Below are 47,790 nucleotides of genomic sequence, written 5' to 3'. Positions count from 1 at the left end.
GAAGGTAGTCCATCCCGGGCGGTGGTTGTCCCGGGGTAAGGGTGTAGGCCGTGCGATAGGTAAATCCGTCGCACTTGTGGTTGAGACCTGATGCCGAGCCGATTGTGGTGAAGTGGATGATCCTATGCTGTCGAGAAAAGCCTCTAGCGAGTTTCATGGCGGCCCGTACCCTAAACCGACTCAGGTGGTCAGGTAGAGAATACCGAGGCGTTCGGGTGAACTATGGTTAAGGAACTCGGCAAAATGCCCCCGTAACTTCGGGAGAAGGGGCCACATCCGGTGAGCACTTGCTGCTTGAGCTGGGGGTGGCCGCAGAGACCAGCGAAGCGACTGTTTACTAAAAACACAGGTCCGTGCGAAGCCGTAAGGCGATGTATACGGACTGACGCCTGCCCGGTGCTGGAACGTTAAGGGGACCGGTTAGCTCCATTTCGGTGGGGCGAAGCTGAGAACTTAAGCGCCAGTAAACGGCGGTGGTAACTATAACCATCCTAAGGTAGCGAAATTCCTTGTCGGGTAAGTTCCGACCTGCACGAATGGCGTAACGACTTCTCGACTGTCTCAACCATAGGCCCGGTGAAATTGCACTACGAGTAAAGATGCTCGTTTCGCGCAGCAGGACGGAAAGACCCGGGACCTTTACTACAGTTTGATATTGGTGTTCGGTTCGGCTTGTGTAGGATAGCTGGGAGACTGTGAAAGCCATACGCCAGTATGGTGGGAGTCGTCGTTGAAATACCAGTCTGGTCGTGCTGGATGTCTAACCTGGGTCCGTGATCCGGATCAGGGACAGTGTCTGATGGGTAGTTTAACTGGGGCGGTTGCCTCCTAAAGGGTAACGGAGGCGCCCAAAGGTTCCCTCAGCCTGGTTGGCAATCAGGTGTTGAGTGTAAGTGCACAAGGGAGCTTGACTGTGAGACCGACGGGTCGAGCAGGGACGAAAGTCGGGACTAGTGATCCGGCGGTGGCTTGTGGAAGCGCCGTCGCTCAACGGATAAAAGGTACCCCGGGGATAACAGGCTGATCTTCCCCAAGAGTCCATATCGACGGGATGGTTTGGCACCTCGATGTCGGCTCGTCGCATCCTGGGGCTGGAGTCGGTCCCAAGGGTTGGGCTGTTCGCCCATTAAAGCGGTACGCGAGCTGGGTTTAGAACGTCGTGAGACAGTTCGGTCCCTATCCGCTGTGCGCGTAGGAGTCTTGAGAAGGGCTGTCCCTAGTACGAGAGGACCGGGACGGACGAACCTCTGGTGTGCCAGTTGTTCTGCCAAGGGCATGGCTGGTTGGCTACGTTCGGGAGGGATAACCGCTGAAAGCATCTAAGCGGGAAGCCTGCTTCGAGATGAGGACTCCCACCTCTTTAAGAGGGTAAGGCTCCCAGTAGACGACTGGGTTGATAGGCCGGATATGGAAGCACGGTAACGTGTGGAGTTGACCGGTACTAATAGGCCGAGGGCTTGTCCTCAGTTGCTCGCGTCCACTGTGTTGGTTCTGAAACCACGAACAGCCCCGCCCCGTGAGGGTGGTCCGGCTGGATAGTTTCATAGTGTTTCGGTGGTCATAGCGTGAGGGAAACGCCCGGTTACATTCCGAACCCGGAAGCTAAGCCTTACAGCGCCGATGGTACTGCAGGGGGGACCCTGTGGGAGAGTAGGACGCCGCCGAACAATTATTAACGGGTTGGACCCGGAACTTCGGTTCCGGGTCCAACCCTTTTTTGTTCTGTGTCACTTGAAGTTCACGTTGCGCAACGACGATCCCCGACATGGGTACTGCTGCAATGCTCAGGGCCGCCGGCGTCGGAGTCGGTGACGAGGTCATCGTGCCGGCCTTCGGGAACGTCGAGGTCTCCGAAGCGGTGACCCTGGCGGGTGCGCGCCCGGTGTTCGCCGACATAGACCCGGTGTCGTACTGCCTCGACGCCTCCGCGGTCGAAGCGGTGGTGACTCCGCGTACCGTGGCCGTCGTTGTCGTACACCGATTTGGTCGGCCGGCGGATGTCGTGCGGCTGCATGCTGTGGGGCAGCGGCACGGAATGCTGGTGCTGGAGCAGGGGGAGTCCGAGGCGCCGTACGACGAGGTCGCGCAGCGTCGGCAGCGGGCCGCCTATTTGGATGCGAAGTTGAAGGGTGTGTACACGCCGGACGGCGGGGACGGGCACACCTATCAGCAGTATGTGGTGCGGGTGCCCGGGAATGGGCGGCCGGATCGGGATGCGTTCGCACAGGCCCTGCGGGCCAGGGGAGTTGAGTGTCGCGTGCCGGTGAAGACGCCGGTGCACCGGCTGCCCGCATTTCGGCAGTGTGTCTCGCTGCCGGAGACCGAGCGGGCCGCCGCGGACACCCTTGCGCTGCCCGTGGACGGTGGATTGACGAAGCGGGACATGCAGCGGATTGCGTCCGCGTGCAATGCGCTGGGTGGACTGTTGCAGCCTGCCTTTTGATCGTTTCCGGTGCCGGGCGATCGTGGTTGGGAGCACGGGTCTGTTCGGGGTATGATCTATTCCGTTGCCGCGAGGGAAACCTCGTGAAGGCGACCGGCCCCTATAGCTCAGTCGGCAGAGCGTCTCCATGGTAAGGAGAAGGTCAACGGTTCGATTCCGTTTGGGGGCTCCAGAACAAAAGGCCTCCGCCCTTTCGGGCGGGGGCCTTTTGGTGGTTCGGGTGCCGTTCAGGCGTTGTTCAGGCCATTGTGGAGGCCCGGGACGCGCATCGCCAGGATCGCCATGTCGTCGGAGGGGGCATCCGAGGCGAAGCGTTCCACGGCGCGCATGATGCGGGCGGCTACCGCGCCCGCTGTGAGGCCGGTGCAGGTGGTGAGGACGTCGGCGAGGCCGTCGTCGCCGAGCATGCGGCTGCCCTCCCGGCGTTCGGTGACGCCGTCCGTGACGCACAGGAGCACGTCGCCGGGGTCGAGGGTGACCGTCTGCTCGTAGAGGTCCAGGTCCTCCAGGACACCGAGGAGCGGCTGGGGTTCGGCGGCGGTCTCCACCGTGCCGTCCTGGCGCAGACGCAGGGGGAGCGGGTGGCCGGCGCAGACCACCTTCAGCTCGGCGCTGCCGTCCTCCTGGGGGCGCAGCTCGCCGTACAGAAGGGTCAGGAAGCGGCTGCGGGCGCCCTCGTCGAGGATCGCGGAGTTCAGGCGCTGCAGGACCGCGGGGCCGCTGAGGCCCTCGCGGGCGAGCAGGCGCAGGGCGTGCCGGGCCAGGCCGGTGACGGCTGCCGCGTTCGGACCCGTACCGCAGACGTCGCCGATGGCGAAGCCGTAGGCGCCGTCGCGGATGGGGAAGAGGTCGTAGAAGTCGCCGCCGACCTCGTTGCCCTCGCCGGCCGCGCGGTAGATGACGTCGACCTCCACGCCGTCGATCTCGGGGAGGCCCGGGGGGAGGAGGCTGCGCTGGAGGGACTGGCTGATGGCCGTGCGCTCCGAGTAGAGGCGGGCGTTGTCCAGGGCGAGGGCGGCCCGGCGGCTCAAGTCTTCGGCCAGTTCCAGGATCTCCTGGCGGAAGTGGTCGTCGGTGGGCTTGCCGAGGGTGAGCATGCCGATGACGCGGTTGCGGGCGACCAGGGGGAGGACGACCGTCTCGCCGCCGACTGCCGAGGCCGTCGCCAGGGTCGTACCGATGCCGCCGCTGACCGTGGCGGGTTCGCCGAGGCCCAGGCTGCGCATGGAGGTGCGGAGGGCCGCCTGGTGGGCGGCTTCCGCCGGGGCCGACCAGACGCGGGCGCCGGGGGTGGGTACCGGGTCGGGCGGGGGGATCTTCGACAGCAACGACTTGATGCCGTCGATGAGTTCCTCGTCCTCGTGCAGCACGTACGAGAGGTACGGCTCCGAGGCCTGGTCGGCGATCGTGTAGACCGCGCACCAGGTGGCCAGCGTCGGGACCGTCATCTGCGCCATCAGGGCGAGTGTCTGGTCGCGGTCCAGGGTGCCGGCGAGCAGGTCCGAGGCCTCGACGAGGAAGCTCAGGGATCCGCGGCGCAGCCGTTCGAGTTCGCCGAGGCGGGCCGACTCGACGGCCAGGGCGATGCGGTCGGCGGCGAACTGGAGGCGCAGCGCCTCCTCGTTGGAGTATCTGCCGGGGGCCTCCGCGGCGACGCCGAGGGAGCCGGTGAGGCGGCCCTCGACCTTGAGCGGGACCGTGACGACCGAGCGCATGCCCGTGCCGTTGAGCAGCGGTACGGCGCCGGGGACGGCCGTGAGGTCGTCGTGGACGGCCGGCATGCGGGCCGAGCCGTAGCGGCCGGGGCCGGCCTCGACGGGGACGCGGGCGAAGCGCTGGCGGGCGGAGGGCAGGCCCGTGGAGGCGCGGACCTCCAACTCCGTTTCGTCGTCGGTGGCGAGGAGCAGGAACGCGGAGTCGCCGTCGAGCATGTCGCGAGCGCGTTCGACCGTGCGCTGGAGAAGGCCGTCGAGGTCGTCGGGGGCGGGGGAGCCGATGAACACCTCGAAGGGGTCGGTGCTCTGGCCGTCGGTGGAGGTGGGCGTGTCGGACGCCGTGATGCGCAGCGGCGTCTGAAGGACGGCTCGTTCGTGGTCGCGGACGAGGAGGCAGACCGTGGAGGGTTCGCCGGCGGTGTCGCGGACCCGAAGGTGGGAGGCGTACACCGGTACGACCCGGCCGCCGGCGTCGCGGATGCCGTAACTGCCTTCCCAGCGCGAGAGTTGCAGTGCCTCGGCGATGCCCGTGCTGGTGCCCGGGGTGTGCGGCCAGGCGGCGAGGTCGGTGAGGGGTTTGCCGGTGACCTGTTCGCCCTGGTAGCCGAAGAGTTCCTCGGCGTCGTCGTTCCAGGCCGTGATGGAGCCGTTGCGGTCGATCTGGATGACGGCGACGCGGACACGGCCGTCGGCCATCGGGAGCAGGTCGGCGGGGAGGGACGGGCCGGCGGTGCGGGTGCCCACGGGACGTTCGGGCAGGTGGAGTTGGAACCAGACCTGCTTGTGCGTGGGTGTGTACTCCACGCCCCAGCGGCCGGCCAGGGCCGCGCACAGCTGGAGGCCGCGGCCGCCCTCGCGGTCGGGGCTGCCCATGTTGACGGCAGAGCCCTGGAGCGGAACTTCACGCTCCGGGTAGTGGTCGGCGACCTCGATGCGTACGCCGTCGTCGAGGCGCAGGCACAGCACGTCGGCGGTGGTGCCGGCGTGTACGACGGCGTTGGTGACCAGTTCGCTGGTGAGCACCACGGCGTCGTCGATGATGTCGGCGTGTCCCCAGCCCTGGAGGGTGTCGCGGACGAAGGAGCGCGCGGAGGCGACCGAGCGCCCGACGGGCTCGAAGCTGGCGGCCGCGCGCGCGGTGATCACAGAACTCCTCGACCTGCTCTCGACGTGCTGGGCTGCGGGGCCGACCGGCTCGCGTCGCGTTTGCGACGGCAGGCCGCTCTTCGGCCGGGGGTCCGGGGGCTGTTCCCCCGGGATCAGTCCGGTGGTCATGTGTGCGGCCGCCCCTCCGATGCCCGCTCGTTCTCGTGCCACCGCCCAGGCCGGACGGAACCGGTGCGGCTGGACAGCCGCATGCAAGGTTACTTACCTTCGCGGTTCATGCGGATGCCGGTCTGCAGTGTTTCCGTCCGGAGGGTGTGCGGACGGTGTGCGAAGCTGCCGAACTGTTATGGCCTGGTTCGGACGGGGTGAAACACTGGGCAGGCTTCTGGGTGGAGGTCCGGACAGGGCGAGTGTGATGTGCGTACGGCGGGCAGCAGCCCTTGGTGCGGTCCGGCACCTCCTGGTGAGATGGACGGCTGGTACCACCGGGCGGAGATACGCAGTAGTAATCGGTACGCCGAGCAGTAGTAGCCGAGCACAGCAGTAATGGTCGACCCCTGCGGGAGGGACACAGTGGAGTCTGGCGCAGCGACGCGGGGCACGAAGCCGCGCGCGAAGGGCGGACCGTCCCCGAGCAACCGGAACGGGACCACTGAGGTGGACACGGCTGCCCTGAACCGGCTGCTGGCGGCCCTGGTCTCGATGCGGGACGGCAACTTCCGCAAGCGGCTCACGGTGTCCGGGGACGGCGTGATGGCGGAGATCGCCGCCGTCTTCAACGAGGTCGCCGACCGCAATCTGCACCTTACGGGTGAGTTGTCGCGGGTCCGGCGTGTCGTGGGACGTGAGGGAAAACTCACCGAACGGCTGGACGCGGGGGCCTGTGAGGGGTCCTGGGCGGCCGCGATCGACGCCTCGAACGCCCTGGTCGACGATCTGGTGTGGCCGGTGTCCGAGGTCAGCCGGGTGCTGTTCGCGGTGGCCGAGGGCGATCTGTCGCCGCGTATGGAGCTGCGGACGAACGCGCCCGACGGGACGGGGCATCCGCTGCGCGGGGAGTTCCTGAAGGTCGGGCGGACCGTCAACAACCTGGTCGACCAGTTGTCGACGTTCACCGACGAGGTCACGCGTGTGGCGGGCGAGGTGGGCACCGAGGGCAAGTTGGGCGGGCAGGCCCAGGTGCGCGGTATGTCCGGTTCGTGGAAGGACCTGACGGAGTCCGTCAACACGATGGCGGACCGGCTGACCGCTCAGGTGCGGGACATCGCGCTGGTGACGACGGCGGTCGCGAAGGGCGATCTGTCCCGAAAGGTCACGGTTCATGTGGCCGGTGAGATGCTGGAGTTGAAGGAAACCGTCAACACGATGGTGGACCAGCTCTCCGCGTTCTCCTCCGAGGTGACCCGGGTCGCGCGTGAGGTGGGTACCGAGGGCGAGCTGGGCGGGCAGGCGCAGGTGCCCGGGGTGGCCGGTGTGTGGAAGGAGCTCACGGACTCCGTCAACACCATGGCCGGCAACCTCACCGCTCAGGTGCGTGGGATCGCCGAGGTGACGACGGCGGTCGCCAACGGTGATCTGTCGCGCAAGGTGACCGTGCAGGCGCGTGGTGAGGTGGCGCAGCTCGCCGAGACCATCAACCAGATGACCGAGACGCTGCGGATCTTCGCGGACGAGGTCACGCGCGTGGCCAACGAGGTCGGTGCGGAGGGGCGGCTCGGCGGGCAGGCGAACGTGCCGGGTGCCGCGGGGACGTGGAAGGACCTGACCGACTCCGTCAACACCGTGTTCCGGAACCTGACCACTCAGGTGAGGGACATCGCCGCGGTGACGACGGCGGTCGCCAATGGTGACCTCTCGCAGAAGGTCACCGTGGATGTGGCCGGCGAGATGCTGGAGCTCAAGAACACCGTCAACGGCATGGTGGACCAGCTGTCCGCCTTCGGTTCCGAGGTCACGCGCGTGGCGCGGGAGATCGGCGACGAGGGTGAGCTGGGCGGCCAGGCGCAGGTGCCGGGCGCCGCGGGGACGTGGAAGGACCTGACGGACTCCGTCAACACGGCGTTCCGGAATCTCACCGGACAGGTGAGGAACATCGCCCAGGTGACGACGGCGGTCGCCAATGGTGACCTCTCGCAGAAGGTCACCGTGGACGTCTCGGGCGAGATGCTCCAGCTGAAGAACACCGTGAACACGATGGTGGACCAGCTGTCGTCGTTCGCCGACCAGGTCACGACGATGGCCCGGGAGGTCGGCACCGAGGGGCGGCTCGGCGGGCAGGCGCGTGTGGAGGGCGTCTCCGGTACGTGGAAGGAGCTCACCGACGCCGTCAACTCCATCACGGGCAACCTGACCGCCCAGGTGCGGCAGATCGCCCAGGTGACCACGGCTGTGGCACGCGGTGATCTGTCGCAGAAGATCACCATGGACGTGCGCGGGGAGATCCTGGAGCTGAAGAACACCGTCAACACGATGGTCGACCAGCTCTCCGCCTTCGCCGACCAGGTGACCCGGGTGGCCCGCGAGGTGGGTACGGAGGGCCGGCTGGGCGGTCAGGCGCAGGTGCCCGGCGTCGCCGGTGTGTGGCGCGACCTGACCGACTCCGTGAACGGCATGGCGGGCAATCTGACCGCTCAGGTGCGGCAGATCGCGCAGGTCGCGACGGCGGTGGCGCGGGGTGACCTGTCGCAGAAGATCACCGTGGACGCGCGCGGGGAGATCCTGGAGCTGAAGAACACCCTGAACACCATGGTGGACCAGCTGTCCTCGTTCGCCGAGGAGGTCACCAGGGTGGCCCGCGAGGTGGGCACCGAGGGCAAGCTGGGCGGCCAGGCCGAGGTGCAGGGAGTCTCCGGCACCTGGAAGGACCTCACCCAGTCCGTCAACTTCATGGCGAACAACCTCACCGTCCAGGTGCGCAGCATCGCCCACGTCACCACCGCCGTCGCCAAGGGCGACCTCTCGAAGAAGATCACCGTCGACGCCAAGGGCGAGATCCTCGAACTCGTCACCACCGTCAACACCATGGTCGACCAGCTGTCGTCCTTCGCCGACCAGGTGACCCGGGTCGCGCGCGAGGTGGGCACCGAGGGCATCCTGGGCGGCCAGGCGCATGTGCCGGGCGTCACCGGCATCTGGAAGGACCTCAGCGACAACGTCAACCTGATGGCCAAGAACCTCACCGTTCAGGTGAGGAACATCTCCCAGGTTGCCGCGGCGGTCGCCAACGGTGATCTGACGCGGACGGTGACGATCGAGGCGCGCGGTGAGGTGGCGCAGCTCGCCGACACCTTCAACACCATGGTGAAGACGCTGAGTTCGTTCGCCGAGCAGGTCACCAAGGTGGCCCGTGAGGTGGGTACGGACGGCATCCTCGGTGGTCAGGCGCACGTACCGGGTGTGGCCGGTACGTGGAAGGACCTCACCGAGTCGGTGAACCAGATGGCCTCCAACCTGACCGGCCAGGTGCGCAACATCGCCATGGTGACGACGGCGATCGCCAAGGGTGATCTGACGAAGAAGATCGACATCGACGCGCGCGGGGAGATCCTCGAACTGAAGACGACCATCAACACGATGGTCGATCAGCTGTCCTCCTTCGCCGAGGAGGTCACGCGCGTGGCCCGCGAGGTGGGTACGGAGGGCCAGCTGGGCGGCCAGGCGCGCGTGCGGGACGTCGACGGCACCTGGCGGGACCTGACGGAGTCCGTGAACGAGATGGCCGGGAACCTGACCCGGCAGGTGCGTGCCATCGCGCGCGTGGCGACCGCGGTGACCCGCGGTGACCTCAACCTGAAGATCGACGTGGACGCCTCCGGCGAGATCCAGGAACTTCAGGACTACATCAACAAGATGATCGCCAACCTGCGCGACACCACGATCGCCAACAAGGAGCAGGACTGGCTCAAGGGCAACCTCGCCCGGATCTCCGCGCTGATGCAGGGCCGCCGTGACCTGGAGGACGTGGCCTCGCTGATCATGAGCGAGCTGACCCCGGTGGTCTCCGCCCAGCACGGGGCGTTCTTCCTGGCGATGCAGCCTGCCGACAGCGCGGGCACGGACGACCCGTACGAGCTGCGGATGCTCGGCTCGTACGGTTACTCGATGGGCTCCATGCCGACGTCGTTCCGGCCCGGTGAGGCGCTGGTCGGCACGGCCGCCCAGGAGAAGCGCACGATCCTCGTCGAGAACGCGCCCAGTGGCTATCTGAAGATCTCCTCCGGGCTCGGCGAGGCACCGCCCGCGCAGGTGATCGTGCTGCCGGTGCTGTTCGAGGGCAAGGTGCTCGGCGTGATCGAACTGGCCTCGTTCACGCCGTTCACGCAGATCCAGAAGGACTTCCTCAACCAGATCGCCGAGATGATCGCGACCAGCGTCAACACCATCTCCGTCAACACCAAGACGGAGGTGCTGCTGAAGCAGTCGCAGGAGCTGACCGAGCAACTGCGCGAGCGCTCCGCCGAGTTGGAGAACCGGCAGAAGGCCCTGCAGGCGTCCAACGCCGAACTGGAGGAGAAGGCCGAGCTGCTGGCCCAGCAGAACCGCGACATCGAGGTGAAGAACACCGAGATCGAGGAAGCGCGGCAGGTCCTGGAGGAGCGCGCCGAGCAGCTCGCGGTCTCGATGCGCTACAAGAGCGAGTTCCTGGCCAACATGTCGCACGAGCTGCGTACGCCGCTGAACTCGCTGCTCATCCTGGCCAAGCTGCTCGCCGACAACGCGGACGGCAACCTCACCCCGAAGCAGGTCGAGTTCGCCGAGACCATCCACGGGGCGGGCTCCGACCTGCTCCAGCTGATCAACGACATCCTGGACCTGTCGAAGGTCGAGGCGGGCAAGATGGACGTCTCACCGACGCGTATCGCGCTCGTCCAGCTCGTGGACTACGTGGAGGCCACCTTCCGGCCGCTGACCGCCGAGAAGGGCCTGGATCTGTCCGTACGGGTGTCTCCGGAGCTGCCCGCCACGCTGCACACCGACGAGCAGCGGCTGCTTCAGGTGCTGCGCAACCTGCTGTCGAACGCGGTGAAGTTCACCGACTCCGGCTCGGTGGAGCTGGTCATCCGTCCCGCGCGCGACGACGTGCCGCAGGCGATCCGGGAGCAGCTGCTGGAGGCCGGATCGCTGACCGACGCGGACGCGGAGCTGATCGCGTTCTCGGTGACCGACACCGGCATCGGGATCGCGGCCAGCAAGATGCGGGTGATCTTCGAGGCGTTCAAGCAGGCGGACGGCACGACCAGTCGCAAGTACGGCGGTACGGGCCTCGGCCTGTCCATCTCGCGGGAGATCGCGCAGCTGCTCGGCGGTGAGATCCACGCGCAGAGCGAGCCGGGCCGCGGCTCCACCTTCACGCTGTACCTGCCGCTGCACCCGAGCGAACTGCCCCCGCACGGCTACCAGCAGCCGCCGCCCAGCATTCCGGCCGCCGCGGAACGCGCCGAGTGGCCGGAGCTGACCGAGGTGGCGGTCGAGACGCCGGCCGAGGTGAAGTCGTACCACGAGACCCAGAACGGTGCCGCCGCGCTCTTCCGGCGCCGCCGCAGGAGCACGCCCATGGCCGAGCAGCGGGCCCTGCCGCAGGAGGCGTGGCAGGCCGGTGAGGCGGAGGCGGAGGCACACCCGCGCGCGGGCGTCCGGTTCGGGGGTGAGAAGGTACTGATCGTCGACGACGACATCCGCAACGTCTTCGCGCTCACCAGCGTCCTGGAGCAGCACGGGCTGTCGGTGCTGTATGCCGAGAACGGCCGTGAGGGCATCGAGGTGCTGGAGCAGCACGACGACGTGGCGGTCGTCCTGATGGACATCATGATGCCCGAGATGGACGGATACGCGACGACGACGGCGATTCGCCGGATGCCGCAGTTCGCCGGGCTGCCGATCATCGCGCTGACGGCCAAGGCGATGAAGGGCGACCGGGAGAAGGCGATCGAGTCGGGCGCGTCCGACTATGTGACGAAGCCGGTCGACCCCGATCACCTGCTGGCGGTGATGGAGCAGTGGATGCAGGCCGAATGAACAGTAGATGTCCATGGGGAGTTGTTGACTCTGAGTGTGCGTAGTCGTGTAGAAGTGCGGTATTCGGGGAACCTTCTGGTCCCCTGCCGCGTTTCTGCTACGTGCACAGTGACATCGCGGTGACAGGGTGTGGCGACAGGCGGGGTGCGGCTACGATGACCGGCACGAGGATGGGCGGCGCAACGGAGTCGTCCCACGGGGCGGCGCCCGGTGTACTGCCGGGGCGAGGAGGGCGGGCCATGGTGCAGAAGGCCAAGATCCTCCTGGTCGATGACCGGCCGGAGAATCTGCTGGCGCTGGAGGCGATCCTCTCTGCGCTCGATCAGACGCTGGTGCGGGCATCGTCCGGGGAGGAAGCGCTCAAAGCACTGCTCACGGACGATTTCGCGGTCATTCTGCTGGACGTCCAGATGCCAGGAATGGACGGTTTCGAAACCGCCGCGCACATCAAGCGGCGCGAGCGGACCCGGGACATCCCGATCATCTTCCTCACCGCGATCAACCACGGCCCGCACCACACCTTCCGGGGCTACGCGGCCGGAGCGGTGGACTACATCTCCAAGCCGTTCGACCCGTGGGTGCTGCGCGCGAAGGTCTCCGTGTTCGTCGAGCTGTACATGAAGAACTGCCAGCTGCGCGAGCAGGCGGCGTTGCTGCGGCTCCAGTTGGAGGGCGGCGGGAAGGGCGCGGTCGGCGGCAAGGAGTCCGCCGGGCTGCTCGCCGAGCTGTCGGCGCGCCTCGCGGCCGTCGAGGAACAGGCCGAGGCGCTCTCCAAGCAGCTCGACGACGATTCCGCGGACGCGGCCGCGGTGGCCACGGCGGCTCATCTGGAGCGCAAGCTCACGGGGTTGCGGCGGGCACTGGACGCGCTGGAGCCGGGCACCGGCGGGACGCCCTCGGTGCCGTCGCAGAACTGACGGCGAGCCGCGCCGAGTTGCCCGCCCGGAGTTCCCGACGCGTTCACGAAGCCGACGTGTCGGCGGGCTTGCACACGTCACCCGCTCATGAGCCCGCGTCAATTGCGTGTCCGCGCACGGCGACACGAACGGGTGAAGCAGTAGGCGCACGTGTCCACTGTCGTCTCCACCGGTAACCTCACACCTATGGCCTCACGTCCCTCCGCAGCCAAGAAGCAGCCCGCCAAGAAGGCTGCCGCTTCCGCGAAGGCTCCGGCGAAGAAGGCCGCCGCGAAAAAGGCCCCCGCGAAGAAGGCGCCCGCCAAGAAGGCTCCGGCGAAGAAGGCCGCGCCCAAGCCGGCGCCGAGCCCGACCGGGGGCATCTACCGGCTCGTCCGCGCGATCTGGCTCGGCCTGGCGCACGCCGTCGGCGCCGTCTTCCGCGGCATAGGGCAGGGCGCCAAGAACCTCGACCCGGCCCACCGCAAGGACGGCGTCGCGCTGCTGCTGCTCGCCCTCGCGCTGATCGTCGCCGCGGGCACCTGGTCCAACCTGCGCGGCCCCGTCGGCGACCTCGTCGAGGTACTCGTCACCGGCGCCTTCGGCCGGCTGGACCTGCTCGTGCCGATCCTGCTCGCGGTGATCGCCGTGCGCTTCATCCGGTACCCCGAGCAGCCCGAGGCCAACGGCCGGATCCTCATCGGCCTGTCCGCGCTGCTCATCGGTGTGCTCGGCCAGGTCCACATCGCCTGCGGCTCGCCTGCCCGCAGCGCCGGCATGCAGGCCATCCGGGACGCCGGCGGCCTCATCGGCTGGGGCGCGGCGACCCCGCTGACGTATGCCCTCGGCGAGATGCTCGCCGTAGCGCTGCTGGTGCTGCTCACGATCTTCGGGCTGCTGGTCGTCACGGCCACCCCCGTCAACGCCATCCCGCAGCGGCTGCGGCTGCTCGGCACGAAGCTCGGCCTCGTCCGCGACTCCGAGGAGTACGAGGACGAGCTCACCGACGACGACGAGCGCTACGACCAGCAGTGGCGCGAGGCGCTGCCCGCACGGCCCCGCAGGCGCGGGCAGGCCCCACAGGACTACGACCCCGACAGCGCCGAACAGGAGGCCCTGTCCCGGCGTCGCGGCCGCCCCAGGCGCTCGTCCGTGCCGCAGCCCGAGCGGGAGCGGCAGAAGGACGCCGTGGACGTCGCCGCGGCCGCCGCCGCCGCGCTCGACGGCGCCGTCCTGCACGGCATGCCGCCCTCGCCGATCGTCGCCGACCTCACCCAGGGCGTCAGCGTGGGCGACCGCGCCGAGACCACCCCGACTCCGACGCCGGTGCCGGCCGCGCGCGCCAAGCAGGAGAAGCTCGGGACCGAGGTCCCCGACCTCACCAAGTCGCCGCCCGCACAGCCGCGCGACCTGCCGCCGCGCGCCGAGCAGCTCCAGCTGTCCGGCGACATCACCTACGCCCTGCCGTCCCTCGACCTCCTCACGCGCGGGGGCCCCGGCAAGGCGCGCAGCGCCGCCAACGACGCCGTGGTGGCCTCGCTGACGAACGTCTTCACCGAGTTCAAGGTCGACGCCGCGGTCACCGGCTTCACGCGCGGGCCGACGGTGACGCGCTATGAGGTCGAGCTCGGGCCCGCCGTGAAGGTCGAGCGGATCACCGCGCTCACCAAGAACATCGCGTACGCGGTCGCCAGCCCCGACGTGCGCATCATCAGCCCCATCCCCGGCAAGTCGGCGGTCGGCATCGAGATCCCGAACACCGACCGGGAGATGGTCAACCTCGGCGACGTGCTGCGGCTGGCCGAGTCCGCCGAGGACGACGACCCGATGCTGGTGGCGTTCGGCAAGGACGTCGAGGGCGGGTACGTCATGCACTCGCTGGCGAAGATGCCGCACATGCTGGTCGCCGGAGCCACCGGTTCCGGTAAGTCGTCGTGCATCAACTGCCTGATCACCTCGGTCATGATGCGGGCGACCCCGGAGGACGTCCGGATGATCCTGGTCGACCCCAAGCGCGTCGAGCTGACCGCCTACGAGGGCGTCCCGCACCTGATCACGCCGATCATCACCAACCCGAAGCGGGCCGCCGAGGCGCTCCAGTGGGTCGTACGGGAAATGGACCTCCGCTACGACGACCTGGCGGCGTACGGCTACCGGCACATCGACGACTTCAACCGTGCCGTGCGCGAGGGCAAGGTCAAGCCGCCCGAGGGCAGCGAGCGGGAGCTGCAGCCGTACCCCTATCTGCTGGTGATCGTCGACGAGCTCGCCGACCTGATGATGGTGGCGCCGCGGGACGTCGAGGACGCGATCGTGCGCATCACGCAGCTCGCACGCGCGGCCGGTATCCATCTGGTGCTCGCCACGCAGCGGCCGTCGGTGGACGTCGTCACCGGTCTGATCAAGGCGAACGTGCCCTCGCGGCTGGCGTTCGCCACGTCGTCGCTGGCGGACTCGCGGGTGATCCTCGACCAGCCCGGCGCCGAGAAACTGATCGGCAAGGGTGACGGCCTGTTCCTGCCGATGGGCGCGAACAAACCGACGCGTATGCAGGGCGCGTTCGTGACCGAGGAGGAGATCGCGGCCGTCGTCCAGCACTGCAAGGACCAGATGGCGCCGGTCTTCCGGGACGACGTCACCGTCGGCAGCAAGCAGAAGAAGGAGATCGACGAGGACATCGGCGACGACCTGGACCTGCTGTGCCAGGCGGCCGAACTGGTCGTCTCCACGCAGTTCGGGTCGACCTCCATGCTCCAGCGCAAGTTGCGCGTCGGCTTCGCCAAGGCCGGACGGCTGATGGACCTGATGGAGTCGCGGAACATCGTCGGACCGAGCGAAGGGTCCAAGGCGCGCGACGTTCTGGTGAAACCCGATGAGCTGGATGGCGTGCTCGCCGTCATCCGTGGGGAGTCTGAAGGGTAGGCAAGCGGGTACGATCGTCGGCTCGCCGCGCGCGGTTGTTCGATCGTGACTCACCCGTAAGGGATCATTGAGCAACCGTTTCCCCGCCACGAACGTCAAGTTGAGCGAAGCGACAAACACCCGCCTCACCATTCGTCAAGCAACACGCCCGGCGACGGGACGTCCGACCATTCCGATGGCGTACAAAGTCCCTCCGCCGGGTTGCCTCACCCTTTTGCACCCCCCCTAGACTGAACCTCCAGCACAGGTGGCTACACGCTCGAAAGGCGCCCCCGTGTCCATCGGCAACTCCCCTGAAGACGAGCGTCCGTTCGAAGACGTTTCCGAGGAAGCCCGCCCCTCCATCGGCCGTTCCCTGCAGCAGGCGCGGATTGCCGCCGGGCTGACCGTCGATGACGTCAGTACCGCCACCCGGGTCCGCATCGCCATCGTGCACGCCATCGAGGCGGACGACTTCGCGCCCTGCGGCGGCGACGTCTACGCGCGCGGGCACATCAGGACCCTGGCCAAGTACGTCCACCTGGATCCGGCCCCGCTCCTCGCGCAGTACGACGCCGAGCGCGGCGGGCGTCCGGCGCCGACGCCGGCGGCGCCGCTGTTCGAAGCCGAGCGCATTCGTCCGGAGCGGCGGGGGCCCAACTGGACCGCGGCCATGGTCGCCGCGATCGTCGCCGTGATCGGCTTCGTCGGCTTCACCCTGTTCAGGGGCGGCTCCGAGGACGGCTCGAAGTCGGCGGTCGCCGAGGGAGCCAAGCCCTCGGCCGGCAAGACCGCCTCGCCGTCCGCCGACGCGCCCGAGCCCACCGACCCCAAGCCCGACCCCACCGAGAGCGCCATCGCGGCCGCGCCCCGCGACAAGGTCACCGTCCAGGTCAGCGCCGTCGACGGCCGCAGCTGGATCTCCGCCAAGGACCACAACGGCCGGCTCCTGTTCGACGGGCTCCTCAAGCAGGGCCAGTCCAAGACCTTCCAGGACAGCTCCAAGATCAACCTCGTGCTGGGTGACGCGGGGGCCATCCAGCTGTACGTCAACGGCAAGAAGATCGAGGACGACTTCCAGCCCGGTGCCGTGGAGCGGCTGACGTACACGAAGGGCGATCCGCAGGTCGGGTAAGCGGCCTTTCGAGGGGCGTGGTGCCTGCGGGGTCGCCAAGATCGCAGGGCCTCCCCGGCGGATCGGGCCGGCGCCAAGTCACGGTGCCTTGTATCCGGGCCGAGCGGGGGCGATGGGAGTGCCCCCGCGCGAGCGGGTTCGAGCGTGGGGGAGCGTGCAGCCGCAACCCCGCGACCATGGCATGGTCCGCCGGGGAGGCTCTGGCCCCGTCGACGTGGGGTGTCAGTGGGACGAAGTACTCTTGAGCCCATGCCTGAACGCCGTACCGTCGCACTCGTCACCCTTGGCTGCGCCCGTAACGAGGTGGACTCGGAGGAGCTCGCAGGCCGCTTGGAGGCGGACGGCTGGGAGCTCGTCGATGAAGCCGGGGACGCCGACGTCGCCGTCGTGAACACGTGCGGCTTCGTCGACGCCGCCAAGAAGGACTCCGTCGACGCCCTCCTGGAGGCCAATGACCTCAAGGGGCACGGGAGAACCCAGGCCGTCGTGGCGGTGGGCTGCATGGCCGAGCGGTACGGCAAGGAACTCGCCGAGGCCCTCCCCGAGGCCGACGGCGTGCTCGGCTTCGACGACTACGCGGACATCTCCGACCGGCTGCAGACCATCCTGAGCGGCGGCATCCACGCCGCGCACACCCCCCGTGACCGGCGCAAGCTGCTGCCGATCAGCCCCGCCGAGCGGCAGTCGGTGTCCGATGTGGCACTGCCGGGCCACGGTGCGCCCACGGACCTGCCGGAGGGCGTCGCCCCGGCCTCCGGTCCCCGTGCGCCCCTGCGCCGCCGCCTCGACGGCGCCCCGGTCGCCTCGGTGAAGCTGGCCTCCGGCTGCGACCGGCGCTGCTCCTTCTGCGCGATCCCGTCGTTCCGCGGCTCCTTCATCTCACGCCGCCCGAGCGATGTGCTGAACGAGACACGGTGGCTGGCCGAGCAGGGCGTCAAGGAGATCATGCTGGTCTCCGAGAACAACACCTCCTACGGCAAGGACCTGGGCGACATCCGACTGCTGGAGTCGCTGCTGCCGGAGCTGGCGGAGGTCGACGGCATCGAGCGGGTGCGGGTGAGCTACCTCCAGCCCGCCGAGATGCGGCCCGGCCTGATCGACGTCCTGACCTCGACGCCGAAGGTCGCGCCCTACTTCGACCTGTCCTTCCAGCACTCCGCGCCCGACGTGCTGCGCGCGATGCGGCGCTTCGGTGACACCGACCGGTTCCTGGAGCTGCTCGACACCATCCGGAGCAAGGCACCCGAGGCGGGCGTGCGGTCCAACTTCATCGTGGGCTTCCCCGGGGAGACCGAGGCCGACCTGGCCGAGCTGGAGCGGTTCCTGAACGGGGCGCGGCTGGACGCGATCGGCGTCTTCGGCTACTCCGACGAGGAGGGCACGGAAGCGGCGACGTACGACAACAAGCTCGACGAGGACGTCGTCGCCGAGCGGCTCGCCCACATCTCGCAGCTCGCGGAGGAACTCGTCTCGCAGCGGGCCGATGAGCGCGTCGGGGAAACCGTGCGCGTGCTGGTGGAATCGGTGGGCGGCGAGGAGGGTACCCACGGCCGTGCGGCGCACCAGGCGCCGGAGACGGACGGGCAGGTGCTGCTCACCGGCGTCGCGGGCGGCGAGGCGCTCAGCGTCGGTCGTATGGTCGAGGCGAAGGTGCTCGGTACGGAAGGCGTCGACCTGCTGGCCGAGCCGCTGGCCGCGTTCGTGAGCGCCGGTGGCGAGGGCCGGGCCGGCAGCGAGGAGGCGGGCAGATGACCGGAGTACCGGCGTCCGCCGCGGGTGGCTCCGCCCAGGCCAACGGCGCCGCCGCGGCCTCGAAAGGGGCCTCCTCGAACTCCAAGCGGGCTTCCCTGAAGAAGGGTTCATCCCAGGGCACGGGTGTGTCCGACGGCGCGGGTGCCGTGGGCGTGGGCGGGTCCGACGCGGGTGTCACTGGGGCGGGGGCCACTGGTACGGGTGTTACTGGGGCGGGCACCACTGGCGCGGGTGTCTCCGGGGCGGGCACCGATGGCGTGCAGATGGGGGCGAAAGCGGCGCGCGGCGGGAAGATCGCCGCCGCGGCGGTGGACCAGGCCAGCGTCTGGAACATCGCGAACCTCCTGACCATGCTCCGGCTGGTCCTCGTCCCCGGCTTCGTCGCGCTGATGCTGGCCGACGGCGGATACGACCCCGCGTGGCGTTCGCTCGCCTGGGCGGCCTTCGCCATCGCCATGATCACTGACCTGTTCGACGGGCATCTGGCGCGCACGTACAACCTCGTCACCGACTTCGGGAAGATCGCCGACCCCATCGCCGACAAGGCGATCATGAGTGCGGCGCTGATCTGTCTGTCGGCGCTGGGCGATCTGCCGTGGTGGGTGACCGGGGTGATCCTCGGGCGGGAACTCGGCATCACACTGCTGCGTTTTCTGGTCATTCGCTACGGCGTCATTCCCGCCAGCCGTGGCGGAAAGCTGAAGACCCTCACCCAGGGCGTGGCCGTCGGGATGTACGTGCTGGCGCTCACCGGATGGCTGGCCACCCTGCGGTTCTGGGTGATGGCCGCGGCGGTCGTGCTGACCGTGGCGACCGGACTCGACTATGTGAGACAGGCCATTGTGCTGCGCAGGCGGGGAATCGCCGAGCGCAAGGCCGCGTTGGAGGAGACGGAAGAGTGAGTTCCCCGGCCACCGAGGTGGTGCGACTACTCACGGTGAGGGGCGAGACCGTCGCCGTTGCCGAGTCGCTGACGGGTGGCCTGGTCGCGGCGGAGCTGACCGCGGTTCCCGGGGCGTCCAAGGCCTTCCGTGGGTCCGTGACGGCGTACGCGACCGAGCTCAAGCACGAACTGCTCGGCGTCGACGCCACCCTGCTGGCGCAGCGGGGAGCGGTGGATCCGCAGGTCGCCGCCCAGATGGCGGCCGGCGTGCGGAAGGCGCTGGGCGCTGATTGGGGCATCGCGACGACGGGTGTCGCCGGGCCGGAACCTCAGGACGGACAGCCCGTGGGAACGGTTTTCGTGGCCCTGGACGGGCCGTTCGGACCGGCTTCCGGTTCTGCCGGTGGCGGAAAAGTGGAAGCCTTGAGGTTGAACGGCCAGCGGGCGGAAATTCGTATGGAGAGTGTACGGAGCGTACTCGCATTGCTTCTGAGAGAGCTTGCGAGCGAACAGACTGGGAATGAGCGGGCACAGGATACGGAACGGAACGGGGGGTTTTGATGTTTGCAGCCCTGAGTGAACACGACATCGCTCCCCGCACGGCCGCAGCACGAGGCGGTACGGTGGGGCGTGAAGGATGCGGCTACGCGGTCCGAGGAGGGAGCCACCGATGATTCTGCTCCGTCGCCTGCTGGGTGACGTGCTGCGTCGGCAGCGCCAGCGCCAGGGCCGTACTCTGCGCGAAGTCTCCTCGTCCGCCCGAGTCTCACTCGGCTACCTCTCCGAGGTGGAGCGGGGGCAGAAGGAGGCTTCCTCCGAGCTGCTCTCCGCCATCTGCGACGCGCTGGACGTACGGATGTCCGAGCTCATGCGGGAAGTGAGCGACGAGCTCGCCCTCGCCGAGCTGGCCCAGTCTGCAGCGGCCACCCCCAGTGAGCCTGTGCCCACGCCGGTTCGTCCGATGCTGGGTTCCGTGTCGGTGGCCGGTGTGCCACCGGAACGGGTGACCATCAAGGCGCCCTCCGAGGCGGTGGATGTGGTCGCCGCGTGAGCCGAGTCTCGCGGTCTCGCGTGTGAGGCACGTGCTGCGTCGCGTTCCGAGTCACGTGCGAGCAAGCGTCTGAGGAAACGTGTGAGGCCCCGGCCGGGGCTTCTCCGGGGAGTCCCGGGGGAGTGTGGTCGGGGTTTTCGCGTTTCCAGGGTCTCCGTTCGGGCTCGTTTCGGTTCCGTCTTGGATGCGTTTGCCGGTCCCGGGGGGCGCGGTCATGGTGGAGGGACGTGACGGGCGAGCCAACGGAGGTGCGATGTACGTCGTGAAGAGCCCGCTGTCCGACGCCGATCTGAAGACGGTCGCCGAGGCGTTGCAGGGTGCCCTCGTCGATCTGATCGACCTCTCCCTGGTGGCCAAGCAGATCCACTGGAACGTGGTCGGGCCCCGCTTCCGCACCGTGCACCTTCAGCTCGACGAGGTCGTGACCAGCGCACGCGGGCACTCGGACACGGTCGCCGAGCGGGCGTCGGCGCTGGGCGTCCCGCCCGACGGGCGCGCCTCGACGGTGGCTGTCGGCAGCGGTATCGCGGCGACGGCCGGCGGCTGGATCAGGGACGCGGAGGCGGTCGAGGCGCTCGTGGACGCGCTGGAGGCGGTGATCCGGCGGATGCGTGACCGGGTGGCGGCGACTGCGTCGGCGGATCCGGTCTCGCAGGACATTCTGATCGGGATCACGGGGGATCTGGAGAAGCATCGCTGGATGTTTCAGGCTGAGAACGGCTGAGGTGGTGGGGCGGATTGGGGCGGCACCTGGGGTTTCTGGGTGGGGAGGTTCCGTCTGGGGCGATGGTGCGGCGGTGGGGCGGTGCGGCCGGTCGACTGGTGTTTGGGGGCGAGGGTGCCGGTGGTGGGGTCGGGTGCCTGGTGTCTCGGGGCGAGTGTGACGTCGGTGGGTCCGGGTGCCTTGGTGTTTCGGGGCGAGGGTGCCGGTGGTGGCCCCGGCGACTGGGTGTCTGGGTGGTCAGGCTGCCGCCCCCGTGGTCGCGGGGGGCTGGGGTCTGCCCGGTCAGGTTGCCGTCCGTGGATATGGGTGCCTGGGTGACGAGGGTGCGGGCGGTTGACCTGGGTGCTTGGGTGGGGATGTCGGCCTCGGTGGACCTGAGGTGCTCGGGTGGCGAGGTTGGGTTCGATCGGCCCGGGGTGTCCGGGGCGCGGGGTTGCCGCCGGTTGACCCGCGTACCCCGGTTTCCGTCGGTGTCGGTTGAGTGTGCGCCCCTGTGCCGATGGTGCGCCCTCCCGTGGCGGGAGGGCCCGCGACTAGCGTCGTCCCGGACGTGCGGACGGGCTTTCTGGCGTCGAGCTGGAGGTGACGGCCATGGCGGGGCGGATAGTGCGCTGGGGGGCCGTACTGGGGCTCGGCGCGGTGTGGTGGTGGGCCGTGCTGCGGCTGGCGACGGCGCCTGATGCGGGGGCGCTGGAGGGGGTGGTCGCAGCCGGGGGGTGGGGGCTGAGCCTGTTGCCGGTGCACTGTGTGCCCAGGGGGCGTGCGGCGGGCTCGCTCGGGAAGGCGGCGTGGCGGGCGGCCTGGGGGACCGCTACCACGGCATCGCCACGCCCCCGTTCGGACGGAGGATCTGGCCCGTCGTGAAGGCCGACGCCTCCGAGGCCAGGTACAGGACGGTGTGGGCGACGTCCTCCGGTTCGCCGACGCGGCCCAGCGGGGACATCCGCGCCATCAGCGCCTCCGTGTGCGCCTGGGCCGCACTGTCGTGGCGGTCGGTCATGGGCGTGCGGATCCAGCCCGGCGCGACCGCGTTCACACGGATGCCGTACCGGCCCACCTCGGTCGCCAGCGTCTTCGTCAGCTGTACGACGGCCGCCTTGGCCGCGCCGTAGCACAGCAGGCCGGGGCCGCCGGTGTCGACGGCGCCGGACGCCATGGTGATGATGCTGCCCTTCACGTCGTGGGCGAGCATCAGGCGGGCGGCCTCCTGGCAGGCGTAGAGGACGCCCTTGAAGTTGACGCTCAGTACGCGGTCGAGGTCCTCGTCGCGGGTGTCCAGGACCGGGCTGCTGTGCATGATGCCGGCGATCGCGGCCAGCACGTCCAGGTGTTCGCAGGACTCGACGGCTTCCCTGACCTGGGCATGGTCGGTGACGTCGAGGTGGTGGGTGCGGGCGGTGCCGCCCTGACTTTTGATGAGCGTGGCCGTCTCGTGCAGGCCGTGGGCGTCGCGGTCCGCGCAGTGCACGGTGGCGCCTGCCTGGGCGAGCAGGATCGCCGAGGCGCGGCCGATGCCGTTGGCGGCGCCGGTGACGAAGGCGGTGCGTCCGGTGAGGTCGTATGCCTGTACGGCCATGTGGGGACCGTACGGTGGTTTCTGACGGGTCGTCAATTGGTTGGCGGGGTTGGGTTGCGCCGGGGTGTACGGCTGGGGGTTCCGCCGGTGCGTGGGGTGCCGGGCGTCGGGGACGGGCCGGTCTGGCAGTGCGGGCACCAGTAGGTGGGGCGCTCGCGGGAGCCGTCGCCCTGGTCGGCGACGCGAATCGAGGTGTGGCAGCGCAGGCAGGGGCGGGGTGCGCGGCCGTACACGAACAGGTCCTGGCCGCGGCGGCCCGTCGTACTGCGGACCGGGCGGTCGCGGTTGGCCTCCAGGAGCTTCTTCGCCAGGGCCGGGAGCTTGGCCGCGCGGTCGGCGGGGAGGGCGCCGATCGGGAGCCAGGGCGTGGCGCCGAGCAGGAAGCAGAGTTCGCTTTTGTAGACGTTGCCGATACCGGCGAGATTGCGCTGGTCCAGGAGAGCCTCGCCGAGGGGGCGGGCGGGGTCGCCGAGCAGGTTGGCCAGGGCCTGGTCGGGGTCCCAGTCCGGGCCCAGGAGGTCGGGGCCGAGGTGGCCGACGACTCGGTCCTCGTCGGTGGTGCGGAGGAGGTCGAGTACGGGGAGGCGGTAGCCGACCGCGGTGTGGTCGGGGTTGCCGAGGATGACGCGGATCTGGTGCGCGGGGCCGCCGGTCCAGCGTGCGCCGGTCGCGTACACCTTCCAGGAGCCGTCCATCTTGAGGTGCGAGTGGAGGGTCAGGCCGCCTTCGATGCGGGTGAGGATGTGCTTGCCGCGCGGGGTGACGTCGAGGATGGTGCGGCCGGTGAGGTCGGCCGTCGCGTACTTCGGGACGCGGAGGTCGGAGCGGGTCAGGACCTTGCCGGCGAGGGCGGTGTGCAGGCGCCTCGCGGATTGCCAGACCGTGTCTCCTTCGGGCATGGGTTCAGGGTGGCATGTTCTGGGGGCGGATTCTCTGGGGTGGCTTCTGGGCGGTTTCTGGGGTCTCGGGTGGGCGGGGTCAGGGGCGAAGCAGGGGTCCCTGGGGTCTCGGACGGGGCAGGGGCAGGGGTCTCTGGGGTCTCGGGCGGGGCAATGGCTGGGGTCTCTGGGGTCCCGGGCGGACGGGGGGCTGGGGTCTCTTGGGGCGCTCCGGTCGTGGGTTGTGGGCCTACGCCCGTAGGCGCAGGCCTCTGGGCGTGGCGATGAAGCCTGCCGTCTCCAGCAGGGTGCCTATGGGAGACGTCAGGGCGGGGGTGCCGTTGATGCGTTCCACGGTGACCGTGCCCAGGGAGCCTGCGCGGGCGGCTGTGGCGAGCGCTTCGGCGGCGACGCCCAGGCGTGGGTCGTCGGTGGGGGTGGCGTCCGGGGTGGCGGGCCAGGCCAGCAGGGTTTTGCCGCCGCGTTCCATGTAGAGGGTCGGTTCGCCGTCGACCAGGACGACCAGGGAGCCCGCCTTGCGGCCCGGCTTGTGGCCGGCGCCGGTCGGGGGTTCGGGCCAGGGCAGGGCGGCGCCGTACGCGTTGGCCGGGTCGGCTGCGGCGAGGACGACGGCACGGGAGGCGGGGGTGGCGCGGTTGCGGCGGGCGGGTGCGCCGGTGTCGTACGGGGTGCGGCCGCCGTTCTGCCAGGTGGGTGTCTGGGGGGTGGGTGCGTAGTCCTTCGGGGACACGTACTCGCCCGGTGCGGGGTGGGCGAGCGCGGCGTCGCCGTCGGGGTCGTTGTACGCCTCGTCGTCTTGGTAGGCGTGGTCGTCGAAGGGGCCGAGGGCGTCGGCGGGGGTGAAGTAGCCGTCGGGTGCGGCTGTGGTGCTGTCTCCGAAGGTGTCGCTTTCGGTGGGAGAGCCGGTGCCGTTGCCGAAGGTGCCGTTTCCGGCGGGAGCGTTGGCGCCGAATCCGAAGGTCGGGTCCGGCAGGCCGTCGCCGCGGTCGCGGGCGTTGGCCACGGCTCGGAGGCGGTCGACGGCGCCGTCCATCGCGAACTGAGCGGCGCCGAGGCCCTCCACCACGTAGCCGCGCCGGGCCTGTCCGCTCTCCTCGAAGGCGGACAGGATGCGGTACGTCGCCGAGAACCCGCCCTCGACGCCTTCCGCGGCGACCGCTCCCCGGGTCACCACGCCGTGTCGGTCGAGGAGGGTGCGGGCCAGGGCGTGGGCGCGGACGGTGGGGTCGGGTTCGTGGGCCGGGAGCAGGGACCAGCGGCCGGCGACGGTGGGCGGGCCGCTGCGGGACGCCGTGCGGGCGGCGGCGGTCAGCGAGCCGTAGCGGCCGCGCGGGATCGTTCGCTTGGCGCGGTGGGCTGTCGAGCCTGCGGTGCGGCCCGAGCCGAGCAGGGAGCGCAGCGGGGCGAGGGTGTCGTTGGTCAGCCGGCCGGACCAGGCCAGGTCCCAGATGGCGTCGGCCAGTTGGGGGTCGGTGACCTCGGCGTGCGTGGTGGCGCGGACCTGGTCGGCGATCTGGCGGAAGAACAGTCCGTAGCCCCCGGAGAGGACGTCCAGGACGGACTCGTGGAGGGCCGTCAGTTCCAGGGGGTGCGGGGGCGGCAGCAGCAGGGGCGCCGCGTCCGCCATGTACAGGGACACCCAGCCGTCCTTGCCGGGGAGTGCGCCCGCTCCGGCCCACACCACCTCGCCGGCGGCCGTCAGCTCGTCGAGCATCGCCGGGGTGTAGTTGGTGACGCGGGACGGCAGGACGAGCTTCTCCAGGGCGGAGGCAGGCACGGAGGCGCCCTGCAACTGCTCGATGGCGCGCACCAGTCCGTCGATGCCGCGCAGCGCGTGGCCCCGGCCGATGTGCTGCCACTGCGGGAGGAACTGGGCCAGCGCGGCCGGCGGAACCGGCTCCAGCTCGTGCCGCAGGGCGGCCAGGGAACGTCGGCGCAGCCGGCGCAGGACCGCCGCGTCGCACCACTCCTGGCCGATGCCTGCCGGATGGAACTCGCCCTGTACGACCCTCCCCGACGCCGCGAGCCGCTGCAGGGCGCCCTCGGTGACCGCCACGCCCAGGCCGAAGCGGGCGGCGGCCGTGGCTGAGGTGAAGGGGCCGTGGGTACGGGCGTAGCGCGCGAGGAGGTCGCCCAGCGGGTCCTTCACCGGTTCCATGAAGGCTTCCGGGACGCCGACCGGCAGGGCCGTGCCCAGCGCGTCGCGCAAGCGGCCCGCGTCCTCGATCGCCGCCCAGTGGTCGGCGCCGGCGATACGGACCTTGATCGCACGCCGGTGGCCGGCCAGCTCCTGCGCCCACTGCGGCTCGGCGCCTCGCTCGGCCAACTCGGCGCCCGTGAGCGGGCCGAGGAGCCGCAGCAGGTCGGCGACGCCCTCGGCGTCCTTGACGCGGCGGTCCTCGGTGAGCCACTGGAGCTCCCGCTCCAGCTCGGTGAGCACCTCCGCGTCGAGCAGCTCGCGCAGCTCCGCCTGGCCGAGCAATTCGGCGAGCAGGCGCGAGTCCAGCGACAGGGCGGCGGCGCGGCGCTCGGCGAGCGGCGAGTCCCCCTCGTACAGGAACTGGGCTACGTACCCGAAGAGAAGGGAGCGTGCGAAGGGGGACGGCTCGGGGGTGGTGACCTCGACCAGGCGGACCTTGCGGGACTCCAGGTCTCCCATCAGCTCGACGAGGCCGGGGACGTCGAAGACGTCCTGGAGGCATTCGCGGACCGCCTCCAGGACGATCGGGAACGAGCCGAACTCGCCAGCGACTTGGAGTAGTTGGGAGGCGCGCTGGCGCTGCTGCCACAGGGGGGTGCGCTTGCCCGGGTTGCGGCGGGGCAGCAATAGCGCGCGGGCGGCGCATTCGCGGAAGCGGGACGCGAACAGGGCGGAGCCGCCGACCTGGTCGGTGACGATCTGGTCGACCTCGCCCTTGTCGAAGACGACGTCCGCGGCGCCGATGGGAGCCTGCTCGGCGTCGTACTCCGTGCCCAGCTTCATCGGCTCCTGGTCCAGCAGGTCCAGGCCCAGGAGGTCGGCGTCGGGCAGGCGCAGCACGATGCCGTCGTCGGCGTGCATGACCTGGGCGTCCATGCCGTACCGCTCGGAGAGGCGGGCGCCGAGCGAGAGTGCCCACGGGGCGTGCACCTGGGCGCCGAAGGGGGAGTGGACGACGACGCGCCAGTCGCCGAGTTCGTCGCGGAAGCGTTCGACGACGATGGTGCGGTCGTCGGGGATGTGGCCGCAGGCCTCGCGTTGTTCGTCGAGGTAGGACAGCACGTTGTCGGCGGCCCAGGCGTCGAGGCCCGCGGCGAGCAGGCGGAGGCGGGCGTCCTCCTTGCCGAGGGAGCCGACCTCGCGCAGGAACGCGCCCACCGCGCGCCCCAGTTCGAGCGGGCGGCCGAGCTGGTCGCCCTTCCAGAAGGGGAGGCGGCCCGGGACGCCCGGAGCGGGGGAGACCAGGACCCGGTCACGGGTGATGTCCTCGATGCGCCAGGAACTGGTGCCGAGTGTGAAGACGTCCCCGACGCGGGACTCGTAGACCATCTCCTCGTCCAGCTCGCCGACCCGGCCGCCGCCCTTCTTGGGGTCGGCGCCGGCCAGGAAGACGCCGAAGAGGCCGCGGTCGGGGATCGTGCCGCCGGAGGTGACGGCGAGGCGCTGCGCGCCGGGGCGGCCGGTGACCGTGCCCGTGACGCGGTCCCACACCACGCGCGGGCGCAGCTCCGCGAACGCGTCCGACGGATAGCGTCCGGCGAGCATGTCGAGGACCGCGGTGAACGCCGACTCGGGGAGCGAGGCGAAGGGGGCGGCGCGGCGGACCATGGCGAGCAGGTCGTCGACCTGCCACGTGTCCATCGCCGTCATCGCGACGAGCTGCTGGGCCAGAACGTCGAGGGGGTTGGCGGGGACTTTCAGGGACTCGATCGCGCCCGTGCGCATCCGCTCGGTGACCACGGCTGCCTGGACCAGGTCGCCACGGTACTTCGGGAAGACGACGCCGGTGGAGACAGCGCCGACCTGGTGGCCCGCGCGGCCGACGCGCTGGAGGCCGGAGGCGACGGAGGGCGGGGATTCGACCTGGACGACGAGGTCGACCGCTCCCATGTCGATGCCGAGTTCGAGGCTGGAGGTGGCGACCACCGCGGGGAGGCGGCCGGCTTTGAGATCTTCTTCGACGAGGGCGCGCTGCTCCTTTGAGACCGAGCCGTGGTGGGCGCGGGCGATGACGGGCGGGGCGCCCTGGGCGGCGCCGGAGCCGCCCATCAGTTCGGCCGGGGCGTGGTGTTCGTCCAGGGTCTCGCCGGTCGCTTGTTCGTACGCGATCTCGTTGAGGCGGTTGCAGAGGCGCTCCGCGAGGCGGCGGGAGTTGGCGAAGACGATGGTGGAGCGGTGGGACTGGACGAGGTCGGCGATGCGCTCCTCCACGTGCGGCCAGATGGACGGGCGGTCCCCGCCCTCGGGGCCGCCGTCGGTGGCCGGGGAGCCGCCCAGTTCGCCCATGTCCTCGACCGGGACCACGACCGAGAGGTCGAACTCCTTGCCGGACTTCGGCTGGACGATCTCCACCTTGCGGCGGGGGGAGAGGAAGCGGGCGACCTCGTCGACCGGGCGGACGGTCGCGGAGAGGCCGATGCGGCGGGCCGGCTTCGGCAGGAGTTCGTCCAGGCGTTCGAGGGAGAGGGCCAGGTGGGCGCCGCGCTTGGTGCCGGCGACGGCGTGCACCTCGTCGAGGATGACGGTCTCCACGCCGGTCAGGGCCTCGCGGGTGGCCGACGTGAGCATCAGGAACAGGGACTCGGGGGTGGTGATCAGGATGTCCGGGGGGCGGGTGGACAGGGCCCGGCGCTCTGTGGCCGGGGTGTCGCCGGAGCGGATGCCCACCTTGACGTCCGGCTCGGGCAGGCCCAGGCGGACGGACTCGTGCCGGATGCCGGTGAGGGGGCTGCGGAGGTTGCGTTCCACGTCTACGGCGAGGGCCTTGAGGGGCGAGACGTAGAGGACTCGGCAGCGCTTCTTGGGGTCGGCGGGGTGGGGGGTGGAGGTGAGCTGGTCGAGGGCGGCGAGGAAGGCGGCCAGGGTCTTGCCCGAGCCGGTGGGGGCGACGACCAGGACGTCCGAGCCCTCGCGGATGGCCTGCCACGCGCCCGCCTGGGCTGCGGTGGGCGCGGAGAAGGCCCCCGTGAACCAGCCGCGGGTCGCGGGGGAGAAGCCGTCCAGGGCTCGGTGTGTGGAGCTCGCCATGGGTCCATCCTGCACCTCGGCACTGACAATGGGGCTGACCTGCGGGTTCGGGTGTGCTGGGGTGCTGGGGCGCTGGGGTGCTGGGTTGGGGCTGCGGTGGGTGGTGCGGGTGCCTGCGGCGGCCTGTGCGGGCGGGTGCCTGGTTGCTGTAGCGCCTACGGTGCGGGGTGTGGTCGGGGCCGCGCCGGGGGGTGTCCGTCCTCGGAACGGCGCGACTCGGTCTCTTACCAACTCACCCGTGTTGACGCGCCAACCGCTGCGGGCGGACACCCCCCGACACGGCCCCTTCCCGCCGTGGGCGGCTGCCCCGCCGTGGGGCCGTCCGCCCCATCCCTTCGGCGATCGCGGAGAATGAGGTCATGGGGTCGGGTGAGCGCGCGCGGCATTGGCAGTACGCAGAGCTGCCCGGTGTGGATCTGCTGCGGGCCCGGTATGTGCGGAAGACGTTTGTGCGGCACACGCACGAGAACTTTGTGATCGCTGCCATCGCAGACGGGGTTGAGGTTTTCCATCACGGCGGGGGCGATCAGTATGCGGGGGCCGGGGCCTTGGCGCTGGTCAATCCCGATACTCCGCATACCGGGCGGGCCGGGGTGCCGGAGGGGTGGCGGTATGGGGCCGTTTATCCCTCGCCGGATGTGGTGGCGGAGATCGCTGCCGAGACGACGGTCATTCGTGGGACGCCCGGGTTTGTGCAGCCCGTTTTCGAAGATCCGTACGCCGTTGGATTGGTGCATCGCGTGCTGCGTGCTGCGGATGAAGGGAACGCCCTGGCCGCTGACACGTTGCTGCGCGTCGCCGTGACGCGGTTGCTGCGGTTGAACGGTGGGGCGCTGCCGCGGCGTGAGGTGCGGACGGCGGGGGCTCGGGTTGCCGCACGGGCGCGCGAGGTGCTGGAGGCGCGGATGGCCGAGCCGCCGAGTCTGGAGAGGCTCGCGGGGGAGCTGGGGACCAGCCCGTTTGCGTTGCTGCGTGCTTTTCGGGAGTCGTATGGGATGCCGCCCCATGCCTGGCTGACCGATGCCCGGGTGCGGCGGGCGCGGCGGCTGCTCGATGCGGGGACGGCGCCCGCGGAGGCCGCCACGCTGGTGGGGTTCACCGACCAGCCGCATCTGAACCGGCATTTCAGCCGGATCGTGGGGGTGCCGCCGGGGGCGTACCAGCGGGAGCGCAAGAACGTACAAGACGTGGCCCGACGGCTGCGCCTACCGTCCGACGCGTGGCAGAACAGACAGCTCTCGCAGACATACGGGCCGATGGAAGGCCGGATGCCGCCGTCGTACGGGATGCCCTCGGCGTCGGAGTCGCCGTAGGACTGTCGGGGTTCGCCTTCGGGGTGACCTCGGCGGGCAGTGGGCTCGGCTTGTGGCAGACGTGTGCGCTCAGTTTGTTGGTGTTCACCGGGGCGTCCCAGTTCGCGCTGGTGGGTGCGCTCGCCGCGGGCGGGAATCCTTTCACGGCGGCCGCGGGTGCCCTGTTCCTCGGCGTGCGCAACGCCTTCTACGGGCTGCGGCTGTCGCAGTTGCTTGCCCTCCCGCGCGCGGTGCGTCCGTTCGCCGCGCAGTGGGTGATCGACGAGACGGCCGCGGTCGCGTTGGCGCAGCCCACGCGGCGCAGTGCCCGGATCGGGTTCGTGGTGACCGGGCTCAGTCTGTACGTGCTGTGGAATCTGACCACGCTGCTCGGGGCGCTGGGGGCGGAGGCCATCGGCGATACGGCTGCTTGGGGGCTTGATGCGGCCGGACCGGCGGTCTTTCTGGCGTTGCTGGCGCCGATGCTGCGGAGTGCGACCGAGCGGGCTGTCGCCGGGCTCGCGGTGATTCTGGGGCTGGGATTGTTGCCGGTGTTGCCTGCCGGTCTGCCGGTACTGGTGGCCGCCCTCGCGGCGCCGGTCGTGCTGTGGGCGCGCGGGCGTCGCGAGGGACGGGAGGAGGATCGTTGAACGTTTGGATCGCGATCGGTGTCACCGCTGTCGGCTGCTACGCCGTCAAGCTCGCCGGACTGCTGGTGCCCGCTGGTGTGCTGGAGCGGCCCCTCGTCAAGCGGCTGGCCGCGCTGCTGCCTGTAGCACTGCTCGCCGCCCTCACGGCCCAGCAGACGTTCGCCGACGGGCGGGCGCTGGTGCTGGACGCGCGGGCCGCCGGGGTGGCCGCGGCCGCCGTGGCGCTGTTTCTGCGTGCTCCCTTTCTGCTGGTCGTCGCGGCGGCCGTGGTGGTGACGGCGGGGGTGCGGGCGATGGCCGGGTGAGGTGCGGGCTCAGCCGATGGGGCGGCCGTGGGACCTGAGGGTGCGCAGGGCCTCGATCGTCACCAGGGGGCGTGCCTCAAGGGCGGGGGCCGGCGCCCACTGGCGCCAGCGGATCGGCCAGCCGCCGTCCTCCTGTTGCTCGCTCGCCAGGAAGTCCAGGGAGCGTGTCATCTCGTCGTCGGTGAACCACGCGCGCGCGAGGGAGTGCGGCGTCCGGGCGTAGTCGTGCGGGAAGTGGTGCTCGCCGGGAGCGTAACCGGAGGCCACGGGGTAGGCGTCCAGGCGGTCGGGGTCGAGGGCGGCGAGGCGGTGTTCTCGGACCAGGCGGCCCAGGCGGTCGGCGGCCGCCTCCGCGCGCGGGCGGTCGGGTGCCGAGTCCAGGAAGGCCACGGCCGCCTGGATCTCGTAGGGATGGGACTTCTCCAGGGACTCCACCGCCTGCCAGCAGAAGTCCGTGGCCCGGAACAGCCAGGCGTGCCAGACCTCGTTGCGGTGCAGGACGCCCACCACCGGACCGGTGGCGAGGAGTTCGCTGGGCGGGTCGTCGACGATCGGTACAAAGGGCGCGGTCGGATAACCGCGTTGGCTGGGATGGACCGCCGGCAGCGCGCCGTCCGGCGTGGAGACGGACGTCAGATAGCGGCACATGCGCTCCACGCGCTGGCCGCCGCAGCGCCCGATGGAGTCCAGGACGCGCAGGGCGTGCGCGGTGTGCAGCGGCTGGCTGACCGGACCGCGCAGATCGGGCTCCAGGGCGTGGCCGTATCCGCCGTCCTGGTTGCGATAGGCGTCCAGTGCCGTCTCCACCGGGTCGGCGTTGCCGTGGAGGAAGTGGTACGCGAAGAGGCGCTGCTCCAGCACGCGCGCGGTGAGCCAGACGAACTGCTCGGCGCGGAACAGTGGGGAGTGCGCCGGGGGCGTCGGGGGGAGTGGTGAAGCTCCTGTTTCGGCCATGGCTCAGACCGTAGGACGGAAAGCGGTCTCGGCATGCGCTCCCGGCTCGGGCCCACTCTCAGGGGCGGGATACTGGTGTCATGAGGTTGACGGTCTTCTGGGAGCGGATGGCGGAGCACTTCGGTTCGGGATACGCCGACACCTTCGCGCGCGATCACGTGATGTCGGAGCTCGGCGAACGCACCGTGTACCAGGCGCTCGACGCCGGCTGGGAGGCCAAGGACGTGTGGCGTGTGGTCTGTACGGTCATGAACGTGCCACAGGAAAAGCGCTGAGCTGCCACGAAGATCGCAGGACGTCACCCGATTGTCGGTGCCGTGGGTGAGACTTGCACCGTGGCAGACGAGACCGGGCAGGCAGCCCCGCACTCAACCCCCTCCGGCACCACGCCGCCCGCCCGGCCTCCCGCCGGCGGTGCCGTCGCGCCCGGCGGGCGCATGCCGCGTTGGCTGCCGCGTGCCATGGTGCTGGCGCTCGCCCTGGTCGCCGCGTTTCAGCTGGGCAGTTGGGCCTTCCACCAGCTCACCGGCCTGCTGATCAACATCCTGATCGCCTTCTTCCTGGCCCTCGCCATCGAGCCCGCCGTGAGCTGGATGGCCTCGCGCGGAATGCGCCGGGGGCTGGGCACCGGCCTGGTCTTTCTCTCCGTGATGATCGCCTCCGCGGGTTTCGTCACGCTGCTCGGCTCGATGCTCGCGGGGCAGATCATCACGATGGTCGAGGGGTTCCCTGACTACCTCGACTCCGTCATCAACTGGATCAACGCGCACTTCAAGACCGAGCTGAGGCGCGTGGACGTCCAGGAGGGCCTGCTGCGCTCCGACTGGCTGCGCAACTACGTGCAGAACAGCGCCACCGGCGTCCTGGACGTGTCCGCGCAGGTCCTCGGGGGCCTGTTCCAGCTGCTGACGATCACGTTGTTCGCGTTCTATTTCGCCGCCGACGGCCCGAGGCTGCGCCGCGCGCTCTGCTCCGTGCTGCCGCCCGCCCGGCAGGCCGAGGTGCTGCGCGCGTGGGAGATCGCCGTCAACAAGACCGGCGGCTATCTGTACTCGCGCGGTCTGATGGCGCTCGTCTCGGGTGTGGCGCACTACATATTGCTGGAGTTCCTGGGCGTGCCGTACGCGCCCGTGCTGGCGGTCTGGGTGGGGCTTGTGTCGCAGTTCATCCCCACCATCGGCACCTATCTGGCCGGTGCCCTGCCCATGCTGATCGCCTTCACGGTCGATCCCTGGTACGCGCTGTGGGTGCTGATCTTCGTCGTGATCTACCAGCAGTTCGAGAACTACGTGCTGCAGCCCAAGCTGACCGCCAAGACCGTCGACATCCACCCCGCGGTCGCCTTCGGGTCGGTCATCGCGGGCACCGCGCTCCTCGGCGCGGTCGGCGCGTTGATCGCCATCCCGGCGGTCGCCACGCTCCAGGCGTTCCTCGCGGCGTATGTGAAGCGGTACGACGTCACGGACGATCCCCGGGTGCAGGGGCACCGGAGGCGAGCACCGGGGACGGGGCTCGTTACGCGCGCACAGCGGGTGTGGGGGCGGCTGCGGGCGGGGGAGTCGGGGGAGTCGAGTGAGTCGGGGGAAGACTTGGTGGGGCAGCCCGGGGAATCGGGGGGAGGGTTCGCAGAGGAGCGTGCGTAAGGGGCTTGCTCGCAGGAGTCAGCTCGGGAACTATGTGAAGCCTGGCCCCGGCGCGGGCAGGACCAGCACGGCATGCAGAAGCACCACACCGCGCGCGACCGTCGCCGCGCCCGAGACCAGCGCGACGAGCAGGATCGCGAACCCCGACCGCACCGCGAGGGCCATGCCCACAGGACTCGACGGCCGGTGCCGGAACGACGTGACCGCGAAGACGGTGAGCAGGACCACCAGGACGCCACCACCCACCGCGAGCGTCCTCGACACCGCCGTGTCGAAGGGCGTCTCCATGTCGAGGTTTGAGGGCACCCGGCGCCACGTCGGGAGGGTGATGCCGGTGACCTCCACCACACAGTCGGCGGCGAACACGACGAGCAGCACGGCACGCGGCCTCGGCGCGATCCGCAGATACGACGTGACCCACGTGACCGCCATCAGCGTCACCCCGAAGGAGAGCCCGAAGGTCACCGGTTTGCGCCGGGAGACGGGGCGGGGGAAGGCAGGCCGGGTTCGGGTCGGTGACGAGTTCGGGGCGGGGATAGGGAATCGGGGGGCCGGTGTCGGTGCGCGGTCGTAGTCTCGGAAGTGCCCGTGGTGAGCTTGACACAAAAATCGAACATCCATTCTTATGGGGGCTCCGGTGAGGCTCTCGGCGTGGATTTCCACAGGGATTTGATGGAGAAGTGCCCGAGTTATCCACAGGCCGGACCGGCGTCGGGGCGCATTGTCAGTGGCAGGCGTTAGCGTCTTTGACGTGAAGCGATCGACTCAAGCAAACCGGGTGGAACCCATGGCAGGTACCGACCGCGAGAAGGCACTCGACGCCGCCCTCGCGCAGATTGAACGGCAATTCGGCAAGGGCGCGGTCATGCGCATGGGCGAGCGGGCGAAGGAGCCCATCGAGGTCATCCCGACCGGGTCGACCGCGCTCGACGTCGCCCTCGGCGTCGGCGGGCTGCCGCGCGGCCGTGTCGTGGAGATCTACGGCCCGGAGTCCTCCGGTAAGACGACCCTGACCCTGCACGCGGTGGCGAACGCTCAGAAGGCCGGCGGACAGGTCGCCTTCGTGGACGCGGAGCACGCCCTCGACCCCGAGTACGCGAAGAAGCTCGGCGTCGACATCGACAACCTGATCCTGTCCCAGCCGGACAACGGCGAACAGGCGCTGGAGATCGTGGACATGCTGGTCCGCTCCGGCGCGCTCGACCTCATCGTCATCGACTCCGTCGCAGCGCTCGTCCCGCGCGCGGAGATCGAGGGCGAGATGGGCGACAGCCACGTGGGTCTGCAGGCCCGTCTGATGAGCCAGGCCCTGCGGAAGATCACCAGCGCGCTCAACCAGTCCAAGACCACGGCGATCTTCATCAACCAGCTCCGCGAGAAGATCGGCGTGATGTTCGGCTCGCCGGAGACCACGACCGGTGGCCGGGCGCTGAAGTTCTACGCCTCGGTGCGTATCGACATCCGCCGCATCGAGACCCTGAAGGACGGCACGGAGGCGGTGGGCAACCGCACCCGCTGCAAGGTCGTCAAGAACAAGGTCGCGCCGCCCTTCAAGCAGGCCGAGTTCGACATCCTCTACGGCCAGGGCATCAGCCGCGAGGGCGGCCTGATCGACATGGGTGTGGAGCACGGCTTCGTCCGCAAGGCCGGCGCCTGGTACACGTACGAGGGCGACCAGCTCGGCCAGGGCAAGGAGAACGCGCGCAACTTCCTGAAGGACAACCCCGACCTGGCCAACGAGATCGAGAAGAAGATCAAGGAGAAGCTGGGCGTGGGCGTGCGGCCTGAGGAGCCGGCGGCCGGGCCGGGCGCGGACGCCGCGGTCTCCGCCCCTGCGGACGACCCGGCCAAGGCGGCGCCGGCCCCGGCGGCCAAGACGGCCAAGACCAAGGCCGCGGCTGCCAAGAGCTGACCCGTGACACGGCGAACCGACTGGGCCGAGTACGCATACCCCGGCATCCCGCGGGAGCCGGATTCGGGGAGCGCGGACGAGGGGGGCTTTGCCGAGGCCGGGCACGGTGAGGTCCGGCTGGACGGTGGCTCGCGCGCCGAGGCCGGGCACGGTGACGACTGGCCGGACGGCGGCTCGCACGCCCGTGCGGGTGCGAGCGATGGCGGCCGGCCTCGTGGCGACCGCGGGGGGCGCGGCGAGGCCGGCTCACGACGGGGGCGTGGGCGGCGCCGGCGTGGCTTCGCAGAGCCGTCCGCCGAGGACGGGGACCCCTCCTCCTTGTCGAGGGCCGAGCAGGAGGAGTCCCCAGGGGACCCGGCTGAGCGGGCACGGGCGATCTGCCAGCGCCTGCTCACCGGGACCCCGCGGACGCGGAAGCAGCTCGCGGACGCCCTGCGCAAGCGGGAGATCCCGGACGACGTGGCCGAGGAGGTGCTGTCGCGGTTCGAGGAGGTCGGGCTGATCAACGACAGTGCCTTCGCGGACGCCTGGGTGGAGTCCCGGCATCACGGCCGGGGGCTGGCCCGGCGGGCGCTGGCGCAGGAGCTGCGGACCAAGGGGGTCGACTCCACGCTGATCGACGCGGCCGTCGCCCAGCTCGACACCGAGCAGGAGGAGGCGACCGCGCGCGAACTCGTCGCCCGCAAGCTGCACTCCACACGCGGCCTCGACCGCGACAAGCGGCTCCGGCGGCTGGCGGGGATGCTGGCGCGGAAGGGGTATCCCGAGGGGATGGCTTTGCGGGTGGTGCGGCGTGCGTTGGAGGAGGAGGGGGAGGATACGGAGTTTTTGGGGGAGGAGGGGTTCTGAGGGTGGCCTGGCAGGGGTGAAGTTCTCAGGCTCGGCGTCACCCACGCCCCGCCGCCTACGCCTCACGGGCTAGCGGCCACCGGAAGTCCCGCACCCCGCCAAGCCTGGAAACCACCCTCCAGGTCCGTCGCCCGGTGCAGCCCCAGCCGATGAAGGGACTCCACCGCGAGGCTGGAGGCGTATCCCTCGTTGCAGATCACCACAACGCGCAGGTCATGGCTCGTGGCCTCGGGAAGGCGGTGATTGCCGTGGGGGTCGAGGCGCCACTCCAGTTCGTTGCGCTCCACGATCAGCGCGCCGGGGATTACGCCGTCCCGCTCGCGCAGGGCCTCGTACCGGATGTCCACGAGGAGCGCCTCGCCGGACCGGGCGGCCTCGTAGGCCTCCCGCGGATCGATCCGCACGTACCCGTCGCGCACCCGTTCGAGCAACTCGTCGATACCCACCGGCATTCCACGCTCACCGCTCATCGCCGCTCCTCAAAGCCCCGCTGCCACCTACTCGCTCATCCACACCCCCACACCCCCACACCCCACCCTGCCTCACTGCCAGTCCTCCGGCCGCTCCACCTGCTCCAACCGCAGCACACTCCCCGCGCGGCTGTAACGCCGAATCCGCGGCAGCGGCGGGTAGTAGGCGTGCACGGAGATGGCGTGTCGGTCGGGGGACTCGTTGAGTACCTCGTGGACGTGGTGGCGGCCGAAGGAGCGTCCGCGGCCCGCCGGCAGGCGGCGTTCCCGATCGACGCCCTCCGTGAGTTCCAGGCTCTTCCAGCCGTCGGTGGGCAGCCGGGCGGCGAGGGAGTGCTCCTTGAGTTCGCCGCGGGCGGTGAGGAAGGCGCCCACCGAGTCGGCGTGGTCGTGCCAGCCGGTGCCCGTGCGGGGCGGCCAGCCGATGAGCCAGGCCTCGCTGCCGCCGGGACCTTCCAGCCGTACCCAGGTACGGCCTTCCGGGTCGAGCGGAAGTGAGTCGATCAACGCGGTGTCGGCGGCCGTACGCCGTACGAAGTCGAGAAGGTCGCCCTGCGTCGGGGCGGCCGTGGCAGATCCGGACACCGAAGGAGGCCCAGGCGTCCAAGGGGATCCGGAAGTGGAAGGAGATACAGACGCGGAGGCAGACAACGTGCACCGTCCTGATGAGCGTTCGCATGCGCGCGGCGAGGCGTCAGCGGCGCGCGCGGAAAAGGGGGAAAGGCGAGATCAGCAGGAGGGACGACACACGCAGCCCGCGTAGCGGACCAGGTCCATATGGACCCTCCGCCACAGGCGCACACAGGTGTCGGTCACGAGCCGGAGTACACCATGCCCGTCCGGACCGGTCAACTCACCGTCACTCTGCGGACGGAGACACAGAGTGACGGCGAGATCAGGCGCAACAGCGCTACGAGAGGTCAGCGGGAGCCCGCCGTGGCCTCGGCCGTGGCCTTCGCGGGGCCGCCCAGTGTCGCCTCCGCCGCCGTGTACAGGTCGGCCGGGCGGACGCCGTTGAGGGCGGTGACCAGGTGGCCGTCGGGCCGGACGAGGAGCACGGTGTGGGCGGACGCGCCCGGGTAGCGCTCGGCGACGAGCAGTTCGGCCGGATGGGGCAGCGCGGTGACCGCGGCCGCGAGCCGGGGCATGATTCCGGCGGTCACCCAGTGCTTGCGCTCCCACACGCCGGTGCCCGGTGCGATCAGCACGACGAGCAGCGCGTCGCGACCGAGCCGGTCGCGCAGTTGTACGAAGGAGCCGTCCTCCGCCGTGACCCGCACATCCGCCACCGGCGCACCCGGGAGCGTATCCACGGGGACCTCTGCCTCGACGCGCTGGGGCGCGAGGGGTGAGTCGGCGTATGTGCCCGGCGCGCCCAGCGGTCCGCGCCCCAGGTGGCCGTCGGTGAGCAGCGCGTCGTGGCCGCGGCCCGCGCCGGGCACGTAGGAGCGCAGGGTCCCGCCGCCGCGCAGCAGTGGCAGCACCTGGTCGGCGGCGCGCAGCCGGGCGGCGACGACGGCGCGGCGCTCCGCCTGGTAGCTGTTGAGGAGCGTCTCGCGCGGCCCGTGGTGCCAGGCCAGCGCCAGCTTCCAGGCGAGGTTGTCGGCGTCCTTGAGTCCCTCCTCCAGTCCCTGGGTGCCGAGCGCGCCGAGGAGGTGGGCCGCGTCACCGGCGAGGAAGACGCGGCCGACGCGCCAGCGGCGGGCCAGGCGGTGGTGGACGGTGTGAACGCCGGTGTCGAGGAGTTCGTACGGCGGTGTGGAGCCGCCGGTCCAGCCCGCGAGGGTCTCCCGGATGCGGGTCACCAGGAGTTCGGGCGTGACCAGGTCCTTGCCGGGCGGCAGCAGCCAGTCCAGCCGCCAGACGCCGTCGGGGAGCGGACGCGCGGTGATCTCTCCGGCCGCGGGGCCCGACGTCCGCCACGGCGGCATCCGGTGGAGCAACGCCCGGCCCGGCCACGGAAGTTCCGCACGCAGGGCGGCGACGGCGTATCGTTCCACCGCCGTGCGGCCGGGGAAGCGGATGTCCTGGAGTTTGCGCACGGTCGAGCGGGGGCCGTCGCAGCCGACCAGGTAACTGCCGCGCCACCAGGTGCCCTTGGGGCCTCGGGTGTGGGCGCTGACGCCGGAGGTCTCCTGCTCGATGCTGTCGAGCCGGCTGTCCGCCGCGATCTTGACGAGGGGGTCGCGGTCAATGGCTGCGCGCAGGGCGTTGGTGAGGACGTGCTGGGCGAGGTGCAGGGGCGGCTCCTCGGGGGCGGCGCCGGTGGTCACGGCGTACTCCGAGCGTGCCTCGCTGATGTGCCCAACGTCACCGAAGGTGCCGGAGTTCCCGAAGGCGTCGGATGCGTCGTCGAAGTGCCCGAACGTGATCTCCCGCACCACCTGCCTGCGCCGCATCGACCGCCATCCGGCCCAGCGGGTCCCGGCCTCGGCGAGCGGCACCCCGGTCAGCCGTTCCATCAGCGCGGCGGTGTCCTCGCGCAGGACGACGGTGCGGGCGAGCCGCGGTTCGTCCCCGCCCGGGCCCTCGTCCAGAACGACGGACGGCACTTCCTGACGTGCGAGCGCCAGGGCGAGCGTCAGCCCGACGGGCCCCGCTCCGACGATGATCACCGGATCCACGCGGCGCTCCCTGTCCGCAGCGGTGCCTTTGGAGACGTGAGTGAACAGGAGGTTGGAGCAGGGTGCACGATCACAGAACGTATGCAACCCATTGCCGGTGCTTGCGTCAAGTGACGAGGGGCAGTGGCGATCATGCCACTGCCCCTCGTGTCACTGAAGTGTCACCGAAGTGTCACTGAAGGCTGTTGACTCACCCTCAGATGGTGCCTCCGGCTCCGGTGCCGTACGTACCTCCGACTTCGGCGGCGTTGAGGTCGTCCACGTCATCCTTGCCGAGGACCGCGCCGGTGCTCTTCTTGCTGCGCCGGAGCCTGGCTTCCAGCCAGCTCGCGAACGAGGTGAGCGCGAAGTTGACCAGGATGAAGATGACGGCCACGACCGTGAAGCTGGCGATGGTGTTCGCGCCGTAGAAGGCGCTCATCGGGCGGACCGCCGCCATCAGGTCGGAGAAGTTGAGCAGCGCGCCGCCGAGCGCGGTGTCCTTCACGATGACCACCAGCTGGCTGACGATCGCGGGGAGCATCGCGGTGACCGACTGCGGCAGCAGCACGTACCGCATCGTCTGGCCCTTGCGCAGCCCGACGGCCATCGCGGCCTCCGACTGCCCCTTCGGCAGGGCCAGGATGCCGGCCCGCACGATCTCCGCCAGCACCGACGCGTTGTAGAGGACGAGGCCGGTGATGACCGCGTAGAGCGGGCGGTCGTCCGAGCTGATGTCCGTGAACTGGGCGTACGCCGCGTTGGCGAAGAGCATCAGGATCAGCACCGGGATCGCCCGGAAGAACTCCACCACGGCACCCGAGGGCCACCGGACCCACCAGTGGTCGGACAGCCGTGCGATGCCGAAGAACGCGCCCAGCGGCAGCGCGATGACCATGGCGAGGGCCGCCGCGATCAGGGTGTTTTCCAAGCCGGGCAGGATGTACGTGGTCCACACACGGGAATCCGTGAAGAAGGGCTCCCACTTGACCCAGTCGAGCTGGTTCTTCTCGTCGAGCTTCCGGTACAACCACCAGAGCGCGGCGGCGAGGACGACGACGAACGCGACCGAGAGGATGACATTGCGCCGCTTGGCCCTGGGGCCGGGGGCGTCGTAGAGGACCGAAGTCATCGCTTCACCGCCACCTTCTTGCCCACCCAGCCGAGGATCAGACCGGTCGGGAGGGTGAGGCAGACGAACCCGAACGCGAAGATGGCAGCGATGAGGATGACCTGGGCCTCGTTCTCGATCATCTCCTTCATGAGGAACGCAGCCTCGGCCACGCCGATGGCCGCGGCGACCGTGGTGTTCTTGGTCAGCGCGATCAGTACGTTGGCCAGCGGTCCGACCACCGAGCGGAACGCCTGCGGGAGCACGACCAGCGTGAGGACCTGCCGGAAGTTCAGCCCGATGGCGCGGGCGGCCTCGGCCTGCCCGACGGGCACCGTGTTGATGCCGGAGCGCAGCGCCTCGCACACGAAGGCGGAGGTGTAGGCGATCAGGCCGAGCACGGCGAGCCGGAAGTTGATGACCGTGAAGTCCTCGGAGCCGAGTTTGATGCCCAAGGTCTGGAAGAGGCCCAGTGACGTGAAGAGGATGATGATCGTCAACGGAATGTTCCGCACCACGTTCACATAGGCGGTGCCGAAGCCGCGCATGAGGGGTACGGGGCTGACGCGCATGGCGGCTAGCAGGGTTCCCCAGATCAGTGAGCCGATGGCCGAGTAGACGGTGAGCTGCACCGTCACCCAGAAGGCCCCCAGCACGTCGTAGTCTTCAAGAAAGTCGAACACTGTCTCCCGCGCTTCCGCGTTGGGGGAGGACGCGGTACGCCGCCCTCACGGGCGGCGTACCTGTGCGCCCCTGCTTCACTTGACGATGTTGCCGATCTCCGGCGCGGGCTCGTTCTTGTAGTTCGCGGGGCCGAAGTTGGCCTCCACGGCCTTGTCCCACGAACCGTCGGAGACCATCTTCTCCAGGGCGGCGTTGATCTTGTCCTTGAGGTCGCTGCCCTCCTGGACGCCGATGCCGTAGTTCTCGTTGCTCAGCTTGAGGCCGGCGAGCTTGAACTTGCCCTGGAACTGCTCCTGCGCGGCGTAGCCGGCGAGGATGGAGTCGTCGGTCGTCAGCGCGTCGACAGCCTTGTTCTCCAGGCCGGTCAGGCACTCCGAGTAGCCGCCGTACGTCTGCAGGTTGGCCTTCGGTGCGATGGAGTCCTTGACGTTCTGCGCCGAGGTCGAACCGGCCACCGAGCAGAGGTTCTTGTTGTTCAGATCCTCGGGCTTCTTGATCGAGTCGTCGTCGGCCCGGATCAGCACGTCCTGGTGGGCGAGGAGGTAGGGACCGGCGAAGTCGACCTTCTTGTCCCGCTCGTCGGTGATCGAGTACGAGGCGGCGATGAAGTCGACGTCGCCGCGCTCCAGCATCGTCTCGCGGTCGGCGCTCTTCGCCTCCTTCCACTCGATCTGGTCCTCGGTGTAGCCGAGTTCCTTGGCGACGTACGTAGCGACATCGACGTCGAAGCCCGCGAAATCGCCGTCCGCGGTCTGCTGGCCGATGCCCGGCTGGTCGAACTTGATGCCGATAGTGATCTTGTCGCCGCCACCGGAGCCCGAGCCCGAGCCCGAGTCGCCATCGCCACCACCACAAGCAGTTGCGGTCAGGGACAGGACAAGTGCGGTGGTCGCCGCGGCGGTGACCTTGCGGAGCTTCATCGTGAACATCCTTTGCGTGGTGAAGTGGAGGGCCGTCCGTGCGGGAAGCGCTGCTCGTCGCGAAAGCGACGAGCGACGGTCAGTGGTGGAGGATCTTCGACAGGAAGTCCTTGGCGCGGTCGCTGCGCGGGTTGCTGAAGAACTGGTCCGGCACGGCCTCTTCGACGATGCGGCCGTCTGCCATGAACACCACACGGTTCGCAGCCGACCGGGCGAAGCCCATCTCGTGCGTGACGACGATCATGGTCATACCGTCGCGGGCGAGCTGCTGCATGACCTCCAGCACCTCGTTGATCATCTCCGGGTCGAGGGCCGAGGTCGGCTCGTCGAAGAGCATCACCTTCGGGTCCATGGCCAGGGCGCGTGCGATCGCGACGCGCTGCTGCTGGCCGCCGGAGAGCTGCGCGGGGTACTTGTCCGCCTGCGAGGCCACGCCGACCCGGTCGAGCAGGGCCCGGGCCTTCGCCTCGGCCTGCTTCTTCTCCGTCCGGCGGACCTTGATCTGGCCCAGCATCACGTTCTCGAGCACGGTCTTGTGCGCGAACAGGTTGAACGACTGGAACACCATGCCGACATCGGCGCGCAGCCGGGCCAGCGCCTTGCCCTCCGCGGGCAGCGGCTTGCCGTCGATGGTGATCGAGCCGGAGTCGATCGTCTCCAGCCGGTTGATGGTGCGGCACAAGGTGGACTTTCCGGACCCGGAGGGCCCGATGACCACGACGACCTCGCCGCGGGCGATCGTCAGATCGACGTCCTGGAGAACGTGCAACGCGCCGAAGTGCTTGTTGACGCTCTTCAGGACGACCAGTTCGCCGGTCGCGGCCACATCTTCCTTGGCCACCGATACTTCGGTCATCGCTCTCAGGCTCCGTCCTCCTCGGTTTCGGAGGACAGTAGCTACCCTACGCGACCTGCGTCATTACATCTGAGGCGAATTTGAGTATCACGATCCGATAGCAGCTGGACACGGCTGGTAGCTCGGATGACCGGCCCGCGTATCGGCCGGATAACGGAAGGGCCGCGCAACCGGAACCCTCTTGACGCCGTCGTCATCCATCAGCGTGACTGCCTTGGTGCACGCGCGCGCGTGCATGCGTTTTGTACCCGCCGAGACCGTACTGCCGATGAACCGAAGGGGGCCGGGATGAGACTGCTGCTCGTCGAGGACGACAACCACGTCGCCGCCGCTCTGTCCGCGGTCCTGGCACGGCACGGTTTCGACGTCACGCACGCGCGCAGCGGCGAGGAGGCTCTCCAGGCGCTCGTCCCGGAGGGTGCCGGCTTCGGTGTCGTCCTGCTCGACCTCGGCCTGCCCGACCAGGACGGCTACGAGGTGTGCGGCAAGATCCGCAAGCGCACCAGCATCCCGGTGATCATGGTCACCGCGCGCTCCGACGTCCGCTCCCGTATACACGGCCTCAACCTCGGCGCCGACGACTACGTCGTGAAGCCGTACGACACCGGGGAACTGCTCGCCCGGATCCACGCCGTCAGTCGGCGCACCGTCCACGAGGATCCCGCCTCCGGCGGCGAGACCGCGCTGCTCCTGGGCCCCGTACGCATCGAACTGCCCACCCGCCAGGTCACCGTGGACGGTTTGGTTGTCCAACTGACCCGCAAGGAGTTCGACCTGCTGGCCCTGCTCGCGCAGCGTCCCGGAGTCGTGTTCCGGCGGGAGCAGATCATCAGTGAGGTGTGGCGCACCAGCTGGGAGGGGACCGGACGCACCCTGGAGGTGCATGTCGCGTCCCTGCGCGCCAAGCTGCGCATGCCCGCCCTGATCGAGACCGTGCGCGGCGTCGGCTACCGGCTCGTCGCCCCGGCCGCGTAGCGGGGCAGGGTGCGCACACGTCTCCTGCCGCTGCTGATCGTCCTGATGGCGGCCGTACTGCTGGCGCTCGGCATCCCGCTCGCCGTCAGCGTGGCCGCGGCCCAGCAGCAGAAGGTGGTCGTCGACCGGATCGACGACACCGCCTTCTTCGCGGCCCTCGCCCAGTTCGTCAACGCCCCGCCCGAACCTCCGGGAAGGCGCCTGGAGACGCTGAGCCGCGAACTCGACAGCTACTACGACGTCTACGGCATCCGCGTCGGCGTCTTCTACGCCGATGGCACCTCCATGTCTCATGCGCCGGCGGAGTGGTTCCTCCCCCAGGAGGGCGAGGTGCGCGACGCCTTCGACGAGGCGCTGCTCAGCCGTCGCAGCGACGACCCCGAGCAGGTGTGGCCCTGGCAGGACAAACAGCTCGTCGTGGCCTCGCCGGTCATACGGGACGGCGATGTCGTCGCAGCCGTGGTGACCGACTCGCCCACCGGGCAGATGCGTTCGCGGATCCTGTACGGCTGGCTGGTCATCGCCGCCGGCGAGACGGCCGCCATGCTGCTGGCCGTCGGCGCCGCGCTGCGCCTGACCGGCTGGGTGCTCAGACCCGTACGCGTCCTGGACGCCACCACGCACGAGATCGCCACCGGACGTCTGAAGTCCCGGGTCGCGGTGGCGAGCGGGCCGCCAGAACTGCGCCGGCTCGCCCGATCGTTCAACGAAATGGTGGACCACGTCGAGGACGTACTGGAACAGCAGCGCGCCTTCGTCGCCGACGCCTCGCACCAGTTGCGCAACCCGCTCGCCGCGCTGTTGCTGCGCATCGAGCTGCTCGCCCTCGAACTGCCCGAGGGCAACAAGGAGATCGCCTCCGTCCAGACCGAGGGCAAGCGCCTGGCGCGGGTCCTCGACGACCTGCTCGACCTGGCGCTCGCCGAGCACGCCGAGGCCGACCTCCAACTCGCCGACATCGGCGCGCTGACCGCCGAGCGGGTCGCCGCCTGGGCGCCGACCGCCGAGGCCAAGGGCGTACGGCTGGTGGGGAAGTGCCCGGCGACCACGGCCTGGGCCGACCCGGTGACCCTGTCCAGCGCGCTGGACGCGGTGATCGACAACGCGCTGAAGTTCACGCCCGAGGGCGAGTGCGTCGAGGTCACCGTCGCCTCCAACGGCGGCACCTCGACCATTGCGGTCGTCGACCGCGGGCCCGGCCTGACCGACGAGGAGCTCACGCGCGTGGGCGACCGCTTCTGGCGCAGCGGACGGCACCAGAACGTCAAGGGTTCCGGGCTCGGGCTGTCCATCACGCGCGCGTTGCTCGCGGCGGCCGGTGGTTCGATCGCCTACGAGCATCATGCACCGCACGGGCTGAAGGTGACCTTGACCGTGCCCCGGAACGGCCCTACGGCTTGACCAAGCGGTAGTAGCGCCGGGCGCCCTCATGCAGGGGCAGCGGGTCGGTGTAGATCGCCGTGCGCAGATCGACCAGCTGGGCGGAGTGGACGTGCGCGCCGATGCCGTCGCGGCTCTTGAGCACCGTGCGGGTCACCCACTCGGTGAGCTCGGGATCCATGTCCTTGCGGGTGATCAGTACGTTGGACACCGCCATCGTGGGCACCGTGGCGCCGCCCCGGGCCCCGTACGCCGACTCGGGCATGTTGGTCGCGCGGTAGTAGTGGGTGCCCGGACCCTGGCGGTGCAGCTCGGCGACGAAGTCGTCGTCGATCGGCACGAACTTGAACTTGAACTTCCCGGCCAGCTGCAGCAGGCCGTCCGTGGGCAGCCCGCCGGACCAGAAGAAGGCCTCGATCTCGCCCCGCCTGAGCCGGGCCGGTCCGGTGTCGATGCCGTCGGACAGCGGCGTGATGTCCTGCTGCGCGTCGATCCCGGCCGCCTTCAGCACCCGGGTGGCGATCAGCCGCACGCCCGAGTGCGGCAGCCCTATGGCGACCCGCCTGCCGCGCAGGTCCGCGACCGAGTCGATGTCCGAGTCGTGCGGGACGACGAGGTGCACATAGTCGTCGTACAGCCGTGCGACCCCGCGCAGCCGGTCCGCGCCGGGGCCCTCGTTCTGCTCGTACGTCTCCACCGCGTCCGCCGCGGCGATGGTGAAGTCGGCCTCGCCGGTCGCCACGCGCGCGACGTTCTCCTGCGAGCCGTCACTGGTCAGCAGCCGCACCTTGAGGTTCGGCATGTCCTTGGCCAGTTCCTGACGCAGCAGGGTGCCGTACTCCTGGTAGACACCACGCGGCGTGCCGGTGCTGAACGTGATCGTCCCGCTCGGCGGCTCCTCGCCCAGCGGCAGCAGCCACCACAGCAGCAGGCCGAGGGCGACGACGCCGGCGGCCGCGCCCTGCAGGGCCCGGCGGGCGCCGATCCGGGGGAACGCTCTGGACATGCGCGCGATCCTGCCAGCCCGTACGGCTGGTGACCAGGGCGGGAATCACAGGGGACTGTCAGTGGGGGCCGTTAGTGTTCTGCGTATGAGTTCCTCGCCCGCCGACCTGGTCCGTGAATTCCACCTCGCCTTCGGCCTCGACGCCCGCAGCACTCCGACTCAGGTGTCGTCGGAGCTGGCCGCGCACCGCGGTGAGCTGCTGGCCGAGGAGGCCGCGGAGGTCGCCGAGGTGTCGGTGCCCGGCCCCCTCGACAAGCTGGCGCACGAGCTGGCCGACGTCGTCTACGTGGCGTACGGCACGGCTCTGGTGCACGGCATCGACCTGGACGCGGTCATAGCCGAGATCCACCGCTCCAACATGACCAAGCTGGGCCCCGACGGCCAGGTCATGCGCCGCGCCGACGGCAAGGTCCTCAAGGGCGAGCACTACGAGGCACCGGACGTGTCGGCGGTGCTGCGCCGGCAGGGGTGGCGGCCGGATGGGGGGTGAGGCGGTCGTACGGCGGGCGGGGCGTGCGGCGCGCGTGCGGCGGTCGTACGGGGGGCGGGGACGTGCTGCGCGTGTGCGGCGGTCTACGACGGTAGCCCGCGCGGTGCGCATGAGGCGGTCGCACGGCGGGCAGGGCGCTGTCGCGGATCGTACGGCGGGCTGGGCGCAGCACGGCGGCCCGGCTCGCGTCCTCCCGTGTGAGCCGAACCGCCGGACCTGCCGCCGCTACGCCATGTCGCTGCCCGCGAGCTTCCACTCCCGGTGCAGGGCGCCCAGCGGGATGCTGTGCTGGAACGCCGGTGTGCCGAAGATCGACAGCTGGATGCGCAGGGTGCCCGTGAGATCGACGCCGCCGTACAGGCTCCAGACGGCGGGTGTGCCGGCCGTGGCCGTGGCCTCGCCGCGGAGGTACGGCGCCAGGTCGGCGGCGACACCCACGGTGCCGTAGAGACCGATGGACGCCTCGGCGCCGAGGGTCGCCTGCACGTTCCCGGCGGTGGTCAGGGACGTGCGGACCGGCGTGCTCGTCATCTCCGACTCGCTGACCGGCGTCCACCCCCGGGCGAGGCCGAAGGTGCCGCCCGCCTTGAAGTCGCCCTTGAGGCTCTGCTCGACGTCGACGGTGATCCGGCCGTCGCCGCTGAGCTGGAGATAGCAGGTCAGGTCGAGGTTCACCACGACGGGGACGGGGCCGACCTGGAGCACCGGGTCGGCGTGCAGCTTGGCGAACGGGATGCGCAGCGGGGTGTCGGAGAGGGCCGCGCGGCCGTGCAGGGCCCAGCCCGAGGTCCAGTCGCCGGACACGCCGAGGTACGCGGAGGCCGGGGTGGCGCCGGTGCCCTGGCCGCCGTACCGGAAGTCGACCTGCGGGGCGATCTGGACGTGACCGGAGACGGACGCCGCGGCCGACGCCGGTGAACCCTCGACGGCGGGCAGTTCGGCCCGTACGTCGAGGCGGAGGCCGCCGAGCGGGACCGTGGCACCCTCGGGGCCGACGTGGACGTCACCGGCCTTGGACCAGGAGACGTCGACGTCGGGGAGGAGCTTGTCGATGTCGAAGGCGGCGGGGTCGACCGGGACGGAGCCGCGGGCGGTGTCGTCGCCGAGCAGGGTGTTGAGCGTGGCGGGCTCGGTCTGCACCTCGGTGCCCTCGTCGGTCTCGCCGATGACCTTGGTGACCTTGGCGAGAAGTCCGTCCGGGGCGCCGGGCGCGGGGGCGCTGGCGATCACGTCACCGACGGCGGGGTCGGGGGACGGGGACGCGGACGGTCCGGAACTCGCCTTCTCAGGGGCGGATATGACGGCGCGTCGGGTCCGGCTGTCGTAGGAGTCGACGGTGAGGTCTGTCTTACGGGCCTCCGCCTGC

General features: G+C 70.0%; 36 protein-coding genes, 1 tRNA gene, 2 rRNA genes and 1 pseudogene (2 of these 40 only partly in view). 24 read left to right on the top strand and 16 right to left on the bottom strand.

Features of this window, described 5'->3' with window-relative positions:
• From HJD23_RS10255 to HJD23_RS10240, 4 genes are all read left to right on the top strand, one after another.
• Positions 1–1,465, top strand: a 23S ribosomal RNA gene (locus tag HJD23_RS10255); it begins 1,645 nt to the left of the window's first position.
• An 85-nt stretch (positions 1,466–1,550) separates the two neighbouring features.
• Positions 1,551–1,667: ribosomal RNA gene (gene rrf / locus HJD23_RS10250) — 5S ribosomal RNA — on the top strand.
• Positions 1,668–1,780: 113 nt separating this feature from the next.
• On the top strand, positions 1,781–2,443 hold the full coding sequence (locus tag HJD23_RS10245) for a DegT/DnrJ/EryC1/StrS family aminotransferase (RefSeq protein ID WP_171118608.1): 663 nt from the start codon (positions 1,781–1,783) through the stop codon (positions 2,441–2,443).
• Between the two features lie 96 nt (positions 2,444–2,539).
• Positions 2,540–2,615 (top strand) — tRNA-Thr (locus HJD23_RS10240).
• Positions 2,616–2,670: 55 nt separating this feature from the next.
• On the opposite strand, the gene HJD23_RS10235 is transcribed toward HJD23_RS10240, so the two are convergent.
• The gene (locus tag HJD23_RS10235) at positions 2,671–5,433 is read right to left on the bottom strand and encodes a SpoIIE family protein phosphatase (protein WP_171112868.1); all 2,763 of its coding nucleotides are present in this window, start codon (positions 5,431–5,433) and stop codon (positions 2,671–2,673) included.
• Positions 5,434–5,838: 405 nt separating this feature from the next.
• Here HJD23_RS10235 and HJD23_RS10230 point away from each other — a divergent pair, with 405 nt between their 5' ends.
• The 10 genes from HJD23_RS10230 to HJD23_RS43685 all read left to right on the top strand — a co-directional run bounded on the left by HJD23_RS10230 (position 5,839) and on the right by HJD23_RS43685 (position 21,486).
• Positions 5,839–11,280: a HAMP domain-containing protein gene (locus HJD23_RS10230; protein WP_171112871.1), complete on the top strand. Its 5,442-nt coding sequence runs from the start codon at positions 5,839–5,841 to the stop codon at positions 11,278–11,280.
• A 239-nt stretch (positions 11,281–11,519) separates the two neighbouring features.
• Positions 11,520–12,197, top strand: coding sequence for a response regulator (locus tag HJD23_RS10225; protein ID WP_171112873.1), 678 nt, complete (start codon positions 11,520–11,522; stop codon positions 12,195–12,197).
• A gap of 186 nt (positions 12,198–12,383) precedes the next feature.
• Complete coding sequence (locus tag HJD23_RS10220; protein ID WP_171112874.1) at positions 12,384–15,098, top strand: DNA translocase FtsK; 2,715 nt, start codon at positions 12,384–12,386, stop codon at positions 15,096–15,098.
• A gap of 274 nt (positions 15,099–15,372) precedes the next feature.
• Positions 15,373–16,212 (top strand): helix-turn-helix domain-containing protein, encoded by an 840-nt coding sequence (locus HJD23_RS10215; protein WP_171112876.1) that lies wholly within the window; start codon positions 15,373–15,375, stop codon positions 16,210–16,212.
• Positions 16,213–16,461: 249 nt separating this feature from the next.
• Positions 16,462–17,964 (top strand): 30S ribosomal protein S12 methylthiotransferase RimO, encoded by a 1,503-nt coding sequence (gene rimO / locus HJD23_RS10210; protein WP_171112878.1) that lies wholly within the window; start codon positions 16,462–16,464, stop codon positions 17,962–17,964.
• The gene (gene pgsA / locus HJD23_RS10205) at positions 17,961–18,866 is read left to right on the top strand and encodes a CDP-diacylglycerol--glycerol-3-phosphate 3-phosphatidyltransferase (RefSeq protein WP_171112880.1); all 906 of its coding nucleotides are present in this window, start codon (positions 17,961–17,963) and stop codon (positions 18,864–18,866) included. The genes rimO and pgsA overlap by 4 nt, the downstream gene beginning before the upstream one ends.
• Positions 18,863–19,408 carry a CinA family protein gene (locus HJD23_RS10200; RefSeq protein ID WP_171112882.1) on the top strand — a complete coding sequence of 182 codons (546 nt, stop codon included), beginning with the start codon at positions 18,863–18,865 and terminating at the stop codon, positions 19,406–19,408. Before pgsA ends, HJD23_RS10200 begins: the two co-directional genes overlap by 4 nt.
• 109 nt (positions 19,409–19,517) lie before the next feature.
• Entirely contained in the window at positions 19,518–19,898 is a 381-nt protein-coding gene (locus HJD23_RS10195; RefSeq protein WP_141315452.1) for a helix-turn-helix transcriptional regulator, read from the top strand.
• Positions 19,899–20,151: 253 nt separating this feature from the next.
• The gene (locus HJD23_RS10190) at positions 20,152–20,622 is read left to right on the top strand and encodes a DNA starvation/stationary phase protection protein (protein WP_171112883.1); all 471 of its coding nucleotides are present in this window, start codon (positions 20,152–20,154) and stop codon (positions 20,620–20,622) included.
• 591 nt (positions 20,623–21,213) lie between these two features.
• The gene (locus tag HJD23_RS43685; RefSeq protein WP_232107794.1) at positions 21,214–21,486 is read left to right on the top strand and encodes a hypothetical protein; all 273 of its coding nucleotides are present in this window, start codon (positions 21,214–21,216) and stop codon (positions 21,484–21,486) included.
• Here the strand turns inward: HJD23_RS43685 and HJD23_RS10185 are convergent.
• The 3 genes from HJD23_RS10185 to HJD23_RS10175 all read right to left on the bottom strand — a co-directional run bounded on the left by HJD23_RS10185 (position 21,434) and on the right by HJD23_RS10175 (position 28,324).
• Positions 21,434–22,198: an SDR family NAD(P)-dependent oxidoreductase gene (locus HJD23_RS10185; protein ID WP_171112886.1), complete on the bottom strand. Its 765-nt coding sequence runs from the start codon at positions 22,196–22,198 to the stop codon at positions 21,434–21,436. The genes HJD23_RS43685 and HJD23_RS10185 overlap by 53 nt on opposite strands.
• A 32-nt stretch (positions 22,199–22,230) precedes the next feature.
• Positions 22,231–23,097: an Fpg/Nei family DNA glycosylase gene (locus HJD23_RS10180; RefSeq protein ID WP_171112888.1), complete on the bottom strand. Its 867-nt coding sequence runs from the start codon at positions 23,095–23,097 to the stop codon at positions 22,231–22,233.
• Positions 23,098–23,326: 229 nt separating this feature from the next.
• A complete protein-coding gene (locus HJD23_RS10175; protein WP_171112890.1) occupies positions 23,327–28,324 on the bottom strand; it encodes an ATP-dependent helicase in 4,998 nt (1,665 codons plus the stop codon).
• A gap of 359 nt (positions 28,325–28,683) precedes the next feature.
• Here HJD23_RS10175 and HJD23_RS10170 point away from each other — a divergent pair, with 359 nt between their 5' ends.
• From HJD23_RS10170 to HJD23_RS10160, 3 genes are read left to right on the top strand one after another with little or no spacing between them, the layout of a single operon-like run.
• On the top strand, positions 28,684–29,637 hold the full coding sequence (locus HJD23_RS10170) for an AraC family transcriptional regulator (protein ID WP_171112892.1): 954 nt from the start codon (positions 28,684–28,686) through the stop codon (positions 29,635–29,637).
• Positions 29,544–30,266, top strand: coding sequence for an AzlC family ABC transporter permease (locus HJD23_RS10165; RefSeq protein ID WP_171112894.1), 723 nt, complete (start codon positions 29,544–29,546; stop codon positions 30,264–30,266). The genes HJD23_RS10170 and HJD23_RS10165 overlap by 94 nt, the downstream gene beginning before the upstream one ends.
• Positions 30,263–30,571 (top strand): AzlD domain-containing protein, encoded by a 309-nt coding sequence (locus HJD23_RS10160; protein WP_171112896.1) that lies wholly within the window; start codon positions 30,263–30,265, stop codon positions 30,569–30,571. Before HJD23_RS10165 ends, HJD23_RS10160 begins: the two co-directional genes overlap by 4 nt.
• Before the next feature lie 9 nt (positions 30,572–30,580).
• Here the strand turns inward: HJD23_RS10160 and HJD23_RS10155 are convergent, their stop codons facing one another.
• Complete coding sequence (locus HJD23_RS10155) at positions 30,581–31,525, bottom strand: hypothetical protein (RefSeq protein ID WP_171134009.1); 945 nt, start codon at positions 31,523–31,525, stop codon at positions 30,581–30,583.
• An 80-nt stretch (positions 31,526–31,605) separates the two neighbouring features.
• On the opposite strand from HJD23_RS10155, the gene HJD23_RS10150 reads away from it, so the two are divergent.
• Both HJD23_RS10150 and HJD23_RS10145 read left to right on the top strand, forming a co-directional pair.
• Positions 31,606–31,800 carry a DUF3046 domain-containing protein gene (locus tag HJD23_RS10150; protein ID WP_171112900.1) on the top strand — a complete coding sequence of 65 codons (195 nt, stop codon included), beginning with the start codon at positions 31,606–31,608 and terminating at the stop codon, positions 31,798–31,800.
• Positions 31,801–31,962: 162 nt separating this feature from the next.
• A complete protein-coding gene (locus tag HJD23_RS10145; RefSeq protein ID WP_277347802.1) occupies positions 31,963–33,168 on the top strand; it encodes an AI-2E family transporter in 1,206 nt (401 codons plus the stop codon).
• A 78-nt stretch (positions 33,169–33,246) separates the two neighbouring features.
• Here the strand turns inward: HJD23_RS10145 and HJD23_RS10140 are convergent.
• Positions 33,247–33,705 (bottom strand): annotated as a pseudogene (locus HJD23_RS10140) (hypothetical protein); the annotation flags it as partial.
• A 250-nt stretch (positions 33,706–33,955) separates the two neighbouring features.
• Between HJD23_RS10140 and recA the strand changes: the two are divergent.
• Both recA and recX read left to right on the top strand, forming a co-directional pair.
• Positions 33,956–35,080, top strand: coding sequence for a recombinase RecA (recA, locus tag HJD23_RS10135; protein WP_171112903.1), 1,125 nt, complete (start codon positions 33,956–33,958; stop codon positions 35,078–35,080).
• A gap of 3 nt (positions 35,081–35,083) precedes the next feature.
• On the top strand, positions 35,084–35,929 hold the full coding sequence (gene recX / locus HJD23_RS10130) for a recombination regulator RecX (protein ID WP_171112905.1): 846 nt from the start codon (positions 35,084–35,086) through the stop codon (positions 35,927–35,929).
• A gap of 62 nt (positions 35,930–35,991) precedes the next feature.
• On the opposite strand, the gene HJD23_RS10125 is transcribed toward recX, so the two are convergent.
• The 8 genes from HJD23_RS10125 to HJD23_RS10095 form a co-directional block, all read right to left on the bottom strand.
• A complete protein-coding gene (locus tag HJD23_RS10125; protein ID WP_171112907.1) occupies positions 35,992–36,399 on the bottom strand; it encodes a rhodanese-like domain-containing protein in 408 nt (135 codons plus the stop codon).
• A gap of 72 nt (positions 36,400–36,471) precedes the next feature.
• Positions 36,472–36,984 carry a cysteine dioxygenase gene (locus HJD23_RS10120; RefSeq protein WP_171112908.1) on the bottom strand — a complete coding sequence of 171 codons (513 nt, stop codon included), beginning with the start codon at positions 36,982–36,984 and terminating at the stop codon, positions 36,472–36,474.
• Between the two features lie 144 nt (positions 36,985–37,128).
• The gene (locus HJD23_RS44975; RefSeq protein WP_309544753.1) at positions 37,129–37,200 is read right to left on the bottom strand and encodes a putative leader peptide; all 72 of its coding nucleotides are present in this window, start codon (positions 37,198–37,200) and stop codon (positions 37,129–37,131) included.
• A gap of 119 nt (positions 37,201–37,319) precedes the next feature.
• The gene (locus HJD23_RS10115) at positions 37,320–39,023 is read right to left on the bottom strand and encodes an FAD-dependent monooxygenase (protein ID WP_171112910.1); all 1,704 of its coding nucleotides are present in this window, start codon (positions 39,021–39,023) and stop codon (positions 37,320–37,322) included.
• Between the two features lie 196 nt (positions 39,024–39,219).
• The gene (locus HJD23_RS10110) at positions 39,220–40,134 is read right to left on the bottom strand and encodes an amino acid ABC transporter permease (protein WP_171112912.1); all 915 of its coding nucleotides are present in this window, start codon (positions 40,132–40,134) and stop codon (positions 39,220–39,222) included.
• The gene (locus HJD23_RS10105) at positions 40,131–40,796 is read right to left on the bottom strand and encodes an amino acid ABC transporter permease (protein WP_141313984.1); all 666 of its coding nucleotides are present in this window, start codon (positions 40,794–40,796) and stop codon (positions 40,131–40,133) included. The genes HJD23_RS10110 and HJD23_RS10105 overlap by 4 nt, the downstream gene beginning before the upstream one ends.
• Positions 40,797–40,871: 75 nt before the next feature.
• Positions 40,872–41,717, bottom strand: coding sequence for a glutamate ABC transporter substrate-binding protein (locus HJD23_RS10100; protein WP_171112913.1), 846 nt, complete (start codon positions 41,715–41,717; stop codon positions 40,872–40,874).
• A gap of 79 nt (positions 41,718–41,796) precedes the next feature.
• Entirely contained in the window at positions 41,797–42,573 is a 777-nt protein-coding gene (locus tag HJD23_RS10095) for an amino acid ABC transporter ATP-binding protein (protein ID WP_171112915.1), read from the bottom strand.
• A gap of 288 nt (positions 42,574–42,861) precedes the next feature.
• On the opposite strand from HJD23_RS10095, the gene HJD23_RS10090 reads away from it, so the two are divergent.
• Both HJD23_RS10090 and HJD23_RS10085 read left to right on the top strand, forming a co-directional pair.
• On the top strand, positions 42,862–43,548 hold the full coding sequence (locus HJD23_RS10090) for a response regulator transcription factor (RefSeq protein ID WP_171112917.1): 687 nt from the start codon (positions 42,862–42,864) through the stop codon (positions 43,546–43,548).
• A 9-nt stretch (positions 43,549–43,557) separates the two neighbouring features.
• Positions 43,558–44,949: an ATP-binding protein gene (locus HJD23_RS10085; protein ID WP_171112918.1), complete on the top strand. Its 1,392-nt coding sequence runs from the start codon at positions 43,558–43,560 to the stop codon at positions 44,947–44,949.
• On the opposite strand, the gene HJD23_RS10080 is transcribed toward HJD23_RS10085, so the two are convergent.
• Entirely contained in the window at positions 44,939–45,934 is a 996-nt protein-coding gene (locus HJD23_RS10080) for a TAXI family TRAP transporter solute-binding subunit (protein ID WP_171112920.1), read from the bottom strand. The two genes, HJD23_RS10085 and HJD23_RS10080, sit on opposite strands and share 11 nt — an antisense overlap.
• Before the next feature lie 85 nt (positions 45,935–46,019).
• Here HJD23_RS10080 and HJD23_RS10075 point away from each other — a divergent pair, with 85 nt between their 5' ends.
• Positions 46,020–46,424: a MazG nucleotide pyrophosphohydrolase domain-containing protein gene (locus HJD23_RS10075; protein WP_171112921.1), complete on the top strand. Its 405-nt coding sequence runs from the start codon at positions 46,020–46,022 to the stop codon at positions 46,422–46,424.
• 225 nt (positions 46,425–46,649) lie between these two features.
• Here HJD23_RS10075 and HJD23_RS10070 read toward each other — a convergent pair whose 3' ends face one another.
• Positions 46,650–47,790 carry the 3' portion of a hypothetical protein gene (locus HJD23_RS10070; protein ID WP_171112923.1) on the bottom strand. Its footprint extends 236 nt past the window's final position, so the window shows 1,141 of its 1,377 coding nt (coding positions 237–1,377); the start codon falls outside the window, past its right edge; its stop codon occupies positions 46,650–46,652.

The sequence above is a fragment of the Streptomyces sp. Z423-1 genome (assembly GCF_013009255.1).
Classification (GTDB): domain Bacteria; phylum Actinomycetota; class Actinomycetes; order Streptomycetales; family Streptomycetaceae; genus Streptomyces; species Streptomyces gossypiisoli.
Note: the sequence above shows the minus strand (reverse complement) of the source record. Positions and strands in the feature narration are given on the sequence as shown.

What these genes read in the sequence shown, in the direction of transcription:
- rimO (WP_171112878.1), top strand. Translation starts at nt 16,462, where the DNA reads ATGCCTGAACGCCGTACCGTCGCACTCGTCACCCTTGGCTGCGCCCGT.
- HJD23_RS10220 (WP_171112874.1), top strand. Translation starts at nt 12,384, where the DNA reads ATGGCCTCACGTCCCTCCGCAGCCAAGAAGCAGCCCGCCAAGAAGGCT.
- HJD23_RS10100 (WP_171112913.1), bottom strand. Translation starts at nt 41,717, where the DNA reads ATGAAGCTCCGCAAGGTCACCGCCGCGGCGACCACCGCACTTGTCCTG.
- HJD23_RS43685 (WP_232107794.1), top strand. Translation starts at nt 21,214, where the DNA reads ATGGCGGGGCGGATAGTGCGCTGGGGGGCCGTACTGGGGCTCGGCGCG.
- pgsA (WP_171112880.1), top strand. Translation starts at nt 17,961, where the DNA reads ATGACCGGAGTACCGGCGTCCGCCGCGGGTGGCTCCGCCCAGGCCAAC.
- HJD23_RS10170 (WP_171112892.1), top strand. Translation starts at nt 28,684, where the DNA reads ATGGGGTCGGGTGAGCGCGCGCGGCATTGGCAGTACGCAGAGCTGCCC.
- HJD23_RS10180 (WP_171112888.1), bottom strand. Translation starts at nt 23,097, where the DNA reads ATGCCCGAAGGAGACACGGTCTGGCAATCCGCGAGGCGCCTGCACACC.
- HJD23_RS10150 (WP_171112900.1), top strand. Translation starts at nt 31,606, where the DNA reads ATGAGGTTGACGGTCTTCTGGGAGCGGATGGCGGAGCACTTCGGTTCG.
- HJD23_RS10090 (WP_171112917.1), top strand. Translation starts at nt 42,862, where the DNA reads ATGAGACTGCTGCTCGTCGAGGACGACAACCACGTCGCCGCCGCTCTG.
- HJD23_RS10245 (WP_171118608.1), top strand. Translation starts at nt 1,781, where the DNA reads ATGCTCAGGGCCGCCGGCGTCGGAGTCGGTGACGAGGTCATCGTGCCG.
- HJD23_RS10235 (WP_171112868.1), bottom strand. Translation starts at nt 5,433, where the DNA reads ATGACCACCGGACTGATCCCGGGGGAACAGCCCCCGGACCCCCGGCCG.
- HJD23_RS10110 (WP_171112912.1), bottom strand. Translation starts at nt 40,134, where the DNA reads ATGACTTCGGTCCTCTACGACGCCCCCGGCCCCAGGGCCAAGCGGCGC.
- HJD23_RS10145 (WP_277347802.1), top strand. Translation starts at nt 31,963, where the DNA reads ATGCCGCGTTGGCTGCCGCGTGCCATGGTGCTGGCGCTCGCCCTGGTC.
- HJD23_RS10095 (WP_171112915.1), bottom strand. Translation starts at nt 42,573, where the DNA reads ATGACCGAAGTATCGGTGGCCAAGGAAGATGTGGCCGCGACCGGCGAA.
- HJD23_RS10185 (WP_171112886.1), bottom strand. Translation starts at nt 22,198, where the DNA reads ATGGCCGTACAGGCATACGACCTCACCGGACGCACCGCCTTCGTCACC.
- HJD23_RS10190 (WP_171112883.1), top strand. Translation starts at nt 20,152, where the DNA reads ATGTACGTCGTGAAGAGCCCGCTGTCCGACGCCGATCTGAAGACGGTC.
- HJD23_RS10175 (WP_171112890.1), bottom strand. Translation starts at nt 28,324, where the DNA reads ATGGCGAGCTCCACACACCGAGCCCTGGACGGCTTCTCCCCCGCGACC.
- HJD23_RS10075 (WP_171112921.1), top strand. Translation starts at nt 46,020, where the DNA reads ATGAGTTCCTCGCCCGCCGACCTGGTCCGTGAATTCCACCTCGCCTTC.
- HJD23_RS10125 (WP_171112907.1), bottom strand. Translation starts at nt 36,399, where the DNA reads ATGAGCGGTGAGCGTGGAATGCCGGTGGGTATCGACGAGTTGCTCGAA.
- HJD23_RS10225 (WP_171112873.1), top strand. Translation starts at nt 11,520, where the DNA reads ATGGTGCAGAAGGCCAAGATCCTCCTGGTCGATGACCGGCCGGAGAAT.
- HJD23_RS10195 (WP_141315452.1), top strand. Translation starts at nt 19,518, where the DNA reads ATGATTCTGCTCCGTCGCCTGCTGGGTGACGTGCTGCGTCGGCAGCGC.
- HJD23_RS10080 (WP_171112920.1), bottom strand. Translation starts at nt 45,934, where the DNA reads ATGTCCAGAGCGTTCCCCCGGATCGGCGCCCGCCGGGCCCTGCAGGGC.
- HJD23_RS10155 (WP_171134009.1), bottom strand. Translation starts at nt 31,525, where the DNA reads ATGGCCGAAACAGGAGCTTCACCACTCCCCCCGACGCCCCCGGCGCAC.
- recA (WP_171112903.1), top strand. Translation starts at nt 33,956, where the DNA reads ATGGCAGGTACCGACCGCGAGAAGGCACTCGACGCCGCCCTCGCGCAG.